52 protein-coding genes and 1 tRNA gene (2 of these 53 only partly in view) are annotated in these 56493 nt (G+C 66.8%); 39 read left to right on the forward strand and 14 right to left on the reverse strand.

What is annotated here, in order from left to right:
• Together hyi and gcl are read right to left on the reverse strand one after the other, a co-directional pair.
• Positions 1-200, reverse strand: the 5' portion of a protein-coding gene (gene hyi, locus U6958_RS26570) for a hydroxypyruvate isomerase (RefSeq protein WP_012204041.1). 601 nt of this gene lie to the left of the window's left edge; the window shows 200 of its 801 coding nt (coding positions 1-200); it begins with the start codon at positions 198-200; its stop codon lies off the left edge, out of view.
• Positions 201-315: 115 nt separating this feature from the next.
• Positions 316-2106: a glyoxylate carboligase gene (gcl, locus tag U6958_RS26575; protein WP_016449782.1), complete on the reverse strand. Its 1791-nt coding sequence runs from the start codon at positions 2104-2106 to the stop codon at positions 316-318.
• Positions 2107-2227: 121 nt separating this feature from the next.
• On the opposite strand from gcl, the gene U6958_RS26580 reads away from it, so the two are divergent.
• The 3 genes from U6958_RS26580 (at position 2228) to U6958_RS26590 (ending at position 4492) form a co-directional block, all read left to right on the forward strand.
• On the forward strand, positions 2228-3145 hold the full coding sequence (locus U6958_RS26580; protein WP_013803709.1) for a LysR family transcriptional regulator: 918 nt from the start codon (positions 2228-2230) through the stop codon (positions 3143-3145).
• Between the two features lie 95 nt (positions 3146-3240).
• Positions 3241-3579: an antitoxin VbhA family protein gene (locus U6958_RS26585; protein WP_227740815.1), complete on the forward strand. Its 339-nt coding sequence runs from the start codon at positions 3241-3243 to the stop codon at positions 3577-3579.
• Positions 3569-4492 (forward strand): Fic family protein, encoded by a 924-nt coding sequence (locus U6958_RS26590; RefSeq protein WP_083393591.1) that lies wholly within the window; start codon positions 3569-3571, stop codon positions 4490-4492. Before U6958_RS26585 ends, U6958_RS26590 begins: the two co-directional genes overlap by 11 nt.
• A 42-nt stretch (positions 4493-4534) precedes the next feature.
• Here the strand turns inward: U6958_RS26590 and U6958_RS26595 are convergent, their stop codons facing one another.
• From U6958_RS26595 to U6958_RS26605, 3 genes are all read right to left on the reverse strand, one after another.
• Positions 4535-5857, reverse strand: coding sequence for a glycerate kinase (locus U6958_RS26595; RefSeq protein ID WP_046240325.1), 1323 nt, complete (start codon positions 5855-5857; stop codon positions 4535-4537).
• 104 nt (positions 5858-5961) lie between these two features.
• A complete protein-coding gene (locus tag U6958_RS26600; RefSeq protein WP_063326936.1) occupies positions 5962-6942 on the reverse strand; it encodes a tripartite tricarboxylate transporter substrate binding protein in 981 nt (326 codons plus the stop codon).
• Positions 6943-6994: 52 nt separating this feature from the next.
• The gene (locus U6958_RS26605; RefSeq protein ID WP_074921624.1) at positions 6995-8101 is read right to left on the reverse strand and encodes a tartrate dehydrogenase; all 1107 of its coding nucleotides are present in this window, start codon (positions 8099-8101) and stop codon (positions 6995-6997) included.
• A 124-nt stretch (positions 8102-8225) separates the two neighbouring features.
• On the opposite strand from U6958_RS26605, the gene U6958_RS26610 reads away from it, so the two are divergent.
• The 8 genes from U6958_RS26610 to U6958_RS26645 all read left to right on the forward strand — a co-directional run bounded on the left by U6958_RS26610 (position 8226) and on the right by U6958_RS26645 (position 18502).
• Positions 8226-9149 (forward strand): LysR family transcriptional regulator, encoded by a 924-nt coding sequence (locus tag U6958_RS26610; protein WP_043823989.1) that lies wholly within the window; start codon positions 8226-8228, stop codon positions 9147-9149.
• A gap of 86 nt (positions 9150-9235) precedes the next feature.
• Positions 9236-9913, forward strand: coding sequence for a GntR family transcriptional regulator (locus U6958_RS26615; protein WP_012204034.1), 678 nt, complete (start codon positions 9236-9238; stop codon positions 9911-9913).
• A complete protein-coding gene (puuE, locus tag U6958_RS26620) occupies positions 9910-10866 on the forward strand; it encodes an allantoinase PuuE (protein ID WP_013803714.1) in 957 nt (318 codons plus the stop codon). The genes U6958_RS26615 and puuE overlap by 4 nt, the downstream gene beginning before the upstream one ends.
• Before the next feature lie 6 nt (positions 10867-10872).
• Positions 10873-12648: a 2-oxo-4-hydroxy-4-carboxy-5-ureidoimidazoline decarboxylase gene (gene uraD, locus U6958_RS26625; RefSeq protein ID WP_074921625.1), complete on the forward strand. Its 1776-nt coding sequence runs from the start codon at positions 10873-10875 to the stop codon at positions 12646-12648.
• Entirely contained in the window at positions 12645-13937 is a 1293-nt protein-coding gene (locus U6958_RS26630) for a M20/M25/M40 family metallo-hydrolase (protein WP_016449789.1), read from the forward strand. Before uraD ends, U6958_RS26630 begins: the two co-directional genes overlap by 4 nt.
• Before the next feature lie 393 nt (positions 13938-14330).
• Entirely contained in the window at positions 14331-15818 is a 1488-nt protein-coding gene (locus U6958_RS26635; protein WP_016449790.1) for a nucleobase:cation symporter-2 family protein, read from the forward strand.
• A 185-nt stretch (positions 15819-16003) separates the two neighbouring features.
• The gene (locus tag U6958_RS26640; RefSeq protein WP_012204029.1) at positions 16004-18301 is read left to right on the forward strand and encodes an NADP-dependent malic enzyme; all 2298 of its coding nucleotides are present in this window, start codon (positions 16004-16006) and stop codon (positions 18299-18301) included.
• Positions 18302-18414: 113 nt separating this feature from the next.
• A tRNA-Ser gene (locus U6958_RS26645) sits at positions 18415-18502 on the forward strand.
• Here U6958_RS26645 and U6958_RS26650 read toward each other — a convergent pair.
• A complete protein-coding gene (locus tag U6958_RS26650) occupies positions 18488-18787 on the reverse strand; it encodes a helix-turn-helix domain-containing protein (RefSeq protein WP_074921626.1) in 300 nt (99 codons plus the stop codon). The genes U6958_RS26645 and U6958_RS26650 overlap by 15 nt on opposite strands.
• Before the next feature lie 109 nt (positions 18788-18896).
• Here U6958_RS26650 and U6958_RS26655 point away from each other — a divergent pair, with 109 nt between their 5' ends.
• From U6958_RS26655 to U6958_RS26705, 11 genes are all read left to right on the forward strand, one after another.
• A complete protein-coding gene (locus U6958_RS26655; protein WP_143044530.1) occupies positions 18897-19253 on the forward strand; it encodes a hypothetical protein in 357 nt (118 codons plus the stop codon).
• Between the two features lie 94 nt (positions 19254-19347).
• A complete protein-coding gene (locus tag U6958_RS26660) occupies positions 19348-19569 on the forward strand; it encodes a hypothetical protein (RefSeq protein ID WP_143044531.1) in 222 nt (73 codons plus the stop codon).
• Positions 19570-20034: 465 nt separating this feature from the next.
• Entirely contained in the window at positions 20035-21141 is a 1107-nt protein-coding gene (locus U6958_RS26665; RefSeq protein ID WP_074921629.1) for a replication initiation factor domain-containing protein, read from the forward strand.
• 20 nt (positions 21142-21161) lie between these two features.
• Positions 21162-21482, forward strand: a complete 321-nt coding sequence (locus tag U6958_RS26670; protein WP_012204025.1) for a hypothetical protein — start codon at positions 21162-21164, stop codon at positions 21480-21482.
• Positions 21483-21524: 42 nt separating this feature from the next.
• Positions 21525-21725: a hypothetical protein gene (locus U6958_RS26675; protein ID WP_074921630.1), complete on the forward strand. Its 201-nt coding sequence runs from the start codon at positions 21525-21527 to the stop codon at positions 21723-21725.
• The gene (locus U6958_RS26680) at positions 21725-22030 is read left to right on the forward strand and encodes a major capsid protein (protein WP_208607052.1); all 306 of its coding nucleotides are present in this window, start codon (positions 21725-21727) and stop codon (positions 22028-22030) included. The genes U6958_RS26675 and U6958_RS26680 overlap by 1 nt, the downstream gene beginning before the upstream one ends.
• A gap of 121 nt (positions 22031-22151) precedes the next feature.
• Entirely contained in the window at positions 22152-22505 is a 354-nt protein-coding gene (locus U6958_RS26685) for a hypothetical protein (RefSeq protein WP_143044532.1), read from the forward strand.
• Positions 22506-22541: 36 nt separating this feature from the next.
• Positions 22542-23837 (forward strand): virulence factor TspB C-terminal domain-related protein, encoded by a 1296-nt coding sequence (locus U6958_RS26690; protein WP_143044533.1) that lies wholly within the window; start codon positions 22542-22544, stop codon positions 23835-23837.
• Positions 23838-24128, forward strand: a complete 291-nt coding sequence (locus U6958_RS26695) for a DUF2523 domain-containing protein (RefSeq protein WP_074921633.1) — start codon at positions 23838-23840, stop codon at positions 24126-24128.
• Positions 24129-25154: a zonular occludens toxin family protein gene (locus U6958_RS26700; protein ID WP_074921634.1), complete on the forward strand. Its 1026-nt coding sequence runs from the start codon at positions 24129-24131 to the stop codon at positions 25152-25154. It abuts the gene before it with no gap.
• 202 nt (positions 25155-25356) lie between these two features.
• On the forward strand, positions 25357-25929 hold the full coding sequence (locus tag U6958_RS26705; RefSeq protein WP_074921702.1) for a recombinase family protein: 573 nt from the start codon (positions 25357-25359) through the stop codon (positions 25927-25929).
• A gap of 146 nt (positions 25930-26075) precedes the next feature.
• On the opposite strand, the gene U6958_RS26710 is transcribed toward U6958_RS26705, so the two are convergent.
• The 5 genes from U6958_RS26710 to U6958_RS26730 all read right to left on the reverse strand — a co-directional run bounded on the left by U6958_RS26710 (position 26076) and on the right by U6958_RS26730 (position 31969).
• Positions 26076-27053, reverse strand: a complete 978-nt coding sequence (locus tag U6958_RS26710; RefSeq protein ID WP_074921635.1) for a VOC family protein — start codon at positions 27051-27053, stop codon at positions 26076-26078.
• A 76-nt stretch (positions 27054-27129) separates the two neighbouring features.
• Positions 27130-27966, reverse strand: a complete 837-nt coding sequence (locus U6958_RS26715; protein WP_016449792.1) for a fumarylacetoacetate hydrolase family protein — start codon at positions 27964-27966, stop codon at positions 27130-27132.
• Between the two features lie 77 nt (positions 27967-28043).
• Entirely contained in the window at positions 28044-29168 is a 1125-nt protein-coding gene (locus U6958_RS26720; protein WP_074921636.1) for a porin, read from the reverse strand.
• A 145-nt stretch (positions 29169-29313) separates the two neighbouring features.
• Complete coding sequence (locus tag U6958_RS26725) at positions 29314-30984, reverse strand: FAD-dependent monooxygenase (protein ID WP_074921637.1); 1671 nt, start codon at positions 30982-30984, stop codon at positions 29314-29316.
• Positions 30985-31000: 16 nt separating this feature from the next.
• A complete protein-coding gene (locus tag U6958_RS26730) occupies positions 31001-31969 on the reverse strand; it encodes a tripartite tricarboxylate transporter substrate binding protein (protein ID WP_047325902.1) in 969 nt (322 codons plus the stop codon).
• Positions 31970-32195: 226 nt separating this feature from the next.
• On the opposite strand from U6958_RS26730, the gene U6958_RS26735 reads away from it, so the two are divergent.
• Together U6958_RS26735 and U6958_RS26740 are read left to right on the forward strand one after the other, a co-directional pair.
• Entirely contained in the window at positions 32196-33113 is a 918-nt protein-coding gene (locus U6958_RS26735) for a LysR substrate-binding domain-containing protein (protein WP_016449796.1), read from the forward strand.
• Between the two features lie 191 nt (positions 33114-33304).
• On the forward strand, positions 33305-34837 hold the full coding sequence (locus U6958_RS26740) for a glycosyltransferase family 39 protein (RefSeq protein ID WP_244160472.1): 1533 nt from the start codon (positions 33305-33307) through the stop codon (positions 34835-34837).
• A 215-nt stretch (positions 34838-35052) separates the two neighbouring features.
• Here U6958_RS26740 and U6958_RS26745 read toward each other — a convergent pair whose 3' ends face one another.
• Entirely contained in the window at positions 35053-35712 is a 660-nt protein-coding gene (locus tag U6958_RS26745) for a TetR/AcrR family transcriptional regulator (protein WP_013803729.1), read from the reverse strand.
• A 60-nt stretch (positions 35713-35772) separates the two neighbouring features.
• Here U6958_RS26745 and U6958_RS26750 point away from each other — a divergent pair, with 60 nt between their 5' ends.
• The 12 genes from U6958_RS26750 (at position 35773) to U6958_RS26805 (ending at position 47658) form a co-directional block, all read left to right on the forward strand.
• A complete protein-coding gene (locus U6958_RS26750; protein ID WP_074921639.1) occupies positions 35773-36981 on the forward strand; it encodes an arabinose transporter in 1209 nt (402 codons plus the stop codon).
• Positions 36974-37747 (forward strand): siderophore-interacting protein, encoded by a 774-nt coding sequence (locus tag U6958_RS26755; RefSeq protein ID WP_016452642.1) that lies wholly within the window; start codon positions 36974-36976, stop codon positions 37745-37747. Before U6958_RS26750 ends, U6958_RS26755 begins: the two co-directional genes overlap by 8 nt.
• A gap of 137 nt (positions 37748-37884) precedes the next feature.
• Entirely contained in the window at positions 37885-39321 is a 1437-nt protein-coding gene (locus U6958_RS26760) for an amidase (protein ID WP_074921640.1), read from the forward strand.
• A gap of 16 nt (positions 39322-39337) precedes the next feature.
• The gene (locus U6958_RS26765; RefSeq protein WP_074921641.1) at positions 39338-40213 is read left to right on the forward strand and encodes a polysaccharide deacetylase; all 876 of its coding nucleotides are present in this window, start codon (positions 39338-39340) and stop codon (positions 40211-40213) included.
• A gap of 28 nt (positions 40214-40241) precedes the next feature.
• Positions 40242-41687, forward strand: a complete 1446-nt coding sequence (locus tag U6958_RS26770; RefSeq protein ID WP_074921642.1) for an MFS transporter — start codon at positions 40242-40244, stop codon at positions 41685-41687.
• Between the two features lie 7 nt (positions 41688-41694).
• Positions 41695-42471 carry an SDR family NAD(P)-dependent oxidoreductase gene (locus U6958_RS26775; RefSeq protein WP_074921643.1) on the forward strand — a complete coding sequence of 259 codons (777 nt, stop codon included), beginning with the start codon at positions 41695-41697 and terminating at the stop codon, positions 42469-42471.
• Positions 42472-42482: 11 nt separating this feature from the next.
• Positions 42483-43241, forward strand: coding sequence for an SDR family NAD(P)-dependent oxidoreductase (locus U6958_RS26780; protein ID WP_017405599.1), 759 nt, complete (start codon positions 42483-42485; stop codon positions 43239-43241).
• A 190-nt stretch (positions 43242-43431) separates the two neighbouring features.
• Positions 43432-43716 carry a hypothetical protein gene (locus tag U6958_RS26785; RefSeq protein WP_404997207.1) on the forward strand — a complete coding sequence of 95 codons (285 nt, stop codon included), beginning with the start codon at positions 43432-43434 and terminating at the stop codon, positions 43714-43716.
• The gene (locus tag U6958_RS26790) at positions 43713-44756 is read left to right on the forward strand and encodes a GTP-binding protein (protein ID WP_016449807.1); all 1044 of its coding nucleotides are present in this window, start codon (positions 43713-43715) and stop codon (positions 44754-44756) included. Before U6958_RS26785 ends, U6958_RS26790 begins: the two co-directional genes overlap by 4 nt.
• Positions 44757-44769: 13 nt before the next feature.
• A complete protein-coding gene (locus U6958_RS26795; RefSeq protein ID WP_074921705.1) occupies positions 44770-45960 on the forward strand; it encodes a PotD/PotF family extracellular solute-binding protein in 1191 nt (396 codons plus the stop codon).
• Between the two features lie 63 nt (positions 45961-46023).
• Entirely contained in the window at positions 46024-47076 is a 1053-nt protein-coding gene (locus tag U6958_RS26800; RefSeq protein ID WP_016449809.1) for a GntR family transcriptional regulator, read from the forward strand.
• A 192-nt stretch (positions 47077-47268) separates the two neighbouring features.
• On the forward strand, positions 47269-47658 hold the full coding sequence (locus U6958_RS26805; RefSeq protein WP_016449810.1) for a hypothetical protein: 390 nt from the start codon (positions 47269-47271) through the stop codon (positions 47656-47658).
• A 12-nt stretch (positions 47659-47670) separates the two neighbouring features.
• Here U6958_RS26805 and U6958_RS26810 read toward each other — a convergent pair whose 3' ends face one another.
• Together U6958_RS26810 and U6958_RS26815 are read right to left on the reverse strand one after the other, a co-directional pair.
• Positions 47671-49179: a murein L,D-transpeptidase family protein gene (locus U6958_RS26810; protein ID WP_074921645.1), complete on the reverse strand. Its 1509-nt coding sequence runs from the start codon at positions 49177-49179 to the stop codon at positions 47671-47673.
• Positions 49179-50513: a tetratricopeptide repeat protein gene (locus tag U6958_RS26815; protein WP_227468542.1), complete on the reverse strand. Its 1335-nt coding sequence runs from the start codon at positions 50511-50513 to the stop codon at positions 49179-49181. Before U6958_RS26815 ends, U6958_RS26810 begins: the two co-directional genes overlap by 1 nt.
• A 480-nt stretch (positions 50514-50993) precedes the next feature.
• On the opposite strand from U6958_RS26815, the gene U6958_RS26820 reads away from it, so the two are divergent.
• The 3 genes from U6958_RS26820 to U6958_RS26830 all read left to right on the forward strand — a co-directional run.
• Complete coding sequence (locus tag U6958_RS26820; RefSeq protein ID WP_074921646.1) at positions 50994-55742, forward strand: hypothetical protein; 4749 nt, start codon at positions 50994-50996, stop codon at positions 55740-55742.
• Positions 55743-55824: 82 nt separating this feature from the next.
• On the forward strand, positions 55825-56349 hold the full coding sequence (locus U6958_RS26825) for an OmpA family protein (protein ID WP_016450685.1): 525 nt from the start codon (positions 55825-55827) through the stop codon (positions 56347-56349).
• Positions 56350-56485: 136 nt separating this feature from the next.
• On the forward strand, positions 56486-56493 hold the beginning of the coding sequence (locus U6958_RS26830) for a Mur ligase (RefSeq protein WP_074921708.1). Its footprint extends 3154 nt past the window's final position; only the first 8 of its 3162 coding nucleotides appear in the window; its start codon is at positions 56486-56488; its stop codon lies beyond the right edge, outside the window.

A 56493-nucleotide genomic window follows, 5' to 3' on the forward strand; every position in this document is an offset into this window, starting at 1 on the left:
TCCCAGTCGCCGGCCGGCAGGTTGTGCAGCACGATCTGCAGGCCGTGGGCGTCCACGCGCTCCTTGATCTCTTCGACCGTATGGGCGTAGGGAAACAGGAATTCCACGGCCTCGAAGCCAGCGCGCGCCGCGCGCTCGAAGCGGTCGAGGAAGGGCACCTCGGTGAACAGCATGCTGAGGTTGGCAGCAAAACGGGGCATGTCAGAAGTCTCCGGTAGTCGTTTGGTGGGTTGGGAGCGGCAGGGCACGCAGGGTGCCCCGCCGATAGAAAAAGCAGTGCAGTGCAATGCCGTGCGATGTGCCGTGGCGGGCCGGTCAATCCAGCAGTGCAAGCGCGCTGGGCACGTCGGCCGGCGCTGCGGCCAGGTCCTCGAACTCGATCACGTTGTCGATCTCGGCGCCCATGGAGATGTTGGTCACGCGCTCCAGGATGACCTCGACGACGACCGGCGTGCGGTGCTCTGCCATCCAGGCCTCGGCCTGTTGCATGGCGGGCGCGAAGTCCTCGGGACGGTGCACGCGGATGGCCTTGCAGCCCAGGCCCTCGACCACCTTGACGTGGTCCACGCCATAGCCCTTGGACTCTTCCTTGTCGTCGACATTGATGTTGTCGAAGGCCAGTTGCACGCAGTAGTCGATGGAGAAGGCGCGCTGCGCCTGGCGGATCAGGCCCAGGTAGCTGTTGTTGACCAGCACATGGATGTAGGGCAGCTTGAACTGCGCGCCCACGGCCAGCTCCTCGATCATGAACTGGAAGTCATAGTCGCCCGACAGCGCCACGATCTTGCGGGCCGGGTCGGCCACGCGCACGCCCAGGGCGGCCGGCACGGTCCAGCCCAGCGGGCCGGCCTGGCCGCAGTTGATCCAGTTGCGCGGCTTGTAGACATGCAGGAACTGCGCGCCGGCAATCTGCGACAGGCCGATGGTGGAGACATAGCAGGTGTCCTTGTCCAGGCTGCGGTTCATGCACTGGTAGACGCGCTGCGGCTTCATGGGCACGTTGTCGAAATTGGTCTTGCGCAGGTACTCCACATTGTTCTTGCGGGCCTGGCATTCGGCCACCCAGCCGCTGCGGTCCTTCAGGCGGCCGGCCGCCTTCCACTCGCGCGCCACCTCCACGAAAAGCTGCAGCGCAGCGCCCGCGTCCGAGACGATGCCGTAGTCGGGCGCGAACACGCGGCCGATCTGCGTGGGCTCGATGTCCACATGCACGAACTTGCGGCCCTTGGTGTAGACCTCGACCGAGCCCGTGTGGCGGTTGGCCCAGCGGTTGCCGATGCCCAGCACGAAATCGGAGGCCAGCATGGTGGCATTGCCGTAGCGGTGGCTGGTCTGCAGGCCGCACATGCCGGCCATCAGGCGGTGGTCGTCAGGGATGGTGCCCCAGCCCATCAGGGTGGGAATCACGGGCACGTCCAGCAGCTCGGCAAACTCCACCAGCAGCTCGGAAGCGTCGGCATTGATCACGCCGCCGCCCGAGACCAGCAGCGGACGCTCGGACTCGTTGAGCATGGCGATGGCCTTTTCCACCTGCTTGCGCGTGGCAGCCGGCTTGTAGACAGGCAGGGGCTCGTAGGTGTCGATATCGAACTCGATCTCGGCCAGCTGCACGTCGATGGGCAGGTCGATCAGCACGGGGCCGGGGCGGCCCGAGCGCATCAGGTGGAAGGCCTGCTGGAAGGCGCGCGGCACCTGGGCCGGCTCCAGCACCGTGGTGGCCCACTTGGTCACGGTCTTGGCGATGGAGGCAATGTCCACGGCCTGGAAATCTTCCTTGTGCAGACGCGAGCGCGGCGCCTGGCCGGTGATGCAGAGAATCGGAATCGAATCCGCGCTGGCCGAGTACAGGCCCGTGATCATGTCCGTGCCGGCCGGGCCGCTGGTGCCGATGCACACGCCGATGTTGCCGGCCACGGCGCGGGTGTAGCCCTCGGCCATGTGGCTTGCGCCTTCGACGTGGCGCGCCAGGATGTGGCCGATGCCGCCATGGTCCTTGAGCGCTGCGTACAGCGGGTTGATGGCGGCACCGGGAACGCCGAATGCGACGGTCACGCCTTCTTTTTCCAGCACGCGGACTGCGGCTTCGATTGCTTTCATTTTTGCCATGGGAGGTCTCCTTCAAATTGGAGTCAACTCTAGGCAGACAGGCCGATTGGCGGAACGCCTGCGCAGACCATAAAATTTATTCCGTGCAGGAATAACTACCAATGAAAAAGGAGACAGCGCCATGGACAGACTCGATGCCATGCACATGTTCGTGCGCGTGGTGGAGACCAGCAGCTTCACCAAGGTCGCGCACGAATTCGCCACCACCCAGCCCACGGTCACCAAGCAGATCGCAGCCATGGAAGCGCGCCTGAAGGTGCGCCTGCTCAACCGCAACACGCGCGGCGTGAGCCTGACCGAAGCGGGCGCGCTGTACTACGAGAAATGCAAGGCCATCGTCAACGACGTGGCCGAGGCCGACAAGGTGGTCCAGGTGCGCCAGACCCAGGTGCAGGGCCAGCTGCGCATTGGCAGCTCGGTGGCCTTTGGCCGACGCGTGCTGATACCGCTGGCGTTGGAATTCATGGCGCACAACCCCCAGGTGCAGGTCGACCTCAGCTTCGAGGATCGCTACACCGACCTGGTGGCCAACGGCATCGACGTGGCCCTGCGCCTGGGCAAGCTGGCCGACTCCAGCCTGGGCGCACGCACGCTGGGCGTGAACCCCTGGGTGCTGGTGGCCTCGCCCACCTACCTGCGCAAGCGCGGCACGCCGCGCCGCCCCTCCGACCTCAAGGAACATGCCACGCTGATCTACAGCAGCGTGCAGGGCAACGACATCTGGCGTCTGCGCAACGCCAGCGGAGAACCGGTCTCGGTGGCGGTCACGGGCCGGCTGCGCTCCAACAACCTCTCGGCCCTGCTGGCGGCCTCACGCTCGCACATGGGCATCGCCGCCCTGCCCCGCTACGTGGCCCATGACTCCCTGGAAGCCGGCCGCGTGGTCGAAGTCCTCAAGACCTGCCGCCTGCCCGAGCAGGAAATCCACGCCGTCTACCCCTCGCCGCGCCTGGTGCCGCAGAAGGTGCAGTCCTTCATCGCCTTCCTGCAGGGGCGGTTCGATGCCGAGTGGTGGGAGACGCTGCCGCGCGGGGCATGAGGCCAGGCGCTGCGCATTGGGAATGCAATGTATGTACATTGAGAAGAATGCCGCCCGAACGGCATGTCTGATTTCCGTCTTGCGAGGTGACCGCCATGTCCAAAGAAGTGCAAATGACATTTCGTGTCGAGCCCGAACTGCGCTCGGAGTTTGCCGACGCTGCCTTGCTGGAAAACCGCCCCGCAGCACAGGTGCTGCGCGAGTTGATGCGCGCCTATGTCAACCAGTCGCGTGAGCGCGTCAGCGGCCCTGTGAACGCCGCCATTTCCGCAACGGAGAAACGTCGGCGCGAAGCAGCCGTCAACTTCGCCCGCGCGTCCATCGGACTGGAAGGCTTCACGCCTTCCGAAGCTGCTGAGACCGGCGCACGCCAATTTATCCGGGGTGATATCCAGCTTGCCGATTTCGTCCAGGTGAAGGTCAATGCGCGATGAAGTCCCGCCTGCATCCGCGAGCACGTTGACTGCAGCGCAGCGTCAGCAACTCGAAGCCGATCACACATTCAAACGGCTTGTCGAGCTGGAGCTGGAGCCTGTGCGCGGCAGCTTCGACGCTGCCCACCTGAAGGCAGTCCACCATCGCATCTTCCAGGACTTGCCGGACGCCGGCTTCCACGAGGTCACGCCTGGCGAATTCAGAACACAGGTGCCCCATGGCCAGGACTGGATGAAGCAGCGCGGCCTATCGACCATGGGAGGCACTTTCCATGTCGTCTATTCACGCATGGACGACGCGGCCATGGCCAGACTCGACAAGGCCCTCGAAGAAGCCAGCCCCGACGAGCTGCACGGCTTGAAGACCGCTGAATTCACGGCACGGCTTGCCAGGATGTACATCGAGTTGGACTACGCCCATCCATTCAGCGATGGCAACAGCCGTACGCTTCGCACCTTCACCAGGCAGCTCGCCAGGGAAGCTGGATATGAGGTCGATTGGTCACGATTCGGACACAGTGAGACTGGGCGTGATCTTCTCTATATCGCACGCGACCGCAGCGTGAACGAGCTGGCGAAGCCGCACGTCCAGCACGAAAATACCATGCGAAAAATCCTGCGCACGCAGGACAGGCTGAAAGCCCATCCGGCCCTGCCCGACTTGCTGCGCGACGCAGTACGTCCGAGCCGCGCAGTGGCCTTTGAGCAACTGAACGAGCGGGAAGCGTTGAGCGAGCATCCCGAGCTGGAAGCGGCATACAAGACCGTGCATGCAGCAGCGACCCACCTGGCCTCGCAGATGCCGGGCCATCCCGAGGCGCAGAAAGTCGGCATTCAGTCAGTCATGAACCATGTTCAGAACTGCCTGAACGCCGGGGAGACCGCCGACTTCGGCCATAGCCAGAAAAGGTAAAAGCGAACGCCAACGCCCCTAATGGCTACGACCCGGACCTTCTCAGAGAACCAGAATCGCCCGGAAGTCATTCACGTTGGTATGCGTGGGCCCGGTCACCACCAGATCCCCCAGCGCATCAAAGAACCCATACGCATCATTGCGATCCAGGTACTCGGCAATCCGCATGCCCTGGGCCTGGGCCCGCGCCAACGTATCCGGTGACACGCGCGCGCCCGCGTTGTCCTCCACGCCATCGATGCCATCGGTATCGGCCGCCAGCGCCCAGACCTTGTCCTGCCCCTGCAGGGCCTGGGCCAGGCCCATGCAGAACTCGCCCGCGCGGCCGCCGCGTCCCTTGGGCGTGCCAGCCGGGCGCTGCCGGATGGTGACCGTGGTCTCGCCGCCGGACAGGATCACGCAGGGCTTTGCAAACGGCTGGCCGTGGCGGGCCACGGCGCGCGCCAGGGCGGCGTGGACCTTGGCGACTTCGCGCGATTCGCCCTCGATCTCGTCGGACAGCACATGGGTGCGCAGGCCTGCGGCCTCGGCCACGCGTGCGGCCGCCTCCAGCGAGTGCTGGGGCGTGGCGATCATGTGGACCTCGTGGCCGTCGAAGCGCGCGTCGCCGGGCTTGGGTGTTTCCAGCTCGCCCGCCTCCAGCGCGCGGCGCACGGATTCGGGCACGTCGATGCGGTAGCGCGCGAGGATGGCCAGCGCGTCGGCGCAGCTGCTGGCATCGGGCACGGTGGGGCCGCTGGCGATGATGGAGGGGTCGTCGCCCGGCACGTCGCTGATGGTCAGCGTGACCACGCGCGCGGGTGCGCAGGCCGCGCCCAGGCGCCCGCCCTTGATGCGCGACAGGTGCTTGCGCACGCAGTTCATCTCGCCGATGGCGGCTCCGCTTTCCAGCAGGGCGCGGTTGATGCGTTGCTTTTCCTCCAGGTCGATGCCTTCGGCCGGCAGGGTCAGCAGGGCCGAGCCGCCGCCCGAGATCAGGCACAGCACGAGGTCGTCCTCGGTCAGCCCTTCGGTCAGCGCGAGGATGCGTTCGGCGGCGGCCAGGCCTGCCGCATCGGGCACGGGGTGGGCGGCCTCGACCACTTCGATGCGCTGCGCCAGGCCTTCGGGGCGCGGCGGGATGTGGTGGTAGCGCGTGACCACGAGGCCGGACAGCGGCGCGTCCGCTGGCCACAGCGCCTCCAGCGCCTGGGCCATGGAGCCGCCGGCCTTGCCCGCGCCCAGCACCAAGGTGCGGCCCTTGGGAGGCTTTGGCAGGCATTGGGCCATGCTGTACAGGGGCTGCGCATCCTTGACCGCAGCGCGGTAGAGGTCGAGCAGAAAGGCTTGGGGATCGGTGAGGTGCAGGTCCGTGGTGCTGGTCATGGTGTGTTGTCTCCGCCGGGCATTATGGAATTTCCTGCACCGGCGGTGGCATGCGGTCAAGTCACAACTGATTCGCCCGGCCTCGTTCCTCGTGCCAACCCAACTCAATCCAGGGCCACCTTGGCGTCCTTGACCAGCCTGGCGAAGCGGTCGGTGTCGTCGCGGATCTGGCGCGCCATCTGCTCGGGCGATCCGCCGATGGGCTCGGCGCCTATCTCTTCCATCTTCCTGCGGAACTGCGGCGACTCGATGATGCGGTTCATGTCCGCTCCCAGCCGCGCCAGTACCTCGCGGGGCGTGGCGGCCGGTGCCAGCACGCCGAACCAAGTGCCCATGTCGAAGCCCTTGAGCCCAGCCTCGTCCAGCGTGGGCACATCGGGCAGGGCCACCGAGCGCCTGGCAGTGGTCACGGCCAGCGCGCGCAGCTTGCCGGCCTTGATGTGGGGCAGCACGGGCGTGACGGTATCGAAGGACATGGCGATCTGCCCGCCCAGCAGGTCCGTGGTCAGCGGCCCGCTGCCCTTGTAGGGCACGTGCAGCAGTTCCACGCCGCCCATGGACTCGAACTGCGCGCCGATCAGGTGCTGGCCCGTGCCCGCGCCGTTGGAGCCATAGGCCAGTTTGCCGGGCTGGGCCCGGGCCTGGGCCAGCAGCTCCTGCACGGTTTTGGCGGGCACCTGCGGATTGACCACCAGCACATTGGGGACCACGGCCACCACGGTGATGGGCGCCAGGTCCTTCTGGAAGTCATAGCCCAGCCTGCGGTAGACGCTGGTGGCAATGGTGTGGTGCACGGCGCCCATGAGCAGGGTGTAGCCGTCAGGTTTCGCCTTGGCCACATGGTCGGCGCCCAGGGTGGCGCCCGCGCCGGGGCGGTTTTCCACGACCACGGGCTGGCCCAGACTCTTGGACAGCTCCTGGCCCAGCGCACGTGCCAGCACGTCGGTGGTGCCGCCTGCGGGAAACGGCACGATGAGGTTGACGGGGCGCGCCGGCCAGGCCTGGGCCCAGGCCGAAGACATGGCAGCTGGAATGGCGGCGGCGGCCAGCGCGCACGCGGCGGCAACCCTGGTGATGCGGTTCATGGCTTGTCTCCTGTCTGTTCTTTTGTGGGTTATCGGACCATGCAGCGCGCGCTCAGGCAGGCACGGGCTCGGCCTGGACCTCGGCGGTCTGCGCGCGCAGCCGAGTGCAGACCGCGTCGGTGACCTGCCTCGTGGTGGCCTTGCCGCCCAGGTCACGCGTGTGCAGCGAGGCATCGGCCGTCACCTGCTCCACGGCCTGCATCAGGCGCTGCGCGGCGCGGTGCTCGCCCAGGTGCTCCAGCAGCATCACGCAGCTCCAGAAGGTGCCCACGGGGTTGGCCAGGCCCTGGCCCATGATGTCGAAGGCCGATCCGTGGATGGGCTCGAACATGCTGGGGTAGCGGCGCTCCGGATCGATGTTGCCCGTGGGCGCAATGCCCAGGCTGCCGGCCAGCGCGGCCGCCAGGTCGCTGAGGATGTCGGCATGCAGGTTGGTGGCGACCAGGGTGTCCAGCGAGGCCGGGCGGTTGACCATGCGCGCCGTGGCCGCGTCCACCAGCTCCTTGTCCCAGCGCACGTCGGGGAACTCGGCGGCCACCTGCACCGCAATCTCGTCCCACATCACCATGGCGTGGCGCTGGGCGTTGGACTTGGTGATCACCGTCAGCAGCTTGCGCGGCCGCGACTGCGCCAGGCGGAAGGCAAAGCGCATGATGCGCTCCACGCCCGCACGGGTCATCATGCTCACGTCGGTGGCCACCTCGATGGGATGGCCCTGGTGGGCGCGGCCGCCCACGCCCGCGTATTCGCCTTCGGAGTTCTCGCGCACGATGACCCAGTCCAGATCCTCGCGTGCGCAGCGCTTGAGCGGCGCATCGATGCCGGGCAGGATGCGCGTGGGCCGCACATTGGCGTACTGATCGAACCCCTGGCAGATCTTCAGGCGCAGGCCCCACAGCGTGACATGGTCGGGAATATGCGGGTCGCCGGCCGAGCCGAACAGGATGGCATCCTGGCCGCGCAGCGCGTCCAGCCCGTCGGCCGGCATCATCTCGCCGTGCGCGCGGTACCAGTCGCCGCCCCAGCCGAAACTGGTGAAGGCAAAGCCCAGGCCGGGCTGGGTTTCGGCCAGCGCCTGCAGCACCTCCTGCCCTGCGGGCACCACTTCCTTGCCGATGCCATCGCCGGGAATGCAGGCTATGCGGTATGTCTTTTTCATGAGGGCTCCTTGGATTGCGGTGGATGAAGCGCCATGCGGTTCCATGGCCTAGTCCGTGAATCTATCGATGGAACAACGCCGCGCGCGCCTCTAGAGTGATGGCATCGTTCACTTTGATTCAACAATGAGCACACCCGTCTCAGCGCCATCGGAGATGGCCTTCTTCTGCCTGCTGGCCCGCAGCGCCAGCCTGTCGGCCACGGCCCGCGAGCTGGGCATCACCACGCCGGCGGCCAGCAAGCGCCTGTCCCAGATGGAGGCGCGGCTGGGCGTGCAACTGGTCAGCCGCACGACGCGGCGCCTGGGCCTGACCGACGAGGGCCAGACCTACCTGGCCCATGCGCGGCGCATCCTGGACGACATTGCCGCCATGGAGCAGGCCGTGGCCGGCATGCCCGGGCAGCCGCAGGGCCTGCTGCGCATCAATGCCACGCTGGGATTCGGACGCAGCCATATCGCGCCGCTGATCGCCAGCTTCGTGCGCAGGCACCCGCAGATCCAGGTGCAGCTGCAGCTGTCGGCCTCGCCGCCGCCGTTGGTGGATGACAGCTTCGACCTGTGCATACGCTTTGGCGAGCCGCCGGACGCGCGCATCATCGCGCGGCGCCTGGCGCCCAACCGGCGGCTGCTGTGCGCGTCTGCCGCCTACCTGGCGCGGCGCGGCACGCCGGCCACCCCGCGCGAGCTGATGCAGCACGACTGCATCGACATCCGCCAGGGCGACGACACCCACGGCGTCTGGCGCTTCACCCACAACGGCCCCGGCCGCAAGACCGAGGCCATCCGCCTGCGCGACAGCCTGAGCACTAACGATGGCGAGATCGCCGTGGGCTGGGCCCTGGCCGGCCTGGGCATCGTCATGCGCGCCGAATGGGATGTCGCCCGCTACCTGCGCAGCGGCCGCCTGGTGCAGGTGCTGGCCGACCATGCCACGGCGCCGGCCGACATCCATGTGGTCTATCCGCAGCGGCATGCGGCAACCCAGCGCGTGCAGCGCTTTGTGGAGCACCTGGCACGGCACTTCGATACGGCCGCGCCCGGTTTCTGAAAAGGCATGCCGTATGCGGGGAAACGCCAATAAGCAGTAGACAGAAACTGTATACAACTCTTGTGACCAGCCGCTATGATGGCTGAATGGAGACTTCCACCACCAGTTTCATTGTCGAGAGCCTGACCCGGGCCATCGTCGAACACCGTCTTCTGCCCGGCACCAAGCTGGCCGAGCAGAAATTGGCAGACCATTTCGGCGTCTCGCGCACCCTGGTGCGCCAGGCGCTGTTCCAGCTGTCGCAAAACCGCCTGATCCGGCTCGAACCCGCGCGCGGGGCCTTCGTGGCCACGCCCTCGGTGGACGAGGCGCGCCAGGTCTTCGCCGTGCGCCGCATGCTCGAAGCCGAGATGGTGCGCGCCTTCATCGCCCAGAGCACGCCGGCCAAGATCCGCGCGCTGCGGCAGCACGTGGCGGCCGAGAAAAAGGCCATGGACGGCAACGACGTCGGCCAGCGTACCGAGCTGCTGGGCGACTTCCACGTGCGCATGGCCGAGCTCATGGGCAACGAGGTGCTGGCCCAGCTGCTGGGCGAACTGATCTCGCGCTGCGCGCTGATCACGCTGATGTACCAGTCCAGCACGGCCGCCGAGCACTCCCATGACGAGCATGCCGAAATCGTCACGGCCCTGGCCGGCGGCGACGCCGACCACGCCGTGCAGCTTATGCAGCAGCACCTGGACCACGTGGAAGCCGGCCTGACCTTCGACCGCGACATGCCGACCAGCGATCTTTCGATGGCCCTTTCCTCCGTATCCGCATGACCTACGACGCCACTGCCCCCTATCCCCGCGACCTGATCGGCTACGGTCGCACGCCCCCCCACGCCCGCTGGCCCGGCCAGGCCCGCGTGGCCGTGCAATTCGTCCTCAACTACGAAGAGGGCGGCGAGAACTGCGTGCTGCACGGCGATGCCGCCAGCGAGCAGTTCCTGTCCGAAATGTTCAATCCGGCCGCCTACCCCGAGCGCCACATGAGCATGGAAGGCATCTACGAGTACGGCTCGCGCGCCGGTGTCTGGCGCATCCTGCGCGAGTTCGAGAAGCGCGGCCTGCCGCTGACCGTGTTCGGCGTGGCCACGGCCCTGCAAAAGCACCGCGAGCTGGCCCAGGCCTTCGACGAGCTGGGCCATGAAGTGGCCTGCCACGGCCTCAAGTGGATCCACTACCAGAACATTCCCGCCGAGGTCGAGCGCGAGCACATGCGCCAGTGCATGGAGATCTTCGGCGAGCTGTATGGCCACGATGGCGACCACGGCCTGGGCTGGTACACGGGCCGCGACAGCCCCAACACCCACCGCCTGGTGGCCGACGACGGCCGCTTCGCCTATGACAGCGACTACTACGGCGACGACCTGCCCTTCTGGATGAAGGTCGGCAGGAGCGACGGCAGCACCCGCAGCCAGCTCATCGTGCCCTACACGCTGGACTGCAACGACATGCGCTTCGCCCTGCCCCAGGGCTACTCGCACGCCGACCCGTTCTTCCAATACCTGAAGGACACGTTCGACGCCCTCTACGCCGAGGGCGATCCGGCCGGCGATGACTCCCCCAAGATGATGAGCATTGGCATGCACTGCCGCCTGCTGGGCCGCCCCGGCCGCATCACGGCACTGCAGCGCTTTCTGGACCACATCCAGCGGCACGACAAGGTCTGGGTCTGCCGCCGCATCGACCTCGCGCGCCACTGGGCGCACCACCATCCCGACAAGGAATAACGCAGCATGGCTCTGACGCTGGAACAACTCAATGCCGCCGACCTGGCCACCGCCACCGGTCTGCTCGACGGCCTGTACGAACACTCGCCCTGGATTGCCGAGGCCGCGCTGGCCCGGCGCCCCTTCCGCTCGCTGGCACAGATCAAGTACGCCATGGCCCAGGTGCTGGACAAGGCGCCGGTGCAGGCCAAGCTCGACCTGATCCGCGCCCACCCGGAGCTGGCCGGCAAGGCCATGGAGACCAACACGCTCACGGCCGAATCCACCAACGAGCAGAACAAGGCCGGCCTGACCCGCTGCACGCCCGAGGAGCTGGAGCACATCCGCAAGCTCAACGCCGAGTACGGCAAGCGCTTCGGCTTTCCCTTCATCCTGGCCGTGCGCGGTCCGCGCGGCGCGGGCCTGACCAAGGCCGAGATCATCGAGACCTTCGAGCGCCGCCTGCACAACCACCCCGACTTCGAGCTGGGCGAGGCGCTGCGCAACATCCACCGCATTGCCGAGATCCGCCTGAACGACAAGTTCGGCTACACGCCCGAGCTGGGTAACGATGTCTGGGACTGGCAGGAAAAGCTGGCCCAGCACAGCGACCCCGGCTATGCCGAAAAGGGCCAGCTCACCGTCACCTACCTCACCGATGCCCACCGCGCCTGCGCCCAGCGCATCAGCCACTGGATGCGCGACTGCGGCTTCGACGAGGTAGAGATCGACGCCGTGGGCAACGTCGTGGGCCGCTACAAGGCGGCCACCGACGATGCCAAGACCCTGCTGACCGGCAGCCACTACGACACCGTGCGCAACGGCGGCAAGTACGACGGCCGCCTGGGCATCTTCGTGCCCATGGCCTGCGTGCGCGAGCTGCACCGCCAGGGCAGGCGCCTGCCGTTCCACATCGAGGTCGTGGGCTTTGCGGAAGAGGAAGGCCAGCGCTACAAGGCCACCTTCCTGGGCTCGGGCGCGCTGATCGGCGACTTCAGGCAGGAATGGCTGGAGCAAAAGGATGCCGACGGCATCACCCTGCGCGAGGCCATGCAGCATGCCGGCCTGTGCATTGACGACATTCCGAAGCTGCAGCGCGATCCGGCCCGCTACCTGGGCTTCATCGAGGTGCACATCGAACAGGGCCCGGTGCTCAACGAGCTGGACATCCCGCTGGGCATCGTCACCTCCATCAACGGCAGCGCGCGCTACATCTGCGAGATGATCGGCATGGCCAGCCACGCCGGCACCACGCCCATGGACCGCCGCCGCGATGCCGCCTGCGGCGTGGCCGAGCTGGCGCTGTACATCGAAAAGCGCGCCGCGCGCGACGGCACCTCGGTGGCCACCATGGGCCAGCTCAATGTGCCCAGCGGCTCGGTCAACGTGGTTCCCGGCCGCTGCCAGTTCAGCCTGGACCTGCGCGCGCCCACCAACGAGCAGCGCGACGCCATGGTGGCCGACATCCTGGCCGAGATCGAGGCCATCGCCCAGCGCCGTGGCCTGCGCTACAGCACCGAGCTGGCCATGAAGGCCGCCGCCGCCCCCAGCGCCCCCGAATGGCAGCAGCGCTGGGAAGCCGCCGTGGACGCCCTGGGCGTGCCCCTGTACCGCATGCCCAGCGGCGCCGGCCACGACGCCATGAAGCTGCATGAAATCATGCCCCAGGCCATGCTGTTCGTACGCGGCCTGAACGCCGGCATCAGCCACAACCCGCTGGAAAGCTCCACCGCCGACGACATGCAACTGTCCGTTGATGCCTTCTCCCACGTACTGAACCAACTGGCCCAAGAGCAGCAATGACCAACATGAACCAAGACAAGCAAGCCACCTACGCCGCCCTGGACGCCTGGATCGACCAGCATTTCGATGAAGAGGTGCAATTCCTGCAGGCCCTGGTCCAGGTTCCGACCGACACCCCGCCCGGCAACAACGCCCCCCACGCCGAGCGCACGGCCGAGCTGCTCAAGACCTTCGGCTACGAGGCCGAGAAGCACACCGTGCCCGAGGCCGAGGTCAAGGCCTACGGCATGGAATCCATCACCAACCTGATCGTGCGCCGTCCCTATGGCAGCGCAGGTGACGCCGGCGGCGGCCTGACCATTGCGCTGAACGCCCACGGCGACGTGGTGCCGCCCGGCGAGGGCTGGACCCAGGACCCCTATGGCGCCGCCATCGAGGACGGCAAGCTCTACGGCCGCGCCGCCGCCGTGAGCAAGAGCGACTTCGCCACCTTCACCTACGCCGTGCGTGCGCTCGAAGCCGTGGCCAAGCCCTCCAAGGGCGCGGTGGAACTGCACTTCACCTACGACGAGGAATTCGGCGGCATTCTGGGCCCCGGCTGGCTGCTGGCCAACAACCTCACCCAACCCGACCTGATGGTCGCGGCCGGCTTCAGCTACGAAGTCGTCACCGCCCACAACGGCTGCCTGCAGATGGAAGTGACCGTGCAGGGCAAGATGGCCCATGCCGCCGTGCCCCACACGGGCGTGGACGCGCTGCAGGCCGCCGTGGTGCTGATGAACGCGCTGTACGCCGAGAACACCAAGTACCAGCAGGTGACCTCCAAGGTGCCGGGCATCAAGCACCCCTACCTGAACATCGGCCGCATCGAAGGCGGCACCAACACCAACGTGGTGCCCGGCAAGGTCGTGCTCAAGATCGACCGCCGCATGATCCCCGAGGAGAACCCCGCCGAGGTCGAGGCCAGCATCCGCGCCGTCATTGCCCAGGCCATTGCCGACTTCAACGCCAAGGGCGGCTACACGGGCGAGGATGCCGTGCGCGTGGACATCAAGCGCCTGCTGCTGGCCAATGCCATGACGCCGCTGGCCGGCAACAAGCCCCTGGTGGACGCCATCCAGGCCCATGGCGAAGCCGTCTTCGGCGAAAAGCCCCCGGCCGTGGGCACGCCGCTGTACACCGACGTGCGCCTGTACGTGGAGCGCGGCATTCCCGGCGTGATCTACGGCGCCGGCCCGCGCACCGTGCTGGAGTCCCATGCCAAGCGCGCCGACGAGCGCCTGGTGCTGGAGGACCTGCGCCGCGCCACCAAGGTCATCGCGCGCATGCTGTGCGACCTGACGGCCTGACCGCCTGACGGCCCGCATCAAGGCCTGACCCCCAAGCCCGGCGCCGCCGGGCTTTTTTGCGTCCGGGCACCGCATCGGGGCGCGTGCACCTCCGCAGCCCATGCCGTGCACCCGAGCCGCGCCCGACCCACGCCCGAGCCGCGCCACAGCGGCCGCCAGGCACCAGCACGGTGCCTGGCGCTTGCCTGGCGGCTGGCATCCATCTTGCAATGCACCATGGCACTCCCGCCCTGGCAGGCGATGCGCACCAAAACGGGTTGGCGCGACTGCCGCAACAGGGTTTACCGGGAGCAGAAATTTCCCATGATCTGTATACACTTTTTGTATGGATGTTGGTGCCAAACCCTGTCACGCCGGCGTCCGTTCCCATAAATCCCGAGGAGACAAATCCCCATGCAATCTTCCGTTCATCCCGTCGATGAGATGCTGCCCGCAGGCAAGCTCACGGCGCTGGGCCTGCAGCACGTTCTCGTGATGTATGCGGGCGCCGTGGCCGTGCCCCTGATCGTCGGCCGCGCACTCAACCTGCCGCCCGAGCAGGTGGCCCACCTGATCTCGGCCGACCTGTTTTGCTGCGGCCTGATCACGCTGATCCAGGCCATGGGCGCGACCCAGTGGTTCGGCATCAAGCTGCCCGTGATGATGGGCGTGACCTTCGCCAGCGTGGCGCCCATGGTGTCCATGGCGCAGACCACGGGCGGCTCGGCGGGGGCGGGGCTGATCTTCGGCTCGGTGATCGGGGCGGGGATCGTATCCATCCTCATCGCCCCGCTGATCAGCCGCATGCTGCGCTTTTTCCCGCCCGTGGTGACCGGCACCATCATTGCCGTCATCGGCATCAGCCTGATGCGCGTGGGCGTGAACTGGATCTTCGGCAACCCCGTCGGCCCCACCGCGCCCAGCGTGCCCAACCCCGAGCACCTGAAATGGCTGGCCGACGCCCAGGCCACGGCCGGCGCGCCGGGCTCCTCGCTGCCGCCCGTGCCCAAGGGCTTCGCGGTCGTGCCCACCATTCCCAACCCCAAGTACGGCGACCTGACCGGCGTGGGCATCTCGGCCATCGTGCTGCTGTCCATCCTGCTGATCGCGCGCTTTGCCAAGGGCTTCCTGGCCAACGTCTCGGTGCTCATGGGCATCCTGATCGGCGGCGTGCTGTCCGTGGCCATGGGCCTGATGGACTTCAGCAAGGTCGCCAAGGCCGAATGGTTCACGATGGTGCTGCCCTTCGAAATCGCCACGCCGGTGTTCGACCCCATCCTCATCCTGACCATGAGCCTGGTGATGGTGGTGGTGATGATCGAGTCCACCGGCATGTTCCTGGCCCTGGGCGACATGACCGATCGCAAGATCAGCCAGGACGAGCTGACCCGCGGCCTGCGCACCGACGGCCTGGGCACGCTGATCGGCGGCATCTTCAACACCTTCCCCTACACCAGCTTCTCGCAGAACGTGGGCCTGGTCGCCGTCACCGGCGTCAAGAGCCGCTGGGTCTGCGTGGCCGGCGGCGTGATCCTGATCGTGCTGGGCGTGCTGCCCAAGATGGGCGCCCTGGTCGAGTCCCTGCCCACCGTGGTGCTGGGCGGCGCGGGCCTGGTGATGTTCGGCATGGTGGCCTCCACCGGCATCCGCATCCTGAGCAACGTGGATTTCCAGACCAACCGCAACAACGCCATGATCGTCGCCGTGTCCATCGGCGTGGGCATGATTCCGCTGGTGGCGCCGAATTTCCGCCAATGGATGCCCCACGGCATTCATCCGTTGATCGAATCCGGTATCCTGCTGGCCTCGATTACCGCGGTGGCATTGAACATTTTCTTCAACGGAGCCAGCAGCGACACCTCTGCTGCCGTCCGGGCCGCACGCCAGGCAGACGCCCACTGATGAAACAGTGCCCGCCCTGGCGGGCACGCCCAACAACCGCCCGGCCTACCCGCCGGGCCGTGCGCCCCCTGCCGTCCATAGGCGCCAGGGGGCTTGTTGTCGAAATCCCTGAGGCAAAACTGTCCTGACCCTCATAGGCTGTAGCTATCCGGTAAGCTCCGAGAGCATTTGCAGAGAATTCCTGTATGACCCAAAACCTGTCCAACGCCGAACAAGCCCTGCGCGACGCAGCCCGCGAATACCATCGCAGCCCCAACAAGGGCAAGATCTCCGTCACGCCCACCAAGCCCTTGTCCAACCAGCGCGACCTGTCGCTGGCCTATTCGCCCGGCGTGGCCTACCCCTGCCTGGACATCCAGGCCGACCCCTCGCTGGCCGCCGAATACACGGCGCGCGGCAACCTGGTCGGCGTCATCACCAACGGCACGGCCGTGCTGGGCCTGGGTGACATCGGCCCGCTGGCCGGCAAGCCGGTGATGGAAGGCAAGGGCTGCCTGTTCAAGAAGTTCGCCGGCGTCGACGTGTTCGACATCGAACTGGCCGAGCGCGATCCGGACAAGCTGATCGAGATCATCGCCTCGCTCGAACCCACGCTGGGCGGCATCAACCTCGAGGACATCAAGGCGCCCGAGTGCTTCTACATCGAGCAGGAGCTGTCCAAGCGCATGAACATCCCCGTGTTCCATGACGACCAGCACGGCACGGCCATCATCTCCAGCGCCGCCCTGCTCAACGGGCTGGAGCTGGTGGACAAGCAGATCGGCAACGTCAAGATCGCCGTCTCCGGCGCCGGCGCCGCCGCCATCGCCTGCGTGAACGTGATGGTGGGACTGGGCGTCAAGCGCGAAAACGTCTTCATGTGCGACTCCAAGGGCGTGATCTACGAAGGCCGCCCCGGTGGCCTGGACGCCTCCAAGGCCCAGTACGCGCAAAAGACGGACGCCCGCACCCTGGCCGACGCCGTCAAGGACGCCGACGTCTTCCTGGGCTGCTCGGCTCCCGGCGTGCTCACTGCCGACATGGTCAAGACCATGGCCGACAAGCCCATCATCCTGGCCCTGGCCAACCCCGAACCCGAGATCCGCCCCGAGCTGGCCAAGGCCGTGCGCCCGGACTGCATCATGGCCACGGGCCGTTCGGACTACCCCAACCAGGTCAACAACGTCCTGTGCTTCCCCTACATCTTCCGTGGCGCGCTGGACTGCGGCGCCACCAAGATCACCGAAGCCATGAAGCTGGCCTGCGTGCGCGAAATCGCCGCACTGGCCAAGCAGGACGTCAGCGATGAAGTCGCCGCCGCCTACCAGGGCAAGGAGCTGAAGTTCGGCCCCGACTACCTGATCCCCACGCCCTTCGACACCCGCCTGATCCTGCGCATCGCGCCGGCCGTGGCCAAGGCTGCCGAAGAGTCCGGTGTCGCCACCCGCCCCATCGCCGACTACGACGCCTACCGCGAGAGCCTGACCCGCTTCGTCTACCAGACCAGCATGTTCATGCGTCCGGTGTTCGCCGCCGCCAAGGCCAACCAGCAGCGCGTGGCCTATGCCGAAGGCGAAGACGAGCGCGTGCTGCGCGCCGCCCAGGTCGCCGTCGATGACGGCCTGGCCAAGCCCATCCTGATCGGCCGCCCCGCCGTGATCGAGGCCCGCATCGCCAAGGCCGGCCTGCGCCTGGTGCTGGGCAAGGACGTGGAGATCTGCAACCCCGAGGACGATCCGCGCTTCCGCCAGTACTGGGAAACCTACCACCGCCTGATGGGCCGCAACGGCGTCACGCCCGAGACCGCCAAGGCCGCCGTGCGCCGCTCCAACACGCTGATCGCAGCGCTCATGGTCCACCTGGGCGATGCCGACGCCATGCTCTGCGGCCTGGTCGGCAAGTTCGACAGCCACCTGGCCCATGTGCGCGACGTGCTCGGCCTCAAGCAAGGCGCCGGCGAGTTCGCCACCGTCAACGCCGTGATGCTGGACAGCGGCACGCTGTTCATCGCCGACACCTACATCAACGAGGCGCCCAACGCCACCGAGCTGGCCGACATCGCCCGCCTGGCGGCCGAGGAAGTGGCCCGCTTCGGCCTGCCGCCCAAGGTGGCCTTCCTGTCGCACAGCAACTACGGCTCGTCCAGCCGCCCCTCGGCGCTGAAGATGCGCGCCGCGCGCGACCTGTTTGCCGCCGCCAACCCCGACGTGGAATGCGACGGCGAAATGCACGGCGACTCCGCCCTGTCCGAAGCCATCCGCGACCGCGCCCTGCTCGAATCCTCGCTGCACGGCGAGGCCAACGTGCTGATCTGCCCCAACCTGGACGCCGCGAACATCCTGTTCAACGTGCTCAAGACCACGGGCGGCCACGGCACGACCATCGGCCCCATCCTGCTGGGCGGTGCAGCCGCAGCCCATGTGCTGACCCCCTCCGCCACCGTGCGCCGCGTGGTCAACATGACGGCCCTGGCCGCAGCCCAGGCCATCGCTGCCCGCGGCTGATCCGCTGCGCCCCCGAAAGGCGCCCCTGCGAAGGGGCGCCTTTTTGATTGCGGGTCGTGCATCGGCACGCATCCCTCGGGACCCACGCAAGCCCGGCTAGAATACGGAGCTTCGGAGGTTTGGGTGAGTGGTTTAAACCAGCAGTCTTGAAAACTGCCGACGGGCAACCGTCCGTGAGTTCGAATCTCACAGCCTCCGCCAGTATCCAGCGTTCGGGAACGCATCAATTACGGCCTGCAGCATCGCGCCTGCCTCGGCCTGGACCTCGTCTGTAGGGTCTAAATCTTCTATCGCTTGCTCTATCAGAGCGACTTTGAGGTCGTAGTCTGCGATCTTTGCAAGCTTCACCCTTAGATCCGTTGTCGTATGCCGCTTGCCTGTGCGGAGCGCGCTGATGTTCTGTTGCTTGAGTCCTAGTAGGTCTGCAAGCTTTTCTTGACTTCCTGCTTTTGCTATCGCTTGGTCAATCAGGGTGCGGGTTGACATGCAAACTTCTCCTTGCGTCACACACAAAATGTGTGTATAGTGGATTTAACACACGAAACGTATGTACATGCGTTTTATGTGTGAAGTCTACCAACTCATGGAGCCACCCATGCCAGCAACACAGCTTTCGTTCCCAGAAATTGAATGCAGCCCCGTCGTGTCCAGGCCCGTCCTGGCTCTGGTGGCTCAGAGCAGCGATGAGGGCTGCACCGGGAACGAAAAGCGCAAGGGTCGCGCTGCAGTCCACGCCGACTCTGCAGCCCGCAAGGCTGCGTACAGGGCTGCAAAGGCCCGTGTTGACTACACAGACAAGCCCGAGATCATCGCCAAGCTGAAGGAGACGGCGGCCGAGCTGGATTGCTCGGTAAACGAGCTGCTGCAGAGCATGGTCCGCTTCGCCGAATGCAATCGCAACTGGAAGCAGGTGGGCCTGTACGGCGTGCGCCGTGATGGAGCGCTGCAATGATGCCTACTTGGGTCTGGGTCTTCTTTTGGGCTCTTTGGTGTGTGTGTGTCGGTGTGGTTTTTCAGACCGTTTACTTTTTGGCGGCGTTTTCGCTATGAGCGATTTCATTGCATCCCGCCAGGAACTGCGCATTCGTGCTCAGGCTGCCATTTCGCGCCCTGTTCCGAAAAGCATCGCGCAGGCTGGCGTCCAGTCAGTGCGCGCATACAAGGATTGCGTTGCCCAGGTCTCGCAGTTCGCGCGCACGGGTCGCTATGCGGACCGCAGTACGGCCGCGCTCTACCGCCTCGAGGCTATGCAGGGGGTGCGCCAATGACCGTTCATCTCCACGCTTGCCGTCCTGGTCACGGCATGACTGTTTGCGCTGTTCATCAGGCGCTGACTCAAGCCGCCCCCTGTTCTGGAGACAACCGGGGACCCGCATGCCGACCCTGTGTCGGCTCTGCGGGGCTGGGGGTATGGGGGTGCAGACCCCCCATGTCAACCTTTGTGCAACACGTACCCGTTGCTATCGGCGTTGCTGCTCGTTCTTCCGCGCAAGGGATCGTTACCCGAATGGGCCAAGACCCGAAGGGGCTTGGTTGCGCAGCAATAGAGCCCGGTCCCGAAGGGATGCGCCCTGCCTCGTTTGCCGCTGGAGATTGCGATGCGGGAGCCTTGGGCGATGCCGCTGCGGCCGCGGTGACATGCAGCTTTAGCGCAGGCGCCGCGGCCGCAGCGGCACGTCTTCATACCCCCCCGAGTAACACGGGGGTAAACAAAGTTCAGGGCGCGGGGCGTTATGAATAACGAAGAAAAATTGGTCATCGAGGGTGGTCGTGTCAAGCTGCTGTGCGAACGTCGCCAGCTGGCGGCTAAAGCCCAAAGCGGCGTCATCGTTGATTACCTGCGCTTCACAATCAAGCGTGATTTGATCCCCGACACCAAGCGTATTCCGCGCGAGACCGAGGACCGTGACCTAGTCAAGTACTACGCACTGATATTCGCAAACCTGCTGGGCTTCGAGCTGGGTATAGAGCGTCCTGGCCGTGATTACTACGAACACACGTACACGGTCGACAACGAAAACGGTCACGAAGTGGCCAGTGTCAGCGCAGGCGGCGAAAGCCAGCGGGGCACCATCTGTTTCACGCTCAAGGGCGAAGGCTGCACGCATGCCCGTCCAGGCTGGGAAAAGCGTGTCCACGACTACTTTGCGGACATGGCGCCGACGATCACCCGCATTGATGCGGCAAAGGATTTTTTCGCGGGCGAAGTGACCATTGAAGAGGTCGTGGGCCTCTACAAAGACCACAAATTCAGCTACCGCAAGCGCATGCCCAAGTACACGACGCATGGGGCTTGGGAGCTTGGTAGCACCGTCGATGACATCCCGTTGCACGGTCACAGCCGCACATTCCAAGTGGGAAAACGCGAGTCCGGGAAGCTCGCACGCTTCTATGAAAAAGATCACCAGTACGGCAATTTCGCTGGGTCCTGGCTGCGCGCTGAACTGGAGCTTCGCAATGCTGGCCGGGTCATTCCCTGGGATGCCGTCATCAACGCGGCAGAGTACTACGCAGGGGGCTATGAGGCTCTCAAATTGCTCTGTGACCGCGAAACCGGAACGAGCATTCCGACAAGCGTCAAGGCGGGCGAAGCGTCTGCGGACAAATTTGTCCGTTGGATCGTTCGCACTGTCGCGCCAAGCTTGGCGCAGATCACAAAGATCATGCCGGATGAGGACTGGCTGCACGGAATCGTGCTCGATCAGGCTCACCGGAAAGTCCCACGCAGCTTGCGCGGTCTGAGTCTGCAATCCATGTCGCACGGGGTCACTGAGGCCCTGAGCAAATTCACCCAATTCATGAATCCCGCCGCACCGGCCGGCGCGGGTCTTTTGCAATAAGCCGGATCAAAGGAAACACCATGCGATTCAATCAAACCATCCAGGTCGTGGGCATGAAAGCCAGCAAGGGCACGCTCGAAAACGGCACGGCATACGACAGCACCAAGGTCTATGCCCTGATCGACCTGGACACGTCCAAGGGCAACGCCAAGGGTGCATCTGCAACTGAGTTCAACCTTGGCACGGCGGCGGAATTCGAGGCCTACAAGCACCTGCCTTTCCCCTTCGTCGCAGATGTGGAGATGGAGATGGTCAGCAACGGCAAGACCATGAAAACGGTGATGCACAAGCTCACCCCGAAGGCAGTTGCAGGCGGCTCTAAGTCGGCTGCAGCTACCTAACTACTGGCCGTTAGGGATCGCATTACGTTCCCGGGAACACGTATGCAAATCTCGCCACGCTACTACGTGCAATCGACTGACGACTACACGTTCCTGCGCGCTGATGGTGAGGGCGGTGTGGACTTCACGCCACTCGTCATCAACGCAACGCCATTCGCAACGCCTGAGGCGGCTGTGGATGCTGTGCACGATCACTGCGGCGGTGAGGCTGTCGTGTTCCGTTGCTACCAATTGAAGGGCTAGTGAGCGGTTTCCGCAAGCCTCGCGTGCGGGGTTTGCTGGTGCTGATTCGCAGCATCGTTTTCTCTTATCAACTGGAGTTTTATATGTTCGAAAAAACCTTTTCCGTTGCCCGCAAGTACGGCGCTCGCGTCGCTGCTGTTCCCGCCCTGGCTGTTGTGGCCATGGGAAATGCCCATGCCGAACTGCCGACCGAGGTCACGACGGCTCTCGGCAGTCTGTCGACTGATGCGCTGAAGGTCGCGGGCATCGTGCTGGCGGCCATCGTCGCCGTCTACGCATTCAAGTTCATCCGCAAGGGGCTGTAATGCAACTGATAGTGCCGCTGCTGGTTGATATGGGCGTCAATGCCGCATGGGTATCTGCAGCGGTGCTATCCGCCCGTGTGGCTTTGTTTGCTCACCGCTTTATTAAGTCGCGGAGTTTGTAATGCCTTCTTTTCAGGTGGGTGCTGCCTGCTACCCGACTCAGATTCAGGCCGCGCAGGTAGTCGCCAGCTCGCAGGTTGGCAGCATCGTGCAGCAAGGCGGATCGGCTCATGTTGTTGAGTTGATGTCCGTAAATCCAACCTCTATCACATATGGCCTTCGTCCGGTCTCAGGCGGTCCGCTCGTTGAAGTGGTGAGCGCTTTCCAGGCGCAGCCTTGCGGCTTGCTCCAGGCCTCCGAAGGGCTTGCACTCGGCTGGATGGTGGGCGGCGTCTGGATCGTTGTTTATGGCCTGATGTTTATTGCGCGCACTGTCTTCCACGTTGGTGACGGGGGTAATGATGGCAACACCTGAGTTTTACGCTGCCTTTATTGGTGTGCTGGGGGCTGTATGGCTGATTTGCGGTCGCTGGTAATAGCTATTTCTGTTTTCGCATCTGGTGTTGTGCATGCTGGTTATGCGCAGTTGGCTTCTCCGCCTGGATGGTCTCCAGGTGGTGGATTGGCTTCGGGCGCTGGTGGCGCCTTTAATTTTGGCAATGCCGCTAACACTGCACAGCTTGTAAATGGCACGGTGCGCACTAACGCTGCTCTTAATGTTGGCGGGCGTGCGGTTAGCATCCCTGCGACTATGCGTTTCGCGGCGAATGCGCCTCGTATTGCGTCTGCCCTGATCTTTATGAATCCGACTCTACGAGTTGCGGCATCTATTGCTATGTGGCTTGGAGTTGGGAAAATAATTTGGGATGTAGCAGAAGGCAAGTGGAAAGTGCAGGATGAATCTATTAATACTGGACCATATGAGTATCGGGTTACCTTGAGTGGTATTGATACGGGTTGGTTAGGCGATTTTGAGACTGCATGTGACCGATTTGCATCTGCGCTATCTGGTCGTCCAGGTTATCAAGGTGCGTCGATTATTAGATATCTGCCCAACGATCTTGTTTGCCATTATCAGTACACCTACAACAATAGCTCGTATAACGACGGCTTTTATGTTAGTCGTCGCAATAATCCCAATGCCGGCACTGAGGTTAAATGGCGTCCGATAGAGCAAGAAGAATTTGATGAAAGGATCAGGCGGAGTCCAATGCCAGAAACTTTGCCCGAGGCTCTGCCGCATCCTTTGCCAGTTGAATTGCCGCAGATTCAGCCGACTTTTGTGCCAACTGGCAATCCCGTTCCTAACCCTAGCTTTGATCCGTCAAAACAGGTCGGTCCTGATAATCAACCATGGAATCAGCCTGGGGTGAGAGTTGTTCCCGCGCCCGTGCCCGGAAGCCCCTGGCAGGTTGATCTTCAGCCCGTTGATAGGCCTGTGGCTACTCCAAATCCAGATCCCAATCCGAAGCCTGACACGGACGGTAATCCCGACGATAAGCCAAAGGAGAAGGATCCCGGCTTATGCGAGATGTATCCCGACATTGTTGCCTGTCAGAAGCTTGGCAATGTTGAAGCTAAGGAGCTGCCGAAGAAAACAGTCCCAATGACTATTGAGCCTAGGGACATGGGGCCTCAAAATGGCACGTGCCCCGCCCCTCGCCAGTTTGAAATAATGGGTAAGCCGATGGCATTTCAGTGGGATTTGCTTTGCGACTTTGCAAATGGGATAAGGCCGCTGTTAATTGGTTTTGCGTGGCTTTCGGCGGCTTTGGCGTTCGTGGGTTTAACAAGGCGAGGTGATTAAATGGATGGCATTGCTCAGTGGCTGGCTAGCATATCCTGGCCGCTTGTCTCGCGTGTGCTTGTGTCTCTTGGATTCGGTTATACGACATATGAGGGTGCGGATACTGCGCTCACATCGGCTATTGATGCTGCTAAAGGTGCGTTCGTTGGCTTGGGTGCCGAAGTTTTGCAGTTGCTCGCAATGGCTGGTTTTTTTGACGCAATGTCCATTACAAGCGGCGGTATTGTTTCTGGTCTTGCCTGGATGGTCATGAAGCGATTTGCGTTGCAGACAACCGGGCAGGGGTCATAAATGCTTACTCTTATTACTGGCAATCCCGGCACGGGTAAGAGTGCTGCCTTGGTCTCCATGCTCGAAGAGCTTGGTAAAGAGCGTCAGCTATATGTGAATGGCATTCCTGAATTGCTCATTCCGCATATCGAATTGACAGAGCCGGAGAAGTGGCATGAAACGGTGCCTGATGGCTCCGTCATCATCATTGATGAGGTTCAGCGGATATGGCGGCCTTCTGGTCCTGGCCAGAAAATACCCGAAATGATTGCGTTGCTTGAAACGCACCGGCATCGCGGGCTTGATTTCTACATCATCACCCAGGGGCCTAATCTCATTCATGCCAATGTCCGCGCCTTGATTGGTCGGCACGTGCATTTACGCGATCTCGGAATTCTCGGCCGCTGGTGGTATGAGTGGCCTGAGTGTGCGGATAATTGCCGTACTGGATGGAAAAACGCTCCAATCAAGAAGCGTTACAGGTTGCCCAAAAGTGTTTTTGGCAAATACAAAAGCGCGAGTATCCATGTTAAGCCTGTTCGCTCGTTCCCGTGGATGCTTGTTGTGATGATTGCAGCGCTTTTGACTGTGTTTGTTATGTCCTGGTTTGCATACAGAGCAATCAACGCTCGGCTGCATCCCGTGGCGCCTGAGCCACTGCCAGTGAGTCCTAATGCGGCAACCCAGCCAGCCCGGCAGGATGCTGTGGCTGCTCGTGCTTCTGCGCCTGTGGTTGCGCCCGATGAGCGCATTGCCTTTATTCCTAGGCTCTCGGATCGACCCTGGACTGCTCCAGCATATGACGAAATTCGGCGAGTAGTTGCTATGCCTCTGATTACTGGCGCGATGTGCATCAATGACCATTGCGTCTGCTTCAATGGTTCCCGCCGGTTGCTCGATGTCAGTAGTGTTGCGTGCGACGAATGGCGCATCCAGCGGCCGTTTAATCCTTACGATGCGGAGCCTGTCCTCGTTGACGGCGGTGGCGTTTCGGATCGTACTGGATCGAATGAGGGTCAAAGCGTTCCTGTTCCCGGCGCGACTTGAGTAGTGGTGGGTTCTTTTTTCTAAAAAGCTTTTTGAGCCATCTGAGCATGTGTTCTCCTCGCGTATCTCTTGGGTTGTAGGTTGCATCAAAGAATTTCGTTCCCGGTCTTGTTGTGCTTCCGTGCGCTACGTGTTGTTCGGGTTTGCGTCGTTTGCTTTGCTCCATAGCATCTGTACATCCATACAGTACAGGAGTGTGTTTATGTTGGTCGGCTATGCCCGTGTATCAACTCAAGATCAGGATACCGCATTGCAGATTGAGGCCATGCGTGCTGCTGGGGTTGTGCGCGTCTTCGAAGAAAAGGCAAGTGGTGCAAAAATCGATCGGCCTGTCCTTTGGGAGTGTCTGGGTTCCCTGAGATCGGGTGATCAGTTCGTTTTTTATAAGCTCGACAGGGTCGCTCGGTCGCTGTCTGACCTATTGAAAATCCTGGATCGTGTCGAGCGTGCCGGGGCGTCCATCCGGTCGCTGACGGAGCCTATCGATACAGGCTCTGCTGCTGGTCGACTGATGCTGCAAATCTTGGGGGCGATGGCCGAGTTCGAGCGCACGTTGATACGTGAACGGACCGTAGCTGGGCAGCGCGAAGCGATGGCGCGTGGTGTGCATTGCGGAAGGGCGTTGTCGGTTGATGCTGAGACGGCTGCAGCGATCGTCGAGGCCTACGCATCAGGGCTCTACACGTTAAAGGGTGTGGGTCAACGCTATGGGGTGTCGGACAGTGTGGTCAAGCGTCTTGTCTACAAGAAAAGCAAGCCTGACTATCGCTCGTAGCAGTCTGCGGATGCTGTCCGCAAGGTACAGCCTCCGCCAGATCCTTGTATCAACCGACAGGCGGCCAAAGAGCCGGCCCTGTTGCACAGCGCCCCGATGCCGCAAGGCAGCGGGGCGTTCCTGCGTCTGGGGCATTGACGGGCACCTCAGCGTGGCGGCTCGTGGTTGGTGACGAAGTCGGCGGGCACGTCGGGCCCCCAGACGTAGAGCGAATCCTCGGGAGGATGGTCGGCCGCAGGCCACACCGCGCCCGCCTCGACAAAGTCGATGTCGCAGGAGTACTCGGCGAAGCTGCCCCACGGATCGCGCACATAGCGAAAGAAGTTGGAGCCCAGCACATGCCTGCCCACGCCCCAGCCCTGCGTATAGCCCGCCTCAGCCATCTGCCGGGCGCCGATGCCCACGGCATCGACAGAAGGCACGCACCAGCTGCTGTGGTGCAGGCCGGGTCCATGCGATGCGGCCAGTGCCAGCAGGTGATGGTCGCTGCCGTGCGGGCTGTGCAGGAAGGCGATGACCGAGCCCGAGCGGTCCGAGAGCCTGAGTCCCAGCACATCGGTGTAGAACGCCAGCGCGGCATCCACGTCGGCGCAGAACAAAAGCACATGCGACAGGTGCAGCGGCCGGATCTGCGGCATGAGGCTGCGAGCCGGCGCGCGGCCGGCATTGCAGCAGGCCGGCGGCAGCTCGTGCGGTGCGGGCGCCGACGGAGAGCTCTTGGCGGCTGCACGCAGCTGGATGGGCACCCCGTCGGGGCTGGCGATCCAGATACCGTCGGTCTGCGCACCGGCCGGCGCAGGAATGCGTGCGATCCCCGCGCCGTCGATCCGGCGCGAGAAGGCATCGAGATCGGCCGCATGGATGCCCAGGCTCAGCCACTGCAGCCGCTTGTGCGTTGCGGCCTCCAGCACCCGCGCCCAGCGGTGGGGATGCCTGTAGGTGTGCAGCGCCAGCGCGCCGTCGATGTCGCGCACCTCGAGCCCGAAACTGGCGTAGAAATGCCGCGCCGCTTCGAGATCGGGCACGCTGAAGACGAACTCATCGATCGAATGCACGGCCGGCTGCCCGGCCGCGCCGGACGGCGTTCCAGGTGTCGTTCCAGATGGCGTGGGAAGGCTGTTCATGGTGTCCCCTCCTTTGCATGTTCACTGTGCGAAGACCGGCGGGCAGCGCCACGCGGCCGGTGGGCGGGCGAGGCCATCACCGCACCCGCTGGAGCTGCCGCCCAAGAACCCCGCCGTCCAGCGTCATGACATCGCCGGACTTCAGGAAGCGGGGCGGCTTCATGCCCAGGCCGACACCTGCGGGCGTGCCGGTGATGACAAGGTCGCCGGGCAGCAGCGTCATGAACTGGCTCAGATAGGACACGAGACAGGCCACCGGAAAAATCATGTCTGCCGTGCTGCTGCGCTGCATGACCTCGCCATTGACGGACAGCGTCAGTTCGATGGCCTGGGGGTCGGGCAGCTCGTCGGCCGTGACCAGCCATGGCCCGACCGGGCCGAAGCCATCGAAGCTCTTGCCCTTGCCCCACTGGCCGTTGCGCTTGATCTGCCAGTCACGCTCGGAGATGTCGTTGGCCAGCAGGTAGCCGGCCACATGCGCGAGCGCACCTTCCACGGGGATGCGGCTTGCGCGCGTGCCGATCACAAAGCCCAGTTCGATCTCCCAGTCGGTGGCAACCGACGCTTCGGGCAGGCGCACCTCGTCGTCCGGCCCGGCCAGCGATGAAAGCGCCTTGTGAAAGACCACGGGCTCCTTCGGAATGTCGAGACCCGACTCCTCGGCATGCCGCCGGTAGTTGAGCCCGATGGCAACGAACTGGCGCGTGCCGGCGACAGGGGGCCCCAGGCGGCTGCCTTGCGCCACCAGCGGCAACCGCTGCAGATCGACGGCGGCCAGCGCGGCCAGCCTGCCGGGCGCCATCCACTCGGGCGTGAAATCGGGCACCAGGTCCGACAGGTCGCGCGCCTGGCCTTGGGAATCGATGGCGCCGGGCTTCTCGCAGCCGCTGGCGCCGTGGCGTATCAGTTTCATGGTCTGTCTCCTGGGACGGGAAGTGGAAAGTGGGAAGGAAATGGATCGAGACGCGGACCCTGCATACGGGTGGAGCCTCAGAAGCTATGCCGCACGCCGGCAGCGAAGCCGTTCTGCGAACGCCCGGGGGCGGGCGCGGCGCCTGGCGCCGCATTGCTGACCGACAGCGCAAGTGCTCCCTCGTTGGACAGATGCCCTGCGGTCGCATACAGCGTGGTGCGCTTGGACAGCGAATACCGGGCCCGCAGGGCAAAGAGCCGGGCCCCGTCGTCGCTTCGCCTGAAACGCAGATCCAAGGCCTGCGCATCGAGGGTCAGGGCCGGTGTGGCGGCGACACTGGCGCCCAGGTACCAGAGATAGCTGCGTGGCGCATCGGGACGGCCGTCGTTGTGGCGGGCAATGACCCCGGCGCCGAGCTTCCATGCCCCCCAGCGCACCCATCCCGCGGCGGTGGAGCGACGGTCCTTGCGCGCGCTGCTGGTCAGGCCTGCGAAGGCGCCGGGGCCTCCACGGATTTCATCGACGGCCAGCGCGATGCCCCAGGCCTTGGCCTCGTACTTGAGCATTGCCGACCATTGCCGGCAGGCGCTGGAGTCGCCCGGCTGCTCGCCGGGGCAGTTGGTTCCCGCGGGACCGGGGCCCGCATTGACGGCATCACGGCCCAGGCTGTAGGTTGCGCCGACGGTGAAGCCGCCAAGGCCGGCGCGCCACGCAAGCGCGTTGTCCGCGCGCGCATTGGGCAGGTAGCTGTCCAGCGATGCCGCACCGTAGGCATTCGGGCCGAGGATGTCCGCATCGAGCTGGGACCAGTACAGCATGGTGTACTGGCGCCCCAGTGTGAGGCTGCCCCAGTCGCCGGACAGGCCGACGAAGGCCTGGCGCCCCCAGGCACGCCCACCCTGGTTCAGCACGCCCGCGTCGAGCGCCAGGCCCTGCTCCATCGTGAACAGGGCACGCAGGCCGCCGCCCAGGTCCTCCGAGCCGCGCAGGCCGATGCGCGACGGCACGCTGCCGGTGAGGCCCGGCATGCGGTTCAGCGAAGCGCCTCCCTGGCCCACATCGGTCAGGTGCTCGACGGATGCATCGAGCAGGCCATAGAGCGTGACGCCCTGGGCCTGGGCGGGTACCGAGGGCACGGCAGCGGCACCGGCCAGGCATAGCGCGGATAGCGCGGCGCGAACAGGAAAGGAGGGATGTGGCATGTTGTCTCCTGAAAGTGATGGATGTCGGCCAGGACGGCGAAAGCGCAGACTCAGGCGCAGGCCGGCGTCCCCCGGCCGGACTGGCCAGGGTCAGGAACGCGCAAGGCCGGACGGCCCCGGGGGCAGGCTGCCGGATGGGCCGGGGCTAGCCGGGCCCCACCGGCGGGGTGCGATGGCCCAGTGCCAGCGCCAGGACCTCGGTCGGCGGCGCCGCACCGTCGCCGCGCCAGGCGATGTGGTGGTCCGGGCGGATCAGGACGCGGTCGGCGCCATACAGCGCACGCGTCTGCCCGTTTTCGCGCCTCACCACATCCAGCCGGATGCCGTATTGCGCAGCAGCCTGCCTCCAGGGCTCCAGCCCGTCCGGGCCGTCCGGGCCGAATGCGAGCAGTGTGAAATCGCGTCCGAAGTCATCGAGCAGGGACCGGTCCGGCCCCGTTGCCACATGCGGAGCGCGCGTGCCGGGATAACCTCCAGGCAGGTAGCGGTTGGGCTCGTCCGGCGGGGGCTCGGCCAACTCCCGGGCGACGACGGGGCTGTCGGCATAGCGCAGGCCCAGTTGCAGCCCCGGGATGTTGAACTCGCGTGCCGCATGCTCCGAAAGTGCCTGCCCGAGCGCATGGCGGGCGCTGTCGCCCGCGGGCCCCTCCTGCTCCACTGCAGCCGTGACCGGCAGGCATCCGATGCTGTCGGCCATGCTGCGTGCAAAACGGGTGTTGCGCTGGGCGATCGGCCGCCGCTCGGCCTCATAGCTGTCCAGCAGCGCCGGGCCGGCCGCCCCCTGGATGGCCGCCGCCAGCTTCCAGCCCAGGTTCACGACGTCGTCCACGCTGGTGTTGTAGCCCATGCCGCCCGTGGGCGTGAACAGGTGCGCCGCATCGCCGGCGATGAACATCCTGCCGTGCCGCAGGCGCTCGGCCACCAGGGCATAGCCCGCGTTCCAGGGGGTCAGCGCGATCAGCTCGTGCGCAAAAGGCCGGCCGACGACGGCCTGCAGCGCCTGCTGCGGATGGAAATCGGCAGGCTGGGTGCCTTGGGGCAGCTGCACAATCAGCACGAACCGGTCCACGCCGTCGATGGCGCACAGCAGGCCGCGCTGCCCGGGACCGACGGCCCAGTACTGCCAGGCCCTGGGCTTGCCGATCAGCCCATACAGACCGGGGGCCCGGAAGTAGATGGACATCATCTGGCCGCCCAGGAAGTCCCGCCGCTCGCTGCCATGGCCTGCGTAGACGACGCCCATGGCCTGGCGGACCAGGCTGCGCGGCCCGTCGCAGCCGACCACATAGGCGGCCTGCAGCAACTCGGTACGGCCCGTGTCCGGCTCGCGGCATTCGATCTGGACTGCGCAACCGGTGTCCCGCACCGCCTCGGCCCTCAGGCCAAAACGCAGCACGGCGCTGGCATGGCGTTCGGCCTGCGCCCTGAGCACGGGCTCGATGAACATCTGCTGCGCCCGATGCGGCAGCTCGGGCGTGGGCCAGGCCTGTTCCCCGTAGTCGCCATAGGCCGTGCCCGAGGCGGCCTCCTCGGCCGAGGGAATGCGAAAGCGCGCCAACTCGGGCCCCGTGAGCCGCGTGCAATAGACGATGTCCTGGGGGTGCGAGGGCGGCAGGCCCAGCCTGCGTACCTGGTCGGCAAAGCCCCGGCGGCGGTAATGCTCCATGGTCCGGGACGAGGTGGCATTGGCCTTGGGCAGCGTCGGCGGCCCGCTGCGCTCCTCGATCAGCACGCACGGTATGTCCCTGCAGCCCAGCTCGATGGCCAGCATCAGCCCTGCGGGCCCTCCTCCGATGATCGCAACTTCGGTCTTCATGGCGTCTCCCCGGGGCTCAATCGACGGTCACCTTGACGCGGCGCAGCACTTGGGCATAGCGCTCGCGGTCGGCCTGCATGAGGTCAGCGACCTGCCTTGCGGGGCCGATGCTGGTGAAGAAGCCAAAACCGGCCAGGCGATCCCTGACGTCAGGCGCGGACAGGGCCCGGTTCACCGCCTCGTTGATGCGCTCGGCGACGGCCGGCGCCGTGCCCTTGGGCGCCATGAGCGCAACCCAGGTCAGCGCATCGATGCCGGCCGGACCACCGGCCTCCTGCACGGTCGGCACATCGGGCAGCGCCGGGGAACGCTGGCTGTCCGCCACGGCAAGAAAGCGCAGCTTGCCGGCCTGCTGCAGGGGGCCGGACGTCGCAATGCTGCCGTAAGCCCAGTCCACCTCGCCCGTCGACACGGCGGCGTACAGCTGCGAAGTCTCCTTGTAGGGGACATGCATCATTTCGACACCCATGGCGGTCGCGGCCCGGGCCGCGCCCAGATGCAGCGGCCCGCCCACCGCATTGGAGCCATAGGTCATGCCGGGCCTGCGCCGCGCCGCCGCCATCAGTTCGGCCAGGCTGTGGAACGGGCTTTGCGCGCCGACCACGACGAAGAAGGCGGTCTTGTAGAGCAGCGCCACCGGCGTCAGCTCGCTTTGCGGGTCATAGGCCAGCTTGCGCAAGACCAGCGGATTGATGGACAAGTGGCCTACGTCCACCACCACCAGGTCGTTGCCCGTGGGCGGCGCGTTCTTCATCGCATTGATGGCCACCACGCCGGCCCCACCCGGCCTGGGGTCGACGACGACCGGCTGCCTCCATTGCGCCGAGAGCTTGTCGGCGACCAGCCGGGCCACCACGTCGGGGCCGCTGCCCGCGGGAAAGGCGCTGGTGATGCGCACCGTTCCGCCGGCGGCCGTCTGCGCGGCGACGGAGCCCGCCGCCAGGGTTGCCAGCGCACAGGCGCCGGCCCATTTCCTCATGCTCATGCTGCTTGTCTCCTATGGGTCGCCGGGCTGCGCCGACGTTATGGAGGGCATGCTAGGTCTGGCAGGCCGGCTGCGGCAGAGGGCAGAAACGCCTCAGCGATGCATGGCTGTTATCACTGGAGCGTTCCGCAGCGGCTCAGGCGCGGCGGAGCCCGCGTGCACGGCCCCTGCGGGAAATCCCCTGGCCTTGGCGCGCTCGGAAACGGGCATAAACACGCTCCGACCGATGCCCAAACTTCATCACCTTCGCAATTTCGTCGCCGTTGCTCGGGCACGCAGCCTGCGCAGCGCCGCCCGCAGCCTGGGCCTGACCCAGCCGGCACTGACGCGCAGCGTGCGCGAGCTGGAAGCCGAGCTCGGCGTGGCGCTGTTCCAGCGCCATGCGCGCGGGGTATCGCTGACCGTGGCGGGAGAGCGATTCCTGCTGCGCGCGCAGGCCGCGCTCGAGGAACTGCGTCGCGGCAGCGAGGAGGCCGCCCAGGCGCGCGGCGAAATGCAGGGCCATGTCGCCGTCGCTCTGTCCAGCGCCCCCGTGCTGTCGCTGCTGGCCCGCGCCTATGCCCAGTTCCGGCGCGACTGGCCGGATGTGCACCTGCGTTTCGTCGAAGGCCTGTTCCCGGCCGTCGAGCCGGCGCTGCGCGACGGTCGGCTGGACTTCTATCTGGGCCCCCGGCCCGAGAGGCAATTGAGCGCCAGCTACCAGGTGGCCCTGGTTCACCGCAACGAGCGTGTCGTGCTGGCCCGCCGCGGCCATCCGCTGCGCACCGCCGGCAGCCTGCAGGCGTTGCTGGAGGCGGACTGGATCGTCACCGGCCTGCGCGAGCGCCGCGAGGAAGAGTTCGAGGAGCAGTTCTCCGCGCTCGGCCTGCGCAGCCCGCGCGTGGTGACGGTCGCCGAATCGTTGATGGCCCTGCTGGCGCTGCTGGCCAGCAGCGACGCCCTCGCCTTCTTGCCGCGCCAGTGGGCCGATACGCCCCTCTTCAACGGTGTGCTGGAGCCCATTGCCGTGCGCGAGAGCCTGATGGCACCCGACATCGTGCAGGTCACGCGTGCTGCGCTGCCTCTGACGCCCGCCGCGGAACGCCTGTCGATGCTGCTGCTGCGCGCGGCAGTCCACGACTTCGGCGAGCCGGCCGGCGCCTGAGCCGCGGCCGGCGTCTCCACAATATCTTCACACAATCTTTACATTGCATTGACCAGGCAGACATATTCTGCCGGACTCATAGCGCCTCGCGTAAGCCAAGAGTCCGTAGCCAACGCTGAAGCTCCCGTTCGACCGCCTTCCTGGGAATTTCCCCTGTGCCAGCGCACTTGTCATCGCCGCTGGCATTTCCTATGACCCATCCCGTCCCCTCACAAGCAGCGAGCACGATCACGCGAAGCGCTCCGCTGGCCATGCCCGCACCGTCGCTTTCCCTGGACATCAAGGTCCTCATCGGCCTCCTTCTCTTTTCGGTGGTCTGGCTGCTGCAGATCGACAGCTCCAGCCTCACGGCACCCAAGGACAACCTCGAGCAGCTGACCTGGGTGCACAGCCTGGAATGGGGCTACTACAAGCATCCACCGCTGCCGACCTGGATGTTCTCGGTGCCGGTCAATGTGTTCGGACTGTCTGCCCGCACCAGCTATGTGACGGGCGCGCTCTTCACGCTGGCCGGCCTGTTTGTCTTCTGGAAGCTGATGCAGACCTTGCGCGGCAGCCGCCATGCCACGCTGGCCCTGCTGGCGGCCCTGTGCATCACCTACTACAACGAGCGGCTGCACTTCTTCAACCATGAAGTGGTGCTGATGCCCTTCTTCGTGGCCAGTGCCCTGCTGGTGTGGCGTGCGGTGGGCAGCAGGCAACTGCACTGGTGGGCGGCCCTGGGCTGCTGCCTGGGCCTGGGCGCACTGGCCAAGTACCAGATGATCCTGGCCGCCGTGGCGGTATTCCTGTTCTGGCTGGCGTCAGGCGCCTGGCGCGAGCGGGTCCACATGATCGGCCTGGTGCTGGCGGCGGCCATCTCTCTGGCCATCATCTCGCCGCACCTGTACTGGCTTTTCCTGAACGACTTCGGCCCCATCCGCTATGCCACCGAATCCTCGCTGGGCGCCAGCCTGGGCGGCGGCGCAAGACTGCTCAATACCTTGCACTGGCTGGCCGACCAGCTGTTCAACCGCGCATTGCTGGCCTGGGTGCTGCTGGGACTGGTGATGGCATTGCACCGCCGCAGCCGCCTTGCGCCGCAGGACACACCGCAGCGTCCCGGGACAGCCGATGCATCGCGCGCGCTGATCCTGTGCTTTGGCCTCACGCCCATCGTGCTGACCTGCGCCATCGGCATCTTTGCGGGCTCGTCGCTGCAGCTGCACTGGGGCACGCCCTTTCTGCTGCTGGCCGTTCCCGTCGCCATGGAGCTGGCCGGTGCCAGGCTGCAGCCGTCGCGCATATCGATCACCACCGGCATCAAGTGCTTCGTGGCGCTTCAACTGGCCTTGCTGCTCGTGGCCCAGATGACCTCGGCGCGCAGTGAATTGCGGCTTAACAGCCGGCACTGGAGAAACTTCGATTCAAAGGCCTTGAGCCAGGCGCTTGCCGAACCCGCGCGCGAGGCACTGGGAGGCGACATCCGCGTGATCGCAGGCCCCACGGCCGAGGCCAAGGCCCTGGCCCTGAAGCTGCGCGAAAAGCCGCTGGTGCTGATCGATGGCCGCATGGACATCAGTCCCTGGATTTCCCAGCACATGGTGGATGCCTGCGGCGTGCTGCACCTGCAGCTGGCGGCATCGCAGCCGCCCGGCCACCAGCCGGTGGGCGAAGGCTTTCCCTCCCTTTACTGGCGTGTCACCCCGCCGCAGGAGGATGCGGGCGGCTGTGTCGAAAGCTGAACGAATACGCTGCTTGCCGGCCGCGCCCGTCGGCATTGCGTGATTGCACCCAGTGCTGAGAACCTCCTCCGTGCCCATGAAATCCCCTTGCGAAGAACTCATGGACATGCTGGGCCAGCCCTATGACGCCGGCGAAGTGGCCCGACTGCTTGGCCCATTCGATCCGGAGGTCTTCGCGCCCTGAGGACCTGGCGGCCAAATCGCTCCTTGCATCCTCAACCCAGGGCAGGCGCTCGCAGATACCCCATCAGCACCTGCACGATGCCATCCTCCAGGGCCTGGGGGGTGAACATGGCAGGCGGATCGATGACGGCGGCATGCACCAGGGACTCCATGGTCTGCAGCAGCATCCAGGTGGCCAGGTCCAGGTCGCGGTGGGCGAGCTGACTGCGGTGCAGCTCCAGGAGCTGGCGCACCTGGCGGAAGATGCCGCCGTCCGCCGCGCTTTGCTCGCGCGGCGCGTCGAAGAAGGGGAATTCCTTTTCCAGCACCCGGTGCAGATCGGGCTCGACCCGGTGCGCCGCCAGCAGCGCCCGGACCATGGCCTGCACATGGCCTTGCAGGCCCTGCGGCCGCTCGGCCGCAAGCACGGCGGCAATGGCCGCGTACATCTGCGCGGCGTGGCGCTCGTGCAAGGCCGTGATCAGCGAGTCCTTGTTGGGAAAGTACTGGTAGAGCGAACCCACGCTCACACCTGCGCGCTCGGCCACCAGATTGGTGTTGGTGGCGGCGTAGCCGCGTTCTGCAAGAACGCGAGCCGCGGCCTCCAGAATGGCCTCGACCGTGGCAAGGGAACGCGCCTGCCGTGGCTGCTTGCGGGGCTGGGGCGGCTGCCGCTGCGCCGCCTGCGAATGCGAGTTTTCAATGCGAGCCATGGCTCATATTCTCCTGGACATGTGATCTGAGTTTTTACTCGTATTTGAAAGGGAATGCACATGTCTACCGGAATTTCGCCATCCGCGGCCGCGTCGCCGCCGGTGAACGCATTCGCGCGGCTGCTGCCGCTGACGCTGGCGGTCTTCGTCAGCTTTCTCTGCCTGGGCATGCCCATGCCCGTGCTGCCCCTGCACCTGAGCCAGACCCTGGGACTGGGCACGCTGGGCGTGGGCACGGTGATGGGCTGCCAGTTCGCGGCGGCCCTGCTGTCGCGGGCCTGGGCCGGCTCTCTGGCCGACACGCGCGGCGCCAGGCGTGCCGTGGTGCTGGGTATGTTGCTGGCCGCCGCTTCGGGCGTGGCCTACCTGATGTCCCGCGCCTTCGAGGGCGGACAGGCCGCAGTCTGGGTGCTGGCCGCCGGCCGCGTGATGCTGGGCTGCGCCGAGAGCCTGATCATCACCGGCGCCCTGAGCTGGGGCATGGGAATGATCGGCCCGCAACATGCCGGCAAGGTGATGGCCTGGGTGGGCATTGCCATGTACGGCGCCTATGCGGCGGGCGCGCCGGCCGGCGTGGCAGTGCAGGCTGCCTGGGGCTTCTCGGGCATTGCCGTGGCCACCATCGTGCTGCCGCTGGCCGCCCTGGCCATGGTCTGGGGCCTGCGCGCCACGCCGGCTGCGGCCCAGCGCCGCACGCCGTTCTACAAGGTGCTGGGCACGGTGTGGCTGCCCGGCCTGGGGCTGGCCCTGTCCAGCGCGGGCTTTGGCGTGATCACCACTTTTGCGGCGCTGCTGTTCGCGTCGCGCGGGTGGGGCGCGGCCTCGCTGGCCTTCACGGCCTTCGGCCTGGCCTTCATCGGGGCGCGTTTGTTCTTCGGCCATCTGCCTGACAAGCTGGGCGGCGTGCGGGTGGCACTGGCCAGCATTCCGCTGGAAGCCGCCGGCCTGCTGCTGATCTGGGGCGGGGGCGATGCGCCATGGGCCTATGCCGGCGCCGCGCTCACCGGCTTCGGCTACTCGCTGGCCTTCCCGGCCTTCGGCGTGGAAGCTGTCCGCCGGGCGCCTGCCCAGGCACGCGGCGCGGCCATGGGCGCCTATGTGGCCTTCTTCGACCTGTCGATGGGGCTGACGGCCCCTGCCGCCGGGCTGCTGGCCAGTGTCACAGGCGTCGGAGACGTGTATTTCGCCGCCGCCGTGAGCGTGGCGCTGTCCATCGCCGTGGCCTTGCTGCTGCGCTTGAACGCAGCCCGGGGAGCCACCCATGGCTGAGCCGATTCACATGCCTGCCGGCACGCAGCGCGCGCTGGGCACCGTGTTGAAGGTGCAATCCGTCACGCCGCGCATGCGCCGCATCACGCTGGGTGGCGAGCAGATCGCCGCCTTCTCACGGGCGCCTGCCGTGGATACGCCCGCCGCCTGGGTCAAGCTGTTCCTGCCCACGGGCGAGGGCCGGGCGTACACACTGCGCAGCGTGGACCGCCAGGCCGGCACGCTGGACATTGACCTGGTACTGCATGGCGATGCGTTCAATGCCAAGCATGAGAACAGCACCTCCGCTGGCGGCGACGGCCCCGCCTCCCGCTGGGCCGCCCAGGCCCGCGTGGGCGAGCAGGTGGCCATTGCCGGCCCGCGCAGCGGCGGCTTCGCTCCGCCGGCCGGCACCGATTGGCTCATGCTGGCGGGCGATGGCTCGGCACTGCCGGCCATGCAATCGATCGCGGCGCGCCTGCCAGCCTCCGCGCGGGTGAAGGCCTACGTGGAAATCACCGATGACGGCGAATGCCAGCCCATGGACAGCGCTGCCCGCTGGCGCACCGAGTGGATCACCGCCGCGCCGGGCCAGCCTGGGCAGAGGCTGTGCCAGCGGCTGATGTACCGGCCGCTGCCGCCGGGCAACGGCTATCTGTGGATGGCGGGCGAGTCCGGCGCCATGCGTGCGCTGAAGCGGCATTTCCTGGACCGTGGCATCGCACCCGGCCAGCTGAGCGCCAAGGGCTACTGGAAGTGCGGCGAGGCGGACCACAAGGACCGCTAGAGCGGCGCAAGCGGCACAAAACGGCCTCCTTCACAGATCAACACAGAGCGCCTCATCCCCCGGGTAATCACCCGGACACGGGATGGAGGCGCTCACTAGAATTCAAAAATGAACTTTGACAACAACATTCAAATTCAATGAAAAACAGCGGCCTCCGGACAGCGCCTGCCTCGGCTTGCGAACTGCATGCAGCCTATGCGGCCGGCACGCTGACGCCCACGCAAGCCACCGAGCATTGCCTGCAAGCGGCCTGTGAAAGCCCGTCCGTGTTCACGCGCATCACGGCGGAGCGCGCGCTGGAAGAGGCCAGGCAATCCACGCAGCGCTGGCGTACGGGCCGCCCGCTCGGGCCGCTGGACGGCGTGCCCATCAGCTGGAAGGACCTGTTCGATGTGCGTGGCACGCCCACCACGGCGGCATCGGCCCTGCTTCGCTCTGCCCCGCCAGCCCCTGCCGATGCCCCCGTGGTGGCGCGGGCCGCGGCGGCCGGCATGGTCTGCCTGGGCAAGACCAACCTCAGCGAGTTCGCCTATTCGGGACTGGGCCTGAACCCCGGCTTCGGCACCCCCGCCAATCCCCGCCTGGGTGGGCGCGCACGGGCGCCTGGCGGCTCCTCCAGCGGCGCGGCCCTGGCCGTGGTGCAGGGCTGCGGGCCGCTGGCCATGGGAACGGACACGGCAGGTTCGGTGCGCATTCCCGCAGCCTTCAACGGGCTGGTGGGCTTTCGTGCCAGCCGGGGGCGCTATCCCATGCAAGGCGTCTTTGCGCTGTCACCTTCCCTGGACACGCTGGGGCCGCTGGCCCTGGGCGTGGCCGACTGCATGGCCCTGGACCAGGTGCTGCGCAGCACCGTGCCTGCCGGCGATGCCGCTGCAGGCCCTGCCGTCCCAGGCCCTGTCATAGGCCTGCAGGGACAGGTGTTCGTCATCGACCCCGGCCTGCTGGACGACGACAGCGTGCAGGCGCAGGTGCGCGACGCGATTGCAGCCGGCCTGGCCCTGCTGCAGCGGCAGGGCGCCCGCGTGCAGCGGCGCCGGCTGCAAAGCCTGGACACGGTGCAGACGCTGACGCAGCGCCATGGCTGGCTGGGCGCGCATGAGGCATTGGCCACGCACCGCGAGCGCCTGGATGCCCCGGAGCAGGCCGCGCGCATGGACCCGCGCGTGCGCAGCCGGCTGGAGGCCGCAAGGCATCTGGACCATGGCGGCTACCTGCAACTGCTGGCACGGCGCCAGCCATTGACGGCGCTGTTTGCGCAGGAGCTGGGCGGCGCCACCTTGGTGCTGCCCACGGTGGGCCATCCGGCGCCGCTGCTGCAGCCCCTGCTGGAAGACGACGCGCTGTTTGCCCAGACCAATCTCGCCACGCTGCGCCTGACCATGCCCGGCAGCTTCCTGGATGCGCCGGCCGTGGCCCTGCCCTGCGGCGCCCTGTGCCTGCAAGGCCCTGGCGCGAGCACCGAACGGCTTCCCATCGGCCTGCAGCTGATGCGCCCGCAGGGCGATGACGACCGGCTGCTGCGCATTGCCCTGGCCGTCGAACAGGCGCTTTCTTCCCTCAACCGTTCCCAGTGAAAAAGGAGTGCATGCAATGAGCAAGGACATACAGATCACGTTTGGCGTGGACGTCGATGCCGTCGGCGGCTGGCTCGGCTCGTATGGCGGGGAGGACTCGCCCGACGACATCTCGCGCGGCATGTTCGCGGGCGAGGTCGGCTCGCTGCGGCTGCTCAGGCTGTTCGACAAATACGGCCTCAAGACCACCTGGTTCATCCCGGGCCACTCCGCCGAGACCTTTCCCGAGCAGATGAAGGCCGTGGTGGAAGCGGGCCATGAGATCGGCATCCACGGCTACAGCCACGAGAACCCGATTGCCATGACGCCCGAGCAGGAGGAAGCGGTGCTCGACCGCAGCATCGAGGTCATCACGCGGCTGGCCGGCCGCGCACCCACGGGCTATGTGGCGCCCTGGTGGGAGTTCAGCCCCGTCACCAACGAGCTGCTGCTCAAGAAAGGCATCAAGTACGACCACAGCCTGATGCACAACGACTTCCACCCGTACTACGTGCGCGTGGGCGACCAGTGGACCCGCATCGACTACAGCAAGCATCCCGACACCTGGATGAAGCCCCTGGTGCGCGGAAAGGAGACACGGCTGGTCGAGATACCCGCCAACTGGTACCTGGACGACCTGCCGCCCATGATGTTCATCAAGAAGTCGCCCAACAGCCACGGCTTCGTCAACCCGCGCGACATAGAGCAGATGTGGCGCGACCAGTTCGACTGGGTCTACCGCGAGCACGACTACGCGGTCTTCCCCATCACCATCCACCCCGATGTCTCCGGCCGCCCCCAGGTGCTGCTGATGCTGGAGCGCCTGATCGAGCATTTCCAGTCGCACGACGGCGTGCGCTTCATGACGTGCGACCAGATCGCCGACGACTTCCTGCGCCGCCAGCCGCGTTGATGCCGCATCCCACCTCAGCGAGGACACCATGAATACCTCCGCCATTGCCTCCGACGCCCCAGGCGCCGGCCATCCGGCACCGGCCGGGATCGATGCCCCCTGGACCGCGCCCACCGTGACGCGCAGGCAGGTCAGCTACGCCACCTGGGTCTGCTTTTTCGCCTGGGTGTTCGCCGTCTACGACTTCATCCTCTTCGGCACCCTGCTGCCGCAACTGGGCGAGCACTTCCAGTGGAGCGCCGAGCAGCAGGCGCGGCTGAACACCTGGGTGACGCTGGGCACGGTGATCGTGGCCTTCGGCATCGGCCCCATCGCCGACCGGCTGGGCCGGCGCAAGGGCATCATCATCGCCGTGGCGGGCGCCGCGCTGTGCTCGGGCCTGACGGCGCTGGCCGGCTGGGTGATCGGGCTGTCGGCGGGGCTGGGCTTCGTGCTGCTGATCGTGGTGCGCTCGCTGGCGGGCCTGGGCTATGCAGAGCAAAGCATCAACGCCACCTACCTGAGCGAGCTGTTCTCCCTGGTCTACACGGACCCGGCCTCCCTGCGCCGGCGCGGCTTCATCTACTCGCTGGTGCAAGGCGGCTGGCCCGTGGGCGCGGTGCTCACGGCCGTGCTGGTGGCCCTGCTGTATCCGCTGGGCGAGCGCTGGTTCGGCCAGGGCGGCGGCTGGGTGCTGTCCTTCGTGTTCGCCATGTTCCCCGCCCTGGTGATTGCCGTGCTGGGCCGCCGGCTGGTGGAAACGCCCCAGTTCCTGACCGCGCGGCGCGTTGCCGATCTGCGCCTTGCCGGACGCGAGGCAGAGGCCGCACGCCTGGCCCAGGCCCATGGCGCCCACCCGCAGCAAGCGCAGCACACCGGCCTGTCGGCCATGTTCCGGGGCGCCTCGCTGCGGCCCACGCTGTCGCTGGCCCTGGGCTTTTTCCTGAACTGGTTCGCCATCGTGATCTTCGCGGTGCTGGGCACCTCGGTGCTGGGCGGCGCCGGTGGCACGCCGGGCAAGGGCGTGGATTTCTCCAGCGCGCTTCAGGTGCTCATCATTTCCAATCTCGCGGGCTTCCTGGGCTATGTCTTCCATGGCTGGCTCGGTGACCGCATAGGCCGGCGCAACGCCGTGGCCATAGGCTGGATGCTGGGTGGCCTGGCCTTCGCACTCATGCTGAACGCGCCCTCGGGCGACTTCTGGCGCATCGTGCCGCTGTACTCGCTGGGGCTGTTCTTCCTGATCGGCCCCTATGCAGCGGCCCTCTTCCTGATCGGCGAGAGCTTTCCCAGCCACATCCGCGCCACGGCCAGCTCCTTTGTCAACGCCATGGGCCAGGTGGGCGCCATCGCGGCGGGCTTCGGCGTGACCTGGACGCTGTCGCAGGGGGCGGACTGGGCACAGGCGGCGCTGTACTGGGGAGCCATTCCCTGCGCAGCCTCGGGACTGCTGATGTTCCTGGCACCCCATGTCGATCCCGAGACCGTGAAGTGAGGCCGCCATGCACCCGCAGATCGACAGGAACAAGGTCGCCCTCATCACCGGCGCTGCCAGCGGCATCGGCCAGGCGCTGGCCGTGGCCTACGCGCAGGCCGGCGTTGCCGTGGCAGGCAGCTACTACCCGCAGGACCCGCACGATCCCGGCCAGACCCGGGACCTTGTCGAGCGCGAGGGCGGGCGGTGCGTGATGGAGGCGGTCGATGTGGGCGATGCCGAGCAGGTCGAGCACCTGGCCCGCGTCGCCGTGGACCGCTTCGGCCGGCTGGACTTCGCCGTCGCCAATGCAGGTTTGCTGCGCCAGGCGGCCCTGGCCGAGATGAGCGATGCGCAGTGGCAGGAGGTCATCAACATCGACCTGGGCGGCGTCATGCGCACCTTCCGGGCCAGCGCGCGCCACATGGCGGCGGGCGGGGCCATGGTGGCCGTCTCCTCCATTGCAGGCGGCGTCTACGGCTGGGAGCAGCATGCCCACTATGCGGCCGCCAAGGCAGGCGTGCCCGGGCTGTGCCGCGCCGTGGCCATGGAGCTGGCACCGCGCGGCATACGCTGCAACGCCGTGATTCCGGGCCTGATCGAGACGCCGCAGTCGCTGGACCCGGTCAACTCGCTGGGCCCGGCGGGCCTGGCGCAGGCGGCAAAAAGCATTCCGTTGGGGCGTGTCGGGCAGGCCCGAGAAATCGCTGCCCTGATCCGTTTCCTGACCAGCGACGAGGCCTCCTACGTCACCGGCCAATCCATCATTGCCGACGGCGGCCTGACGGTGCGCTGGCCCAGTTGAGGACATTCGACATGAGCACATCCAAGCCACTGGACGGCCGCCGCGCCGTCGTGACAGGCGCCGGCAGCGGCATCGGCGAGGCCATTGCCCTGGCCTATGCGCAGGCCGGCGCGCGGCTGCTGCTGGCCGACATCGATGCCGCGCGGGCCGAGGACGTGGCCCGGCGCTGCCGCGCGCTGGGCACGCAGGCCGAGACCGTCATCGGCGACGTGGGCGACGAGTCCACGGCCCACCGCATCATCGACCGCTGCGTGCAGGCCTTCGGCGGCATCGACATCCTGGTCAACAACGCCGGCATGCTCACCCAGTCGCGCTGTGCCGACATGTCCACCGCGATGTGGGACGAGATGCTGCGCGTGGACCTGCGCAGCGTCTTCCTGTGCGCGCGGCGCGCAGTGCCGCACATGCAGGCGCAGCGCTGGGGACGCATCATCAGCATCGCCTCGCAGCTGGGCATCAAGGGCGGCGTGGAGCTGAGCCACTATGCGGCGGCCAAGGCCGGCGTGATCGGCTTCACCAAGTCGCTGGCGCTGGAAGTGGCACCTGACAATGTCCTGGTCAACGCCATTGCCCCCGGCCCCATCGCCACGCCGCTGGTCGACGGCATCAGCGCGGACTGGAAACGCGCCAAGGAGGCCAGCCTGCCGCTGGGCCGCTTCGGCCGCGCCGACGAGGTGGCTCCCACGGCCGTGCTGCTGGCCTCCGACCCCGGCGGCAATCTGTATGTGGGGCAGACGCTGGGGCCCAATTCCGGCGATGTCATGCCGTGAAAAGAAGCACCCCCTGAGTCGCTTCGCGCCTTCCCCCTCTCTTCAGGGAGGGCGTACGGGCAGCCGGCGACACCCTCGGTGCGGGGCGGCGCGGCCGGCATAGGCCCTTCCTGGGTGTCTCTGCTCTTTGGCTGCGCCAGTTTCGCAGGCGGCTCCATTCGCAACCGAAAGGTTTTCTGTCATGTGTGGAATGTGCGGTTTGCTGCAGGCCTCCGGCCACTGGAGCCAGGCGCCGGCCGGATCGGCCGGGCGCCGCCAGCGGCTGATTCAGATTGCGCGCGCCAACCGGCTGCTGGCGCTGTGGCGGCTGCAGCTCAGCGACTTCCACGGCCAGTCCTACCTGCTGCAGGGGCCTACGGGCGCCAGCGTTCTGGTGCCCGACTTCGGTGCGTTGTGGCCCGCGGCCGAGCGGCTGCTGGCCCGCGAGCTGGATCCGCTGGCCATGCCCTGGCCCCAACCGGAGCAGGCGCCATGACCGGCGATGCACGCCTGCCCGTGGGTGTGCTCACGGGCTCTCTGGGCAGCGGCAAAACCACGCTGCTCAGGCAATGGCTGCAGGACTCTCCCGCTGCCGAGACCGCCGTGCTGATCAACGAATTCGGCGCCGTGGGGCTGGACCATCTGCTGGTGGGCCGCATCGACGCCGACACGGTGCTGCTGGACAACGGCTGCATCTGCTGCGCCATCCGCGGCGAACTCAAGGAGGCGCTGTGGCGGCTGCACCAGCGCCGCGAGCGCGGCGAGCTGCCTGCGTTCCAGCGCGTGCTGATCGAAACCACGGGCCTTGCCGCGCCCGGCCCGGTGATCGCCACCCTCATAGGGGATGCGCAATTGCGCCAGGTCTTCAGGCCCGCCCATGTCGCCACCGTGGTCGATGCCCTGCACGCGGCCACGCATGCGCAGCGGCCCGAATGGCAGGCCCAGGTCGCCGCCGCCGACCGGCTGTACCTGAGCAAGACCGACCTGGCCCGGCCGCAGGACGCCGAGGCGCTGCGCGCGCAGCTTGCCAGGCTCAATCCGCTGGCCGTGCTCGGCAACAGCCGCCAGGCGCTGCCGGCCTGGCAGGAGCAGCCCGTGCAGGAGAGCAATTGGCTGGCACGCGCCATTGCAGGCACGCCTCGCAGCCGCAAGGGCCAGGAGCCGCACGGCAGCATCCAGGCCTTCTGCCTGGAACTCGACGGCCCCGTGGACTGGTGTGCGCTGACGCTGTGGCTGACCTGGCTGCTGCACCGCCATGGCGAGCGGGTGCTGCGGCTCAAGGGGCTCGTGGCCGTGGCCGCCGAAGGATGGCCGCAGGGGCAGCCGACGGTGCTGCACGGCATGGGTCATCTGATGCATGCGCCCGAGCATCTGGCCGAATGGCCCGGTGGCGACGGCCGCTCGCGCCTGGTCTTCATCGCCTCGGGGCTCAACGGGCAGCAGGTGGACGACTCCTGGCAGTCGTTCCAGCGTTTCTTCGCGCAGGACAATGGGGCGCAACCCGGCGCCGCACCCGGCCCGGCCGCCTTCCATTGACAAGGAACACCCCATGCGCAAGAACATGCCTGAACTGCGGGTACTGGGCACCTCGGTGACGCTGACCGAGGCCATGCGCCGCCGCGCCGAGCAGGACCTGGGTCTGCGCATCCGCTTCGAGGTGCTCGACGGCTTCGACGCGCAGCGCCAGGCCGTCATGCGCCAGGACAGCTTCGATCTCTACGACCAATGGTTCCACAGCCTGGACTGCCTGTGGCCGACAGGGGCGCTGCAACCCATAGACATCGGCAGGCTGGCGCATTGGGACGAGGTCAACGCCCTGCCCAAGACCGGGCGCATCACGCCGCAGGCGGCCCTGGGCGCGGGCTGCAACCCGGCCATGCGCCTGTACGTGCAGGCCGATGGCACCCTGGGCGGCACGCCCGCATCGCGCATCAGCATGCTGCCGCTGACGCACAACGCCGACAGCTTCGTCTACCTGCCCGCCGCCGTGCCAGATCTGTTCGCGCAGACCGAGGAGAGCTGGTCGTGGCTGCTGTCTCCCGCCTGCCGTGGCCGTGCGGCCCTGCAGGCGGATGCGGCCATCGGCGCGCTGGATGCGGCCCTGGCCCTGCAGGCCGGCGGCGACATGCGTTTTGGCGACATCAGCAACCTGGGACTGGAGGAGATCGACCAGATGATGGCCCTGCTGCTGCAGCGGCAGGAGTCGGAGCAGTTCCGGGGCTTCTGGGGCAACTACGCCGATGCGGCGCGGCTGATGATCGATGCCGGCGTCGCCATACAAAGCCACTGGTCGCCGGCCATCGCCCACTACCGCGCGGCGGGGCTGGACTACCGGCTGGCCTGCCCGCGCGAAGGATACCGGGCCTGGTACGGCGGCCTGGGCATCTCCAGCCAGGCCAGGGGCGAAACGCTGGATGCCGCCTACCGCTACCTGAACTGGTGGCAGTCCGGCTGGCCCGGTGCGGCGATGGCACGGCAGGGCTACTACATCTCCAACCCGCTGCGCAGCCGCGAGCACCTGCGCGCCAGCGAATGGGACTATTGGTACGCCGGCCTGCCTGCCGCCGAGGACCTGCGGGGCACCGACGGCCAGGTCGTGATCCCGCGCGGCAGCGTGCGCGACGGCGGTTCCTACGAGCAGCGCCTGGGCCACATCGCCGTCTGGAACACCGTCATGGACGAGCACAACTACTTGGTGCGCCAATGGGCCACGCTGCTGCGCCGCGCCCGCCCCTTATAGTCCTGCCGGATACCGGCCCCCTTTGCGGCGGCCGGTGCACAGGTACATGCAGATGAAGCAGGAATGACAAGAGCCACCCCAGCACCCACGCAGCTTGCCCGCGACGAGGAAGCAGGCCCCGGCGAATCCGGTGAATCCGGCGATCCCGGCGAACGCCGGCTGCGCTATGAACTGATACGCCAGCGCCTGCGCGGGGCCATCGTCGAGCAGCGGATCGAGCCCGGCCTGGTGCTGCTGGAGGGGCCGGTGGCCAAGGTCTTCGGCACCAGCCGCATACCCGTGCGCAAGGCCTTCGAGCTGCTGCATGCCGAAGGGCTGCTGTGCACCTTCGACGGACGCGGCTACCTGGTGGCCCGGCCCGGGCAGGCCGTGCAGCCCCAGCGCCTGCCGCTGGACGCGCGGGCCCTGGGCCTGGAGGAGGGCAACGCCACCATCCACATCCCCTCGGAAAGCGAGCGCATCCACGACGAGCTGGAGCAGACCATCTCCATCGCCATGATCTTCGGGCGCTTCCAGATCGACGAAAGCGCGGCCATGGAGCACTTCAACGTGAACCGCGTGGCCCTGCGCGAGGTGCTGAGCCGGCTCGTGGACCGGGGACTGGTGGACAAGAGCACCTATGCCTCCTGGCGCGTGGCGGCGTTGACGGCACGCGCGGTGAACCAGGACTTCGAGCTGCTGGCGCTGCTGGCGCCCGCGGCGCTGCGCGAAAGCGGCCCGCGCCTGGACAGGGACATGCTCGCTGACCTGCGCCGCCGCCTGCACGCCCCCGCCGCACCGCAAGCTCAGGAGCTTTTGCGGCTGGAGCAGCACCTGCACGGCGCCTTGCTGGCACGGCATCCCAACCACAAGCTGGTGGGCATGCTGCAGCAGTGCCAGATGCCGTGGCTGATCCACAGCACCTTTGACCGCATGTTCCCGCAGTCGCCCAACCCGCCCCTGCTTGAGAACTGCCGCCAGGTCATCGACGCCCTGTGGGATGGTGAGTACGAGCGGGCCGCGCAGGCGCTGCAGGACTACCTGGCCCAGGCACGCAAGCGCGCCCAGCTGCAGCTCAAGGTCCTGTCCGTGCTGCCCGAGGCGCAGCTGCCGGCCTATCTGGTGCGGCAGTCGTGACCCCCTGAGGGACGCATCGGGCCAGGCAGGGCCGAAGCGGACAAGACTGCGACCGGTGCGCCTGGTTGCATGTGCAACCACCGGTTTGCGCCGGGTTCACCGGGCGTTTACGCAAGCGCGGCATATTGGGCGGCCGACAGGGAACCGCAGGACCCCACAGGTACCGAAGGACCGCACCGAAAGACCGCACCGATGAATGCCCTGCGCATCAGCACCACCGTCTTCACCGAAGCCAGATTCTGGAGCCTGGTGGTTTTCTCGGTCGTTCTTCCCTGCGCCATCTACGCCGCCCTGCTGGCCAAGCGCAGCATCTCGCGCACCACGGTGCTGCTGTTCGGGCTGGCCCTGGTGGCCATGGCGGGGGTGGATGTCTACCTGCTGCAAAGCCTGGCCTCGGCGGCCAAGGCGACGCCTTCGCTGTCCGACAACACCCTCTTCGTCTCCGAGCTGTCCACGGCGCTGTACCTGCTGCCGGCCATGATTGGCGGCATCGGCGTGAACATGACCTCGCATGTGCTGATACAGCATCTGTTCGATGCGGAGCGCCGCTTCGACAGCAACCGCCACAACGAGAACACCTGAGCTGCGCCGGGCTCAGCCCATCACGTCCTCGGAGAAAAGCTGCCAGCGCCCGCCCGTCTTGCGCCAGTACTGGCGCAGCGGCAGGCCTTCGGCAAAGGACTTGCTGCTGGCGCGCAGGTTGACCACGCGGATCTCGCCCTTGGCGTCCTTCCAGGAATAGATGGACAGGTCCTGCAGCGTCACGCCGGGGCGGTTGAGGTAGGCGGCCAGCCGCTCCTGTGATGTGCGCGAGGCCGGCGACTGCAGCAGGTCGGGCGCGTAGAGGGCGGCCAGCTTGCGCGGGTCCGCACCGTTCCAGGCGCTCTTCCAGTCGTCGATGACGCGCACGAAGGCGTCTGCCGCCTTCTGCTGGGCCTGGGCCTTGGGGGCCACCCATTGCAGCTTTTCGCGGATCAGCACCGGCGTCTGCCGGTCCACGGTCTGCATGAGCAAGGTGAGATCGGGGTTGGCCAGCACCAGGCAGCCATCGCTGGCCTCGGGCGCCCGCGAGAACTGGTCGGGCGGCGAGCCATGCAGCCAGATGCCGCTGCCCGAGCGGCCCACGGCCTTGTCCCAGTCATTGGGAAAGTTCACCGTGAGCGCACCCTTGCCATAGAACTCCGGCAGACGGGGCCCGGGAATGTGGCGGCCCACGAAGTAGATGCCCAGCGGCGTGCGCTGGTCGCCTTCCTGCCATTTGTCGGTGCCCAGCTTGCCCACGGAGACATAGAAGTCCCCCAGCAGCCGCAGACCGCCTGCCTCATGGGCGAACAGGTACAGCCGCGACTTGCTGGCGTCGATGGCAATGGCATGCCGCACGGATGCGCCCAGCATCAAAAACTCGCCGGGAACGGAACCCGCAGGCGGCGCGCCGCTGTCCGCCTGCAGGCGACGCTTGAGTTCGTTTTGCAGATCCTGCAGCTGGGCCTGCGCGGGACTGGCCGGACCCTCCAGCCGTGTGACGCTGCCCACGGACAGGTTGTGCCGCACCAGCACGCCCTGGCCCGGATGGCTGGGAGCGGCGGACGCAGCCACGGGCGTGCCCGCCAGCACCTCGCCGGCACGGCCGGTCTTGAAGCGCAGCAGGTCTGCATACACCAGCTGGGCTGCGCGGAAATTGGGGACTTCGGCGGTGAGATCGGCGGCCGCCTTCAGGGCGCCATCCAGATCCCGCTGCTCCACCTGGCGGATGATGGCCAGCAGGCGGGCCTCCGCCTGGCTTTGCGAGCCGGCCGCCGCCTTGGCATGGCCTGCCGTGGCAGCGATGCCGCCTGCCGTGGCCGCCACCGCAGCAGCGGCCACGGCCGTCTTGCCCGACGCCGAGCGCAGCCTGGCTGCGCCGGCCTTGCCGGTCTTGCTGGTCTTGCCCGTTGCAGGCTTGGCGGATGCCGTCTTGGAGGCCTTGGCCGGCTTGGCGTAGGCCGCCGTGCCGAACGACATCGTGGACAGAGCGGCCAGCAGCACGGCCACGCCGGCGGCCCGCGCATGCAGGCGCAGCAAGCCGGCGGATGACCGTGCCAGGGGGCGCGCTCTTTCAGGCATCAGGAACCGGTTCCTTCGTGGGTGATGCGCCATTGTCCCTTTTCGCGCTGCATGCGCAGGGTCTTGCGGGTCGTGGTCTTGAGCGCGCCCGATGCGTAGTACTGGCGGAACTGGGCCGTGGCCTTGTCGCCGTCCACCGTCACCTTGAGGTCGCGCACGGTGACGACGATGGTGGTGCGTCCGACAATGCGCTGGCGGCGCTGTTCCTTCCACTTGGCCAGGCTGCTGCCATCGGCCGGGGAGAAGTGGTCGCTGTAGGCGTCCAGGTAGCGGTCCATGTCCTGTCCGGCCCAGGCGGTGGACCAGGCCTTGACGGCGGCCTCCACTTCCTGCGCTGCGGCCGACTGGGCCGCCTTCTTCTCGTCGACGGCAGGCGCTGCCTTGGCGGGCTCGGCGGCGGCCACAGCGGCGGCGGCAGGGGCCGCAGCGGTGGTCACGGCGGCGGCCTTGGCCGCAGCCTGCCTGGCTTCCTCGGCAGCGCGCGCCTTGTCCTGTGCGGCCTGGGCAGCCTTCTCCTGGGCCAGCCTGGTCTCGGCGGCCTTGGCTTCCGCTGCCTTGGCCTGGGCCAGCTTGGCCTCCGCTGCCTTGGCCTCCGCTGCCTTGGCCTCTGCGGCCTTGGCTTCTGCGGCCTTGGCCTGCGCTGCCTTGGCATCGGCCGCCTTCACTTCAGCGGCCTTGAATTCGGCGGCCTTGGCCTCTGCCGCCTTGGTCTCGGCGGCGCGGGCCTCGGCCAGCTTGGCGTCGGATTCGCGGGCCTTGGCATCGGCCGCCTTGGCATCGGCGACCTTGGTCGAGGCAGCTGCAGCCTGGACCGTCTTTCCCTGGGCGCCACCTTGCTTGGGGAAGATCTGCGTGATCAGGGCCAGCTTGGGCTGGATGGCCTGGCGCGATCCGTCCAGCTGCAAGGCCTTGGCATAGGCATCGCTGGCCATGCGCGCATACAGGTCGCCCAGGTTCTCATGCGCCGTGGCGTAGCTGGGGTTGGTGCGAATGGCCTGCTCCAGCACTTCCGAGGCCTTGCGTTCCTGGCCTTCGGCGGCGTACAGCACGGCCAGGTTGTTGTAGGGCTCGGGCAGGCTGGGGTAGTCACGGGTCAACGCCGTGAAGATCTTGATGGCCTGGGCGTTCTGGCGCTGCTCCGCGGCGATCACGCCCTGCAGAAAGCGCATCTGCACATCGGCCGGGTTTTGCTTGAGGTAGGCCTCGGCCTGCTTGGCGGCCTGGGGCGCCTTGCCCTGCTCCAGCAGCCGTGAGACCTCGTCCACCGCCTCCTGCGATGCATGGGCAAACGCCCCGCACAAAGCCGCCCCCAGACTGAAGGCGGCAATGGCCACGGGCCGGGCTATCCGCAAATAGGTACGACCCGGCACTCGCGACGGAACTCTGGACGAAATCAGCATATGGGCGCTCTCTACGCAATGAAAGTTGGAAGACGGGCCTGTTCGCTTTTGGGCTTACTGCATGCGCCGATACACGCCTGCAGCCAAAAGCCAGCGATTTTATAGGCGAAAGCCATCTTGCCCCGCTGCATGGGCCCGCGAGTCAAGGGCCATGAAACATGGCGCGGCACCGGCGCCCGAGTAACGGAGCAGACCCGGCAGCGTTACGTAACGTGTGCCGTAACAGACCCTTGATGAGACATTGTGATCAATAGATAAATCCATACAAATCAATATCTTAGGATGATTCCTAGGCCATCCGGACCTGCAGCGTGCACGTGGCATGCATGTTGCACAAAAGGGCTCGACAGATTTTTCACGGCTTCCAAGCCACCGTCTGACCTTGTCGTCTCAACCCTTGTCTGGAGAGAGTAAATGACCGCCCAATCGATGCAGCCCACCGGCAACACCACCGTCAGCCCCGTGCAGTTCGGTGACCCGCAGCCCTCCAGCGTTGTGCTTGCGCAGCTCAATACGTCGAACATGCAGCCCGGCGCAGCCGCAGCGGTCATGCCCCGGGGCACGCCTCCCGTCACGCTGTCCCAGGTCAGCCCGGGCGTGCAGATCGTGCGCAATGGGGAAACCCTGATGGCCCAGCCGGGCAGTGCCCTGCAGGTCGGCGACAAGATCATCGTGCCCGCCGATGGCAGCGCCAAGGCGCTGTTCCAGGGCAAGGACGGCCAGACCCTGGTCGGCACCTTCGAGGGCGGCACCCAGGCCACGCTGGCCCAGCGCGAGGGTGATGGCGCAGGCGCCATGGTGCTGGACCTGGCCTCTGGCAACGTCCAGGTGGCGCCCGCCAGTGACGGTGACGCCGTGGGCCTGATCGTGACCAAGGAAAGCGCCGCAGCCGCAGCCGGCGGCTCCGTGCTCAGCGACTTCCTGCTGGCCGGCCTGATCGGCGCGGGCGGCGTGGGCCTGATCGCCGCAGCCAGCAACGACGACGACGACCCAGCCCCCCCGGTGCCGACCGATCCCACGAATCCGACCAACCCCACGGATCCCACGAATCCGACCAATCCCACGAACCCGACCAACCCGACCAATCCGACGGATCCCACCAACCCGACGAATCCTACGAATCCGACCAATCCCACGGATCCGACGAACCCGACCAACCCTACGAACCCCACCAATCCGACCAATCCCACGGATCCCACGAACCCGACCAATCCTACGAACCCGACCAATCCGACCAACCCCACGGATCCCACGAACCCGACCAACCCCACGAACCCCACCAATCCGACCAACCCCACGGATCCCACGAACCCGACCAACCCCACGGATCCCACGAACCCGACCAACCCCACGAATCCCACCAATCCGACCAACCCCACGGATCCCACGAACCCGACCAATCCTACGAACCCCACCAATCCGACCAACCCCACGGATCCCACGAACCCGACCAATCCTACGAACCCCACCAATCCGACCAACCCCACGGATCCCACCAACCCGACCAACCCCACCAATCCCACGGACCCGACGAACCCGACCAATCCGACCAATCCCACGGACCCCACCAATCCGACGGATCCCACGGACGGCCACGGCCTGATCACCTCCGTGCAGGACGTGGTGGGTGCGCTGTCCGGTGGCACGGTCGCCGGCCCGGTGGGCAACCTGATCGATACGCTGGTCAATCCCGGCAGCGGCACGCTGTCCGGGGTGACAGGCCTGCTGGAGAGCCTGACCAGCACCAATGGCGGGCCGCTGGGCGTGCTCACCGAGCTGGTGGACGGCCTGGTCAACATCCAGAACCAGGGCCTGGAGCCCCTGATCAGCACGCTCAATGAGCTGCTCAAGGGCCTGGACGAAGCGGGCTCCGGCGGCTCCATAGGCACGGTAGTGGACAACGTGCTCGGCGGCCTGCTCGACGAAGACGGCGCGCTGGGCGGCCTGCTCGCCGGCGTGGGTGGCCTGCTGGGCGGCCTGGTGGGCGGCGGAACGGGCAACCCGCCCGGCACGCCTGACAGCGGGGTGGTCACGTCCGTGCAGGACGTCGTGGACGGCCTGCTGGGCGGCACGGTGGCAGCGCCTGTGGGCCAGTTGCTGGATGCCCTGGCCAACCCCACGGACGGACTGCTGTCCACCGTGACCGGCGCGCTGGAGAACCTGACCAATGTCGAGGGCGGCCCCCTGGGTGTGCTGACCGAACTGGTCAACGGCCTCACCCAGGTGGACGGCGAAGGCCTGGCCCCGGTGATCGGCACGCTCAACGAGCTGATTGCCGGCCTGGGCAACGGCCTGGGCGAAGATGGGCTCGGCGGACTGGTCGGCAGCCTGCTGGGTGGATTGGTGCCCGGCGGCGGCACGGGTGGCGGCACGGGAGAAGGCCTGGTCACCACGGTCCAGGACGTGGTGGACGGCCTGCTCGGCGGCACCGTCGCAGCCCCTGTGGGCCAACTGCTGGACGCGCTGGCCAATCCCACCGATGGAACGGCCTCGGTCGTCACCGGCCTGCTGGAAGGCCTGACCAGCGTGGACGGTGGCCCCCTGGGCGTGCTGACCGAACTGGTCAACGGCCTGACCCAGGTGGACGGCCAGGCCCTGCAGCCGGTGATCGGCACCCTCAACGGCCTGATTGCCGGCCTGGGCAGCGGCCTGGGTGAAGGCGGCATCGGTGAACTGGTCGACGGCCTGCTGGGCGGCCTGATCCCGGGCGGCACGGGAGGCGGCAGCGGTGACGGCCTGGTCACCACGGTCCAGGACGTGGTGGACGGCCTGCTCGGCGGCACCGTCGCAGCCCCTGTGGGCCAACTGCTGGACGCGCTGGCCAATCCCACCGATGGAACGGCCTCGGTCGTCACCGGCCTGCTGGAAGGCCTGACCAGCGTGGACGGCGGCCCCCTGGGCGTGCTGACCGAACTGGTCAATGGCCTGACCCAGGTCGATGGCCAGGCACTGCAGCCCGTGATCGGAACCCTCAACGGCCTGATTGCCGGCCTGGGTAGCGGCCTGGGTGAAGGCGGCATCGGCGAGCTGGTCAGCGGCCTGCTGGGCGGTGACAGTGGCCTGCTGGGTGGCGTCCTTGGCGACGACGGCCTGGTCGGCGGCTTGCTGGGCGGTGACGGTGGCCTGCTGGGTGGCGTCCTTGGCGACGACGGCCTGGTCGGCGGCCTGCTCGGCGGTGACGGCGGCCTGCTGGGTGGCGTGCTTGGCGAAGACGGCCTGGTCGGCGGCCTGCTGGGCGGCCTGGTTCCGGGCGGCGGCACAGGCAGCGGCGACGGCCTTGTCACCACGGTGCAGAACACCGTTGGCGACCTGCTCGGCGGCACGGCCGGAGCGCCTGTGGGCCAGGTACTGGATGCGCTGATCGACCCCGGCACCGGCGCCCTGTCCGTGGTCACGGGTCTGGTGGAAGGCGTGACCCAGGTCAACGGCGGTCCGCTGGGTGTGGTGACGGACCTGGCCAACGGCCTCACGCAGGTCCCGGGCCAGGCACTGCAGCCGGTGATCGGCACCGTCAATGGCGTGCTGGCCGGTCTGACGGGAGGCGACGGCCTGCTGGGCGGCGTGGTCGGCGGTGACGGCGGCCTGCTGGGCGGCGTGCTCGGCGACGACGGCCTGGTCGGTGGCCTGCTGGGCGGTGACGGCGGCTTGCTGGGTGGCGTGCTTGGCGACGACGGCCTGGTCGGTGGCTTGCTCGGCGGTGACGGCGGCCTGCTGGGTGGCGTCCTTGGCGACGACGGCCTGGTCGGTGGCTTGCTCGGCGGTGACGGCGGCTTGCTGGGTGGCGTGCTCGGCGACGACGGCCTGGTCGGCGGCTTGCTCGGCGGTGACGGCGGCTTGCTGGGTGGCGTGCTCGGCGATGACGGCCTGGTCGGCGGCCTGCTCGGCGGCGACGGCGGCCTGCTGGGTGGCGTGCTCGGCGAGGACGGCCTGGTCGGCGGGCTGCTGGGCGGCCTGGTTCCGGGTGGCGGCACAGGCAGCGGCGAAGGCCTGATCACCACGGTGCAGAACACCGTCGATGACCTGCTCGGCGGCACGGCCGGAGCGCCTGTGGGCCAGGTGCTGGATGCGGTGATCAACCCCGGCACCGGCGCCCTGTCCGTGGTCACGGGCCTGGTCGAAGGCGTGACCCAGGTGAACGGCGGCCCGCTGGGCGTGGTGACGGACCTGGCCAACGGCCTGACGCAGGTCCAGGGCCAGGCACTGCAGCCGGTGATCGGCACCGTCAACGGCGTGCTGGCCGGTCTGACGGGAGGCGACGGCCTACTGGGCGGCGTGGTTGGCGGCGTGGTCGGCGGCGACGGTGGCCTGCTGGGTGGCCTCACGGGCGACACCGGACTGGTCGGCGGCCTGCTGGAGACCGTGGCCGGCGACAACGGCATCGTTGGCGGCCTGCTCGGCGGCGACGGTGGCCTGCTGGGCGGCCTCACGGGCGACACCGGCCTGGTCGGCGGCCTGCTGGAGACCGTGGCCGGCGACAACGGCATCGTTGGCGGCCTGCTCGGCGGCGACGGTGGCCTGCTGGGCGGCCTCACGGGCGACACCGGACTGGTCGGCGGCCTGCTCGACACCGTGGCCGGCGACAACGGCATCGTCGGCGGCCTGCTCGGCGGCGACGGTGGCCTGCTGGGCGGCCTCACGGGCGACACCGGCCTGGTCGGCGGCCTGCTCGACACCGTGGCCGGCGACAACGGCATCGTCGGCGGGCTGCTCGGCGGCGACGGTGGCCTGCTGGGCGGCCTCACGGGCGACACCGGACTGGTCGGCGGCCTGCTGGAGACCGTGGCCGGTGACAACGGCGTCGTCAGCGGCGTGCTGGACACGGTGGCCGGCGACAACGGCATCGTCAGCGGCGTGCTCGACACCGTGGCTGGCGACAACGGCATCGTCAGCGGTGTGGTCAACACGGTCGTCGGCGACAACGGCATCGTCAGCGGACTGCTGGGTGGCGGCAGCAGTGGCGGCGGCCTGCTGGGCGGGCTGCTGGGGGGATCGTCCGGTGGCGGACTGCTCGGAGGCCTTCTGGGCGGCACTTCGCAAGCGGCAACGGCCTCTGCGGCCGAGCTGGATCCGATTGCCACCTCCATCAGCAGCCATGCCAGCAGCACGGCCGATGCAGCAGCCAGCGTGTTGACGCAGCAGTTGCACCACAACGCCCTGCTGTGAGCTGCAGCGGCGCCTGCGGGCGCCGCATTCCTTCCCTGCGCCGCCGCCTCGCGGTGGCGGCGCACGTCCCAGGAGATTTTCCATGTCACACACTCTCAGGCTGTGCACCATCGTGCTGCTGGCCGCAGGCCTGGCCGCCTGCGGTTCCACCGCCACCACCAGCACGCAGCGTTCCGAACACCACTACGCCTTCGGCAAGGCCCCGGCGCCTGCGCCGGCCAGCTCCGGCGTCGCACCCGTGGTGGCCACGAGCCAGGCCGACCAGCGCGGTCCCGCCAATGTCGCCCACATCGTCTACTTCGACTTTGACGCCTACACCATCCGCAGCAGCGACCGGGCCATCGTGGAAAGCCATGCGCAGTGGCTGCGCAGCAATCCCGGCCGCTCGGTGATGCTGCGCGGCCATACGGACAGGCGCGGCGGCATCGAATACAACCTGGCGCTCGGCCAAAAACGTGCCGACGCGGTGCGCAACAGCCTGCAGCTGCTGGGCGTGAATCCGGCCCGCGTGGAGTCCGTCAGCTACGGCAAGGAGCGGCTGGCCGACGAAGGCACGAGCGAAGACGCCCACCAGCGCAACCGGCGCGTGGAATTCGACTACCGCTGAGCCGCCGCGCTCCGCACTCGCCTGCCGCCGGGCCGCCATGAAAGAACAGATCCGTACGCGGTCAGCGCACCGCAGCCCGGCGTCCCGTCCCCACGGGAAGCGCAGCCTCCCACTGACCTTGACCGAGGCCGAGAGCATGTTGTC

Origin of the sequence: Delftia lacustris (genome assembly GCF_040267515.1) — a bacterium.
GTDB lineage: Bacteria > Pseudomonadota > Gammaproteobacteria > Burkholderiales > Burkholderiaceae_C > Comamonas > Comamonas tsuruhatensis.

What these genes read in the sequence shown, in the direction of transcription:
- gcl (WP_016449782.1), bottom strand. Translation starts at nt 2,106, where the DNA reads ATGGCAAAAATGAAAGCAATCGAAGCCGCAGTCCGCGTGCTGGAAAAA.
- U6958_RS26580 (WP_013803709.1), top strand. Translation starts at nt 2,228, where the DNA reads ATGGACAGACTCGATGCCATGCACATGTTCGTGCGCGTGGTGGAGACC.
- U6958_RS26585 (WP_227740815.1), top strand. Translation starts at nt 3,241, where the DNA reads ATGTCCAAAGAAGTGCAAATGACATTTCGTGTCGAGCCCGAACTGCGC.
- U6958_RS26590 (WP_083393591.1), top strand. Translation starts at nt 3,569, where the DNA reads ATGCGCGATGAAGTCCCGCCTGCATCCGCGAGCACGTTGACTGCAGCG.
- U6958_RS26595 (WP_046240325.1), bottom strand. Translation starts at nt 5,857, where the DNA reads ATGACCAGCACCACGGACCTGCACCTCACCGATCCCCAAGCCTTTCTG.
- U6958_RS26600 (WP_063326936.1), bottom strand. Translation starts at nt 6,942, where the DNA reads ATGAACCGCATCACCAGGGTTGCCGCCGCGTGCGCGCTGGCCGCCGCC.
- U6958_RS26605 (WP_074921624.1), bottom strand. Translation starts at nt 8,101, where the DNA reads ATGAAAAAGACATACCGCATAGCCTGCATTCCCGGCGATGGCATCGGC.
- U6958_RS26610 (WP_043823989.1), top strand. Translation starts at nt 8,226, where the DNA reads ATGAGCACACCCGTCTCAGCGCCATCGGAGATGGCCTTCTTCTGCCTG.
- U6958_RS26615 (WP_012204034.1), top strand. Translation starts at nt 9,236, where the DNA reads ATGGAGACTTCCACCACCAGTTTCATTGTCGAGAGCCTGACCCGGGCC.
- puuE (WP_013803714.1), top strand. Translation starts at nt 9,910, where the DNA reads ATGACCTACGACGCCACTGCCCCCTATCCCCGCGACCTGATCGGCTAC.
- uraD (WP_074921625.1), top strand. Translation starts at nt 10,873, where the DNA reads ATGGCTCTGACGCTGGAACAACTCAATGCCGCCGACCTGGCCACCGCC.
- U6958_RS26630 (WP_016449789.1), top strand. Translation starts at nt 12,645, where the DNA reads ATGACCAACATGAACCAAGACAAGCAAGCCACCTACGCCGCCCTGGAC.
- U6958_RS26635 (WP_016449790.1), top strand. Translation starts at nt 14,331, where the DNA reads ATGCAATCTTCCGTTCATCCCGTCGATGAGATGCTGCCCGCAGGCAAG.
- U6958_RS26640 (WP_012204029.1), top strand. Translation starts at nt 16,004, where the DNA reads ATGACCCAAAACCTGTCCAACGCCGAACAAGCCCTGCGCGACGCAGCC.
- U6958_RS26650 (WP_074921626.1), bottom strand. Translation starts at nt 18,787, where the DNA reads ATGTCAACCCGCACCCTGATTGACCAAGCGATAGCAAAAGCAGGAAGT.
- U6958_RS26655 (WP_143044530.1), top strand. Translation starts at nt 18,897, where the DNA reads ATGCCAGCAACACAGCTTTCGTTCCCAGAAATTGAATGCAGCCCCGTC.
- U6958_RS26660 (WP_143044531.1), top strand. Translation starts at nt 19,348, where the DNA reads ATGAGCGATTTCATTGCATCCCGCCAGGAACTGCGCATTCGTGCTCAG.
- U6958_RS26665 (WP_074921629.1), top strand. Translation starts at nt 20,035, where the DNA reads ATGAATAACGAAGAAAAATTGGTCATCGAGGGTGGTCGTGTCAAGCTG.
- U6958_RS26670 (WP_012204025.1), top strand. Translation starts at nt 21,162, where the DNA reads ATGCGATTCAATCAAACCATCCAGGTCGTGGGCATGAAAGCCAGCAAG.
- U6958_RS26675 (WP_074921630.1), top strand. Translation starts at nt 21,525, where the DNA reads ATGCAAATCTCGCCACGCTACTACGTGCAATCGACTGACGACTACACG.
- U6958_RS26685 (WP_143044532.1), top strand. Translation starts at nt 22,152, where the DNA reads ATGCCTTCTTTTCAGGTGGGTGCTGCCTGCTACCCGACTCAGATTCAG.
- U6958_RS26690 (WP_143044533.1), top strand. Translation starts at nt 22,542, where the DNA reads ATGGCTGATTTGCGGTCGCTGGTAATAGCTATTTCTGTTTTCGCATCT.
- U6958_RS26695 (WP_074921633.1), top strand. Translation starts at nt 23,838, where the DNA reads ATGGATGGCATTGCTCAGTGGCTGGCTAGCATATCCTGGCCGCTTGTC.
- U6958_RS26700 (WP_074921634.1), top strand. Translation starts at nt 24,129, where the DNA reads ATGCTTACTCTTATTACTGGCAATCCCGGCACGGGTAAGAGTGCTGCC.
- U6958_RS26705 (WP_074921702.1), top strand. Translation starts at nt 25,357, where the DNA reads ATGTTGGTCGGCTATGCCCGTGTATCAACTCAAGATCAGGATACCGCA.
- U6958_RS26710 (WP_074921635.1), bottom strand. Translation starts at nt 27,053, where the DNA reads ATGAACAGCCTTCCCACGCCATCTGGAACGACACCTGGAACGCCGTCC.
- U6958_RS26715 (WP_016449792.1), bottom strand. Translation starts at nt 27,966, where the DNA reads ATGAAACTGATACGCCACGGCGCCAGCGGCTGCGAGAAGCCCGGCGCC.
- U6958_RS26720 (WP_074921636.1), bottom strand. Translation starts at nt 29,168, where the DNA reads ATGCCACATCCCTCCTTTCCTGTTCGCGCCGCGCTATCCGCGCTATGC.
- U6958_RS26725 (WP_074921637.1), bottom strand. Translation starts at nt 30,984, where the DNA reads ATGAAGACCGAAGTTGCGATCATCGGAGGAGGGCCCGCAGGGCTGATG.
- U6958_RS26730 (WP_047325902.1), bottom strand. Translation starts at nt 31,969, where the DNA reads ATGAGCATGAGGAAATGGGCCGGCGCCTGTGCGCTGGCAACCCTGGCG.
- U6958_RS26735 (WP_016449796.1), top strand. Translation starts at nt 32,196, where the DNA reads ATGCCCAAACTTCATCACCTTCGCAATTTCGTCGCCGTTGCTCGGGCA.
- U6958_RS26740 (WP_244160472.1), top strand. Translation starts at nt 33,305, where the DNA reads ATGACCCATCCCGTCCCCTCACAAGCAGCGAGCACGATCACGCGAAGC.
- U6958_RS26745 (WP_013803729.1), bottom strand. Translation starts at nt 35,712, where the DNA reads ATGGCTCGCATTGAAAACTCGCATTCGCAGGCGGCGCAGCGGCAGCCG.
- U6958_RS26750 (WP_074921639.1), top strand. Translation starts at nt 35,773, where the DNA reads ATGTCTACCGGAATTTCGCCATCCGCGGCCGCGTCGCCGCCGGTGAAC.
- U6958_RS26755 (WP_016452642.1), top strand. Translation starts at nt 36,974, where the DNA reads ATGGCTGAGCCGATTCACATGCCTGCCGGCACGCAGCGCGCGCTGGGC.
- U6958_RS26760 (WP_074921640.1), top strand. Translation starts at nt 37,885, where the DNA reads ATGAAAAACAGCGGCCTCCGGACAGCGCCTGCCTCGGCTTGCGAACTG.
- U6958_RS26765 (WP_074921641.1), top strand. Translation starts at nt 39,338, where the DNA reads ATGAGCAAGGACATACAGATCACGTTTGGCGTGGACGTCGATGCCGTC.
- U6958_RS26770 (WP_074921642.1), top strand. Translation starts at nt 40,242, where the DNA reads ATGAATACCTCCGCCATTGCCTCCGACGCCCCAGGCGCCGGCCATCCG.
- U6958_RS26775 (WP_074921643.1), top strand. Translation starts at nt 41,695, where the DNA reads ATGCACCCGCAGATCGACAGGAACAAGGTCGCCCTCATCACCGGCGCT.
- U6958_RS26780 (WP_017405599.1), top strand. Translation starts at nt 42,483, where the DNA reads ATGAGCACATCCAAGCCACTGGACGGCCGCCGCGCCGTCGTGACAGGC.
- U6958_RS26785 (WP_404997207.1), top strand. Translation starts at nt 43,432, where the DNA reads ATGTGCGGTTTGCTGCAGGCCTCCGGCCACTGGAGCCAGGCGCCGGCC.
- U6958_RS26790 (WP_016449807.1), top strand. Translation starts at nt 43,713, where the DNA reads ATGACCGGCGATGCACGCCTGCCCGTGGGTGTGCTCACGGGCTCTCTG.
- U6958_RS26795 (WP_074921705.1), top strand. Translation starts at nt 44,770, where the DNA reads ATGCGCAAGAACATGCCTGAACTGCGGGTACTGGGCACCTCGGTGACG.
- U6958_RS26800 (WP_016449809.1), top strand. Translation starts at nt 46,024, where the DNA reads ATGACAAGAGCCACCCCAGCACCCACGCAGCTTGCCCGCGACGAGGAA.
- U6958_RS26805 (WP_016449810.1), top strand. Translation starts at nt 47,269, where the DNA reads ATGAATGCCCTGCGCATCAGCACCACCGTCTTCACCGAAGCCAGATTC.
- U6958_RS26810 (WP_074921645.1), bottom strand. Translation starts at nt 49,179, where the DNA reads ATGCCTGAAAGAGCGCGCCCCCTGGCACGGTCATCCGCCGGCTTGCTG.
- U6958_RS26820 (WP_074921646.1), top strand. Translation starts at nt 50,994, where the DNA reads ATGACCGCCCAATCGATGCAGCCCACCGGCAACACCACCGTCAGCCCC.
- U6958_RS26825 (WP_016450685.1), top strand. Translation starts at nt 55,825, where the DNA reads ATGTCACACACTCTCAGGCTGTGCACCATCGTGCTGCTGGCCGCAGGC.